At 47.6% G+C, this 55,852-nt stretch carries 38 protein-coding genes; 5 read left to right on the top strand and 33 right to left on the bottom strand.

Features of this window, described 5'->3' with window-relative positions; genetic code table 11:
* Positions 1-94 precede the first annotated feature (94 nt).
* The 17 genes from E5358_RS12585 to E5358_RS12505 all read right to left on the bottom strand — a co-directional run bounded on the left by E5358_RS12585 (position 95) and on the right by E5358_RS12505 (position 18,978).
* Positions 95-469 carry a hypothetical protein gene (locus E5358_RS12585; RefSeq protein ID WP_135940528.1) on the bottom strand — a complete coding sequence of 125 codons (375 nt, stop codon included), beginning with the start codon at positions 467-469 and terminating at the stop codon, positions 95-97.
* 236 nt (positions 470-705) lie between these two features.
* A complete protein-coding gene (locus E5358_RS12580; protein WP_135940527.1) occupies positions 706-2,352 on the bottom strand; it encodes a tetratricopeptide repeat protein in 1,647 nt (548 codons plus the stop codon).
* Positions 2,353-2,683: 331 nt separating this feature from the next.
* Entirely contained in the window at positions 2,684-5,863 is a 3,180-nt protein-coding gene (locus E5358_RS12575; protein WP_135940526.1) for a glycoside hydrolase family 2 TIM barrel-domain containing protein, read from the bottom strand.
* A gap of 130 nt (positions 5,864-5,993) precedes the next feature.
* A complete protein-coding gene (gene ispF / locus E5358_RS12570) occupies positions 5,994-6,473 on the bottom strand; it encodes a 2-C-methyl-D-erythritol 2,4-cyclodiphosphate synthase (RefSeq protein WP_135940525.1) in 480 nt (159 codons plus the stop codon).
* 119 nt (positions 6,474-6,592) lie between these two features.
* Entirely contained in the window at positions 6,593-7,783 is a 1,191-nt protein-coding gene (gene porV / locus E5358_RS12565; protein WP_135940524.1) for a type IX secretion system outer membrane channel protein PorV, read from the bottom strand.
* A gap of 109 nt (positions 7,784-7,892) precedes the next feature.
* Complete coding sequence (porU, locus tag E5358_RS12560; RefSeq protein WP_277821296.1) at positions 7,893-11,447, bottom strand: type IX secretion system sortase PorU; 3,555 nt, start codon at positions 11,445-11,447, stop codon at positions 7,893-7,895.
* A gap of 13 nt (positions 11,448-11,460) precedes the next feature.
* On the bottom strand, positions 11,461-12,099 hold the full coding sequence (locus E5358_RS12555) for a fumarylacetoacetate hydrolase family protein (protein ID WP_135940523.1): 639 nt from the start codon (positions 12,097-12,099) through the stop codon (positions 11,461-11,463).
* Positions 12,100-12,257: 158 nt separating this feature from the next.
* On the bottom strand, positions 12,258-13,250 hold the full coding sequence (tsf, locus tag E5358_RS12550; protein WP_135940522.1) for a translation elongation factor Ts: 993 nt from the start codon (positions 13,248-13,250) through the stop codon (positions 12,258-12,260).
* 86 nt (positions 13,251-13,336) lie between these two features.
* Positions 13,337-14,134, bottom strand: a complete 798-nt coding sequence (gene rpsB, locus E5358_RS12545; protein ID WP_135940521.1) for a 30S ribosomal protein S2 — start codon at positions 14,132-14,134, stop codon at positions 13,337-13,339.
* Positions 14,135-14,283: 149 nt separating this feature from the next.
* Positions 14,284-14,670: a 30S ribosomal protein S9 gene (rpsI, locus tag E5358_RS12540; protein WP_135940520.1), complete on the bottom strand. Its 387-nt coding sequence runs from the start codon at positions 14,668-14,670 to the stop codon at positions 14,284-14,286.
* Positions 14,671-14,683: 13 nt separating this feature from the next.
* Entirely contained in the window at positions 14,684-15,145 is a 462-nt protein-coding gene (gene rplM / locus E5358_RS12535) for a 50S ribosomal protein L13 (RefSeq protein ID WP_135940519.1), read from the bottom strand.
* Positions 15,146-15,386: 241 nt separating this feature from the next.
* Positions 15,387-15,860, bottom strand: coding sequence for a hypothetical protein (locus E5358_RS12530; protein ID WP_135940518.1), 474 nt, complete (start codon positions 15,858-15,860; stop codon positions 15,387-15,389).
* A 4-nt stretch (positions 15,861-15,864) separates the two neighbouring features.
* Complete coding sequence (locus tag E5358_RS12525; RefSeq protein ID WP_135940517.1) at positions 15,865-16,737, bottom strand: hypothetical protein; 873 nt, start codon at positions 16,735-16,737, stop codon at positions 15,865-15,867.
* A 54-nt stretch (positions 16,738-16,791) separates the two neighbouring features.
* Positions 16,792-17,256 carry a hypothetical protein gene (locus tag E5358_RS12520; RefSeq protein ID WP_135940516.1) on the bottom strand — a complete coding sequence of 155 codons (465 nt, stop codon included), beginning with the start codon at positions 17,254-17,256 and terminating at the stop codon, positions 16,792-16,794.
* 26 nt (positions 17,257-17,282) lie between these two features.
* Positions 17,283-18,155 carry a hypothetical protein gene (locus E5358_RS12515; protein WP_135940515.1) on the bottom strand — a complete coding sequence of 291 codons (873 nt, stop codon included), beginning with the start codon at positions 18,153-18,155 and terminating at the stop codon, positions 17,283-17,285.
* A gap of 54 nt (positions 18,156-18,209) precedes the next feature.
* Positions 18,210-18,677, bottom strand: coding sequence for a hypothetical protein (locus E5358_RS12510; protein ID WP_135940514.1), 468 nt, complete (start codon positions 18,675-18,677; stop codon positions 18,210-18,212).
* Positions 18,678-18,702: 25 nt separating this feature from the next.
* Entirely contained in the window at positions 18,703-18,978 is a 276-nt protein-coding gene (locus E5358_RS12505; protein WP_135940513.1) for a hypothetical protein, read from the bottom strand.
* Positions 18,979-19,219: 241 nt separating this feature from the next.
* Here E5358_RS12505 and E5358_RS12500 point away from each other — a divergent pair, with 241 nt between their 5' ends.
* Positions 19,220-20,149, top strand: a complete 930-nt coding sequence (locus E5358_RS12500) for an Rpn family recombination-promoting nuclease/putative transposase (RefSeq protein ID WP_135940512.1) — start codon at positions 19,220-19,222, stop codon at positions 20,147-20,149.
* A 193-nt stretch (positions 20,150-20,342) separates the two neighbouring features.
* Here E5358_RS12500 and E5358_RS12495 read toward each other — a convergent pair whose 3' ends face one another.
* Together E5358_RS12495 and E5358_RS12490 are read right to left on the bottom strand one after the other, a co-directional pair.
* The gene (locus tag E5358_RS12495) at positions 20,343-20,717 is read right to left on the bottom strand and encodes a hypothetical protein (protein WP_135940511.1); all 375 of its coding nucleotides are present in this window, start codon (positions 20,715-20,717) and stop codon (positions 20,343-20,345) included.
* Positions 20,718-20,945: 228 nt separating this feature from the next.
* On the bottom strand, positions 20,946-22,874 hold the full coding sequence (locus E5358_RS12490; RefSeq protein WP_135940510.1) for an alpha-glucuronidase: 1,929 nt from the start codon (positions 22,872-22,874) through the stop codon (positions 20,946-20,948).
* A 186-nt stretch (positions 22,875-23,060) separates the two neighbouring features.
* Here E5358_RS12490 and E5358_RS12485 point away from each other — a divergent pair, with 186 nt between their 5' ends.
* The 4 genes from E5358_RS12485 (at position 23,061) to E5358_RS12470 (ending at position 27,933) form a co-directional block, all read left to right on the top strand.
* Complete coding sequence (locus tag E5358_RS12485; RefSeq protein ID WP_168354669.1) at positions 23,061-24,257, top strand: SGNH/GDSL hydrolase family protein; 1,197 nt, start codon at positions 23,061-23,063, stop codon at positions 24,255-24,257.
* Positions 24,258-24,347: 90 nt separating this feature from the next.
* Entirely contained in the window at positions 24,348-25,754 is a 1,407-nt protein-coding gene (locus tag E5358_RS12480; protein ID WP_135940509.1) for an MFS transporter, read from the top strand.
* Entirely contained in the window at positions 25,751-26,878 is a 1,128-nt protein-coding gene (locus E5358_RS12475; RefSeq protein ID WP_135940508.1) for an endo-1,4-beta-xylanase, read from the top strand. Before E5358_RS12480 ends, E5358_RS12475 begins: the two co-directional genes overlap by 4 nt.
* An 83-nt stretch (positions 26,879-26,961) precedes the next feature.
* Positions 26,962-27,933, top strand: coding sequence for a glycoside hydrolase family 43 protein (locus tag E5358_RS12470; RefSeq protein WP_135940507.1), 972 nt, complete (start codon positions 26,962-26,964; stop codon positions 27,931-27,933).
* Positions 27,934-28,164: 231 nt separating this feature from the next.
* Here the strand turns inward: E5358_RS12470 and E5358_RS12465 are convergent, their stop codons facing one another.
* The 14 genes from E5358_RS12465 to E5358_RS12400 form a co-directional block, all read right to left on the bottom strand.
* A complete protein-coding gene (locus E5358_RS12465) occupies positions 28,165-28,695 on the bottom strand; it encodes a hypothetical protein (RefSeq protein ID WP_135940506.1) in 531 nt (176 codons plus the stop codon).
* A gap of 1 nt (position 28,696) precedes the next feature.
* On the bottom strand, positions 28,697-29,092 hold the full coding sequence (locus tag E5358_RS12460; RefSeq protein ID WP_135940505.1) for a hypothetical protein: 396 nt from the start codon (positions 29,090-29,092) through the stop codon (positions 28,697-28,699).
* A 419-nt stretch (positions 29,093-29,511) separates the two neighbouring features.
* Positions 29,512-31,578 (bottom strand): glycoside hydrolase family protein, encoded by a 2,067-nt coding sequence (locus tag E5358_RS12455; RefSeq protein WP_135940504.1) that lies wholly within the window; start codon positions 31,576-31,578, stop codon positions 29,512-29,514.
* 193 nt (positions 31,579-31,771) lie between these two features.
* A complete protein-coding gene (locus E5358_RS12450) occupies positions 31,772-32,713 on the bottom strand; it encodes a hypothetical protein (RefSeq protein ID WP_135940503.1) in 942 nt (313 codons plus the stop codon).
* A 163-nt stretch (positions 32,714-32,876) separates the two neighbouring features.
* Positions 32,877-34,136: a glycoside hydrolase family 5 protein gene (locus E5358_RS12445; RefSeq protein ID WP_135940502.1), complete on the bottom strand. Its 1,260-nt coding sequence runs from the start codon at positions 34,134-34,136 to the stop codon at positions 32,877-32,879.
* Between the two features lie 159 nt (positions 34,137-34,295).
* Entirely contained in the window at positions 34,296-36,422 is a 2,127-nt protein-coding gene (locus E5358_RS12440; RefSeq protein WP_135940501.1) for an endo-1,4-beta-xylanase, read from the bottom strand.
* Positions 36,423-36,438: 16 nt separating this feature from the next.
* Entirely contained in the window at positions 36,439-37,470 is a 1,032-nt protein-coding gene (locus tag E5358_RS12435; RefSeq protein ID WP_338400503.1) for a DUF5627 domain-containing protein, read from the bottom strand.
* Positions 37,471-37,510: 40 nt separating this feature from the next.
* Positions 37,511-39,313, bottom strand: a complete 1,803-nt coding sequence (locus tag E5358_RS12430) for a RagB/SusD family nutrient uptake outer membrane protein (protein ID WP_135940500.1) — start codon at positions 39,311-39,313, stop codon at positions 37,511-37,513.
* 41 nt (positions 39,314-39,354) lie between these two features.
* Positions 39,355-42,144: a SusC/RagA family TonB-linked outer membrane protein gene (locus E5358_RS12425; protein ID WP_135940530.1), complete on the bottom strand. Its 2,790-nt coding sequence runs from the start codon at positions 42,142-42,144 to the stop codon at positions 39,355-39,357.
* Between the two features lie 192 nt (positions 42,145-42,336).
* Entirely contained in the window at positions 42,337-44,286 is a 1,950-nt protein-coding gene (locus E5358_RS12420) for a RagB/SusD family nutrient uptake outer membrane protein (protein ID WP_135940499.1), read from the bottom strand.
* 32 nt (positions 44,287-44,318) lie between these two features.
* On the bottom strand, positions 44,319-47,420 hold the full coding sequence (locus tag E5358_RS12415; RefSeq protein ID WP_135940529.1) for a SusC/RagA family TonB-linked outer membrane protein: 3,102 nt from the start codon (positions 47,418-47,420) through the stop codon (positions 44,319-44,321).
* A 1,128-nt stretch (positions 47,421-48,548) separates the two neighbouring features.
* A complete protein-coding gene (locus E5358_RS12410) occupies positions 48,549-52,580 on the bottom strand; it encodes a hybrid sensor histidine kinase/response regulator transcription factor (protein WP_277821294.1) in 4,032 nt (1,343 codons plus the stop codon).
* A gap of 247 nt (positions 52,581-52,827) precedes the next feature.
* Positions 52,828-54,159 carry a sialate O-acetylesterase gene (locus E5358_RS12405; protein ID WP_135940497.1) on the bottom strand — a complete coding sequence of 444 codons (1,332 nt, stop codon included), beginning with the start codon at positions 54,157-54,159 and terminating at the stop codon, positions 52,828-52,830.
* Positions 54,160-54,292: 133 nt separating this feature from the next.
* Positions 54,293-55,852, bottom strand: a 1,560-nt coding sequence (locus E5358_RS12400) for a sialate O-acetylesterase (protein WP_135940496.1), incomplete at its 5' end; no start/stop codon positions are given.

Genomic DNA, 55,852 nt, shown 5'->3' with positions numbered 1-55,852 from the left:
AGAAATCAAGGCAGATGGAACTATTTTAAATGATTTCTTATCCCGAACTCGCGTAAAATATTGCAATTGTTAGTCCTTTTTTGATACAACTAAATCATAGTGCTATATATCCTTCAAGCTCATACTGCCCGAAAACGAAGCGGATGATGTACTCACCTGACAAGCCTGCCGGCAGCTGGCAACTTGTCTCTGAGGCAGAAATATACTGGCAGAAAACTTTCTCCTCAGTGGAAGCATCCACAACCTCAAACGTGCAATCACTCGCAAATGCAGGGAAAGAGATGTTGTTTCCTTCAAGATACGCAATAGGACATTTTACTGGTGCCCGCTTAATGCCTTTCTTGTAAGTTGCGTCATCACTATACGAACAAGTCAATGGAACTTGAGACGGCAACACTACCGGTTCTTCGCATAATACCATTTGCGAAAAACCGACCGCCATAAAAATTAATAATAGTAGTTTTTTCATAAGTTTGAAATTTGTTGTACATTTTTGTTTAACGGCTGCAAAGCCAATGCAAACCGAGAGCAGTTGAGCTTGCTCAGGACTGCCGAGGTGCAGCTTGGCTTCTGTAAAAGTACAACAAATTTCAAATTAATTGCGTAAAAAGGGAGTACAATTAGTACATGGATTTCAATACACAATAGTATAATAACATAACAATCAAAGATTTACACAAAAAGTACAATTAGTACATTACAGCATTACAGCTTGGAAATGTTGTGTGTGAAAGTCCTTGCTCCCGCTTCATTAAAGATTTTCTTGTTCAAACGACTACGCAGATTTGTGACATTCTGCTTCGTCATATCCATCAGCACAGCTATCTCCGAAGGAACAAAACCTATGCGTGTCAGAACGCAAACTCTTAGTTCGTCATCAGTTAAATGCACTGAGGTTGCTTCAAGTGAAACAAGGAAATCCGGAAGATGATTGCCAACAACATCTATCAGTGCAGACCATTCCGCTGTGGTTGGCTGCGTCAATTTGGAAGCATGGCTGTGCATGATAGTGACAATTTGATGCTTTTGAAGGTTTTGTTCCCAGGCAAGCCTGTCGACATCCAAATTATCACGGTACATAGAAAGGTCTTTCTCCAACTCACCAATTTTCTCCAATAATGAAGCCTCATAGGAAGCTCCATTCTCCTTGTATTTTTTATATTCAGCCAAAGCCTCATTGTAATCATGCAATGCCAAGGCGTATTTGCTGTTAAGTTCTCTTTTTTCTGCAAGTACCTTTTTTCGGTACTTTATATAAAAGGTGTAAATTGTGCCAAGAACTAATACTGATGCCACAAAGCAAAAGAACAATATGCGCCATAGATTTTGTACTTCCTTGGATTTTTTCAAAGCCTCCTGCTGGTGAGAAGAATAGTCGTAAAGGGATTGTGTCCTGCCCACTTCCTTTGCAGAGTTCCTTATGTTTGCCGTGTCATTGGCATCAGCGTAAAGTCTTGCGTATTTCACGACAGAGTCAGCCTGATGCAAGTCCATATAGACCTCCATCAAACCTTTATAACCATTCTCGAGGTTCATTATTTCCTTATCATAGGAGACAAGTTTCCTATAATAATAAAGGGCAGAGTCTATGTTACAAGATTTATGATAATATTCTCCTAAACAATAGTAAAAGAGCTCGCATCCTTTTTTCATATTACCATTCTTGTCCACCAAACCTGATTTTGAAACATATTCGTCAATCTCACATTTTGACTCGTCCAAGGCATTTCGTTCCAAATTATAAGATATTGTGGTAGCCAATTCTGATGCAGCCAAGGCATCCTCACCAAGTGCTTTGAATGCTTTGTATGTCTTTTTGGAAATATCTGCAGATTTTTCTTTATTGCCTGCCAGTCTATACGTACTAGCAATTCTTCCCAGACAGTGCACTGCCATAAGTGTATCTTTGGCATTCCTCGCCATGGTAATAGCATTATTCCACATTTCCAATTCTTTCTTTGGATAGCGTTGCTTATGGAACAGTTCCGCCATTTGGGCATAGATTCTTCCCAACAGTTCATAGTTGCAGTTGTTGGAGGTGGTGTCGGCAAGGTTTACGGCTTTCATGTAGTATTCCAATGCCGTAGGACTGTTGCCCTTGTCGCGGTAGACACAGCCCTGCATGTAGTTTGCGCGGATGCGTTCCTCTTCCGTGCCGTGGGAGTCATAGAAGCGGAGGACAGAATCCATAAAAACAGCGTTTTTCATTGAGACATAGTCAGAGTTCATCTTCTCTGCTTTTGTGAGCAACTCGCTCATACGCTTCCTTTCTCCGGGGCTGACGCATGAAGACAGTGTGGCAGCTACCATAAAAGCCACAACGAGGGTATAAAGTCTGTGTTTAGTTCGCATTGTCATTTATGTATGGCGGGCAAATTCTTATCCCACATGCAAAGGTAATGATTTTTCGCATAAAAATACACATTATGATAGTAAAACTCCGATTTTAACGATATTTTTACATATACACGGCGTGATGTATACCTTCTTTGAGGCATGTTTCTCCAAGAATAGAAATCGCTCTAAGAAAAGAAAGGTAACGGTTTGCATGGTAAAAGATAACACTTTATACGACAAAAGGTTACCTTTCACAGTGCGAAAGGTAACCTTTTAAATTACAATTTGTATTAAATTGATTTACAATGTATTACAACAATGATTTCTTATTAACAGCCATGACGCATCAATATGCCACGCGGATATGCAGGCGATGTTTCTTGTTCTTGTCGATACTGTATTTCTTCAGCACACCGGGACCACAGGAACTGTTGCCGATGCCAAGCACGGCGCAGTCGATGGTGAGGATGGTGTAGTCGCCTTCCTTCAGCTCATGGTCGTGGCGCACGGAGGCTATGTCCTGCGGAGTATAGTGGAGGGCGGAGAAAGAGAACGGCGCATCGACGGCTGTCACACGCACTTTCCTGCCGGAAGCGGTGGCGAGTTCCACGTAGGAGGTCTCGCGGTGGTTGCCACAATCCTGCGGCACAGGGTAATGGGCGTACTCATCCGTCACCTTTGAACGCCACAAACCAATGTGGCAGGAACGCCAGCGGTCAGGATATGTGTCCCACGGGCCGCGACCGTAATATACCAGTTGTTCGTAATCCTTTGGCAGGCGGAGCTGCAGACCGAGGCGGGGAAGCTCGGGAAGCTCACCACGGAACTCGTATTCCTGTACGATGTCAAGTGGAGAACTTGTCTTGCTGTTGCCGTCAGCGGCATTGCTGAATGTCGTTGTGACAACTATGCTGCCCGCAACGTACTTGTATTCCTCTACCCTGATTACACTGCCGTCGCCATTGAGTTTCTCCTCCAGAACGCTCACTTCAGGCGAGTCGAGACGGTTTTTCTTCCAGTCCTTGGCAAGCCAGTTGCCGAAAGACTTGTCATTGTCTGTCGGAGCGCGGAACAATGATGCGGAAACCGCCGCACGCAGTGCCTTGGCGTCCATGCCCGATTTGCCGGCTTTCTGCATCGGCTGTGCCTTTGCGAAGTCCAGAACATCACCTGAGAGGCAGAACTGTTCGTCGGAAACCTTCATGCCGTCACGCATTACGGTGAGGTTAAGGAGTGTCTGCGCACCGGCTTCCGCCTTTGTTGGCAAGCCTTTTATCGTCAGAAGGGCACTGTCGCCCGGCTGCACTTCAGGCAGAAGGATGTCAAACGGTTTCCTTGTTTTGCCGTTGACAATGGCTTGTCCGCTGACCTTGTAGCTGTCAAGGGTTATGTGGTGGTTGCGGTTTATGACATAGATTGCATCGCCATGCTTGCTGAACTGCACCGGAGAATAGACATGCTGAACCTCGTAATACTTGGCTGTCAGTTCGCGGTCGCACTTGACAACACCGTTAAGACAGAACGCCTTAAGATTAGGCTTGTCGCCGAAATCTCCGCCATAAGCCACCCAACGGCGGTCGCCGGAAGGCTGTTTGCCTGTCGCTTTTGCCACAGTACCTTCCGCAGGGACAATGATTCCCTGGTCAACCCAGTCCCAAATGAAGCCGCCAAGCATACGCGGATTGGAATAAATCTCGTCCCAGTATTCCTGGAAATTGCCGAGTGCGTTGCCCATGCAGTGGGCGTATTCAGATGTGAGGACAGGGCGTTGGTCGAGGATTGGACCATTGACGGTGTTGATGTGCCACTTGCGCTGCGCTATGCCAAGCAGGAATTCCCAGCGCGCATTCTCTGCACGTTCCTTGTCACTTCCCTCCGGCACTCCCGGATTGAGATACTCCTGCATCACACGCGGATAGAAGCGCGAGATGACATCGACACACTCAGGGTCGGCTATCTCCTCTGTGCCGCCGACACTTCCCTGCGCTCCCTCGTAGTGGACGAAGCGTGTGGGGTCGAACTCATGGAGCCATCCCGCCATGGCACTGTGGTTTGCGCCATAGCCACTCTCGTTGCCGAGACTCCAGAACACTACGGAAGCGTGGTTCTTGTCACGCTCCGCAACGCGGATCATGCGGTCCATCATTGCGTCGTTCCAGTCCGGTGTGGAGGTGAGCTCACCACGCACGCCGTGGTTTTCGGCATTCGCCTCGTCAAGGACATAGAGCCCGAGGGAGTCGCAAAGTTCATACCAGCGCGGTGTGCTCGGATAGTGGGATGTGCGCACGGCGTTGATGTTCGCCTGCTTCATGAGGCGGATGTCCTGCAACATGCGCTCTTCGGTCATCACACGCGCCTTGAAAGGGTCGTGCTCCAGACGGTTGACGCCACGGAAACGCACCTGCTTGCCGTTGACGAGGAACATGCCCTGACGGATTGCGAGCTGTCGGAAACCTATTTTCTGAGTGACGCACTCTGTCGGTTGTGACGCGTCAGGTGACATCAACTGTATCTTCAGTGTATATAGATAAGGTGTCTCCGCTGTCCATGGGTGCACATTCTTCACGAGTGTGTCAAGGCGCGCAAACTTCATTCTGCCACGCTGCGGATACCATTCGTTCATGACCGCGCCCTTATGGTTAAGGTTAAGAACCGGCTCGGCGTCGGTTTTCATCGCCACAACTTCCTTGCCATCGGCATCGAAGAGTGTCGCCACAATGGAGTATCCTTTGGCATCGTTGCCGTCAAGGGACTGTAGCTTTGGGTTAATCTGAAGGTGGAAATTACGGTATGTGTCGTCCGCAGCAACGGTGCGCACGGCAAAATCACGCAGACGGAGTGCCGGTGTGTGGAACAGTGTGACACTTCTGTGGACTCCGGCGAAACGCCATGCGTCCTGATCTTCGAGGTATGAGCCGTCACTGTACTTATAGACCGTGAGTTCAATGTCGTTCTCCTTTGCGCCTTTATTCAGGAACGAGGTGATGTCAAACTCTGCCGGAGAGCATGAATCCTGCGAATAGCCTACCCTATTTCCGTTGACGGAGACATAGAACGCTGACATCACGCCGTCAAAACGGATGTATGTATGTCCGCCGTCCGACAGCCATTCGGCAGGGACGGTGAACTTGCGGCGGTACTGTCCCGTAGGGTTGCGCTCGGTGAATGCTGTGTAGGCCTGCTTCGGCTCGTCCATGACGAAAGGCGGATTGACCTTGAAGGTGTAGCCGGAAGAGGAGTAAACCGGTGTGCCGTAGCCGGAGACTTCCCAAATGGCAGGCACGGCGATTGTGCCCCACTGTGCCTGCTCAATCTTTTCAGGGACAGGTGCCCAGCGGAAATCCCACTGTCCGTTGAGTGTCATCCGGCGGTCGCCGGGCGTGGAATGGTAGGGAATGAATCCTGCACGTGCAGGTTCGCGGTTGATTTGCAGCACGTGGTTATCCTCGTAAACAGCCTTCTGGGCTGTACCGGGTAACGAGGATAAGATTGCGAGGAGTAATGGTAGAAATTTTGTCAGTCGCATTTGATAAGGTTATGTTGGTAGTTTGATAAATTGTTTCGGTCATATCAATCCTGACAGTATTGTCAACCATGTCAGGATTGTCTATATTGACATAACTGCCAGTACTGTCATTATTGTCGTTACAATCCACTTAATCCTTCTCGATAAGCACCACGGCATAGGCGGAGATGCCCTCTTCCCTGCCGGTGAAACCGAGTTTTTCGGTGGTGGTTGCCTTTATGGAGATGTCCTCTTCGTCACATTCAAGGACTTCGGCAAGGCATTTCTTCATCGCCGGGACATGGGGATTGATTTTCGGACGCTCGGCACAGACGGTGGCATCGATGTTGCCGAGACGGTAACCTTTCTGCGCTATGAGGTCACGGGTCTTACGCAGAAGGATTTTGGAATCTATGCCGTCGGTCTCCGCTGCCGTATCCGGAAAATGGAAACCTATATCACGCATATTTGCGGCACCGAGCATGGCGTCGCAAATGGCATGGATAAGCACATCGGCATCGCTATGGCCGAGGAGTCCGAGGGTGTGTTCTATCTTTATTCCGCCAAGCCAAAGGTCGCGGTCTTCAACAAGTTTATGGACATCAAAGCCCATTCCTATACGGATGTTCATTATATTGTTATTAATAGGTTAGTGGTTGTGGTTTTTTCCTTTTTACAGAAATGAATGCTACAAAGTTAGCATATTTTCCTGAGAAGTGCAAATAAAAAAGGATTTGTTCGGCAGAAACATTAGCGTCTGCCAAACAAATCCTTTATTCCGTCCATGTCGAATGCAAGTGAGAAGCGCAATGTCTGGTCAAGCGGACTGCTATTCGCCTTGGAGACGACATAGCCCACATCGAGCGAGAAGACATTCATTCTGAAGCCCGCACCGACAGTATAGTACTTTCTGTTGCCTTTGCTTTCTGCCTCATGGTGGTAGCCTGCACGGAGAGAAAACTTGTCATTGTAGACATATTCCGCACCGATACTCCACTGAATCTCATCAAGTTCCTCCTTGAAACCGCCGGGAGCGTCGGAGAAACTCTTGAACATTCCGGAGATTGAACCTATGTCGTAATACACCTCATCGGCATATTCGTCAAGCGTCGCCGCCGTTGTCTCGCCATTGGCTTTTGCCTCCTCGTATTTCGCCATTGACGGATAAGACGGCACAAGCAGTTTGTTGGCATCGGCGGCGATGGTGAAACGGTTGTACTCATTGATAGGTATCATCAAGGAAGCACCGAGTCGGAGGTTTGTAGGGATGAATTCCGAGCGTGTAGAGCCTCCGAAAGTGATTTTTGAACCGATATTGGAGACGTTCAGACCAAGGCCGAGCTGGCACTCACGGCTTCCAAGATTGATGTAATCCTGATAGTAGCAGGCGATGTCTGCACCGAATGCTCCTGAGGCAGATGTCTCCTCTGTCTGGCTGTAAGACATGTCGGAACGGAGGTAGCGGACGGCAGCTGCAAGGGAGAATTTCTCACTGAGCATCATGGAGTATGCCACATCGAGAGACATCTCGTAAGGCTTTATGGACATGCCTTCGTCAGTATCGCTGAAAAAAACCTCACCAAGCGAGAAATAGCGGATAGAGCCAGAGATGGCGGAATAGTCGCCTATACGGTAGTAACCTGCAAGGTAAGCGATATCCATATCTCCCACAAGCTGGCGCAACCATGGAGTATAGTTCAGGGAGACTCCTGCCCTTGAGATGCAGAACGGATATTTTGCCGGGTTCCAGTACTGTGAGGCCACATCCGGGTCTGTTGCCGCTCCGACATCACCCAAACCGCCACCACGGGCGTCAGGCGCAATGGTCTGGGAGACAAGGGCTGTATGGATAGGGTTAAACATGTTACGCTTTTCATCTTGAGCAGAGGCTGTCAGAACCGCAAGGAAAAGCAGTAGTAACGTGACTGTTTTCTTTGTCATTATTGTATAGTGTTTTGTTTGCTTGTTAAAGGTATTTATCCTCGCATTGTTATGGCACTGTCACACGAAAACATGCATGCTTCATGCAGAGGGCTTTGTGCGGAAGGCATCAGTCGTCAAGTATGACAATCTTCTTCGCCTTTGTTGTTCTTGAACCGCCGTCGCTGGAGAGTCGGGCACGATAGAGATAGACTCCTGTAGCCAGACGACAGCCATCGGAGGTGCAGCCGTCCCAATCCAGGCGTGAGGCAGCTATGTCTGAGCCGGCTGTTTCTGAGATTCTGTGCAGCAGACGCCCGCTCATGTCAAAGATTTCGATGTCTATGTCGACAGGAGAGCCTGCACGGTCGTGAGAGACAATGAACGTGGTCAGTTCGCGGACAGGGTTCTTTGTGGTTGTGACATCAAGATAGTTCGGGTCAAGTCCTCTCACGACATTGAACGACAAGGTTGTCGTGGACGGATTGTTCAATATGTCCCAAGCACGGAAACGGAGAGTATGGCGCCCCTCACTCAACTCCGGTATGCTGAAATGCACTGCACCGGAAGTGTATGTTCCGAAATCATACAGGAAACTGTCATTGAGGTTGTAGGTCATTGCGGCGTCATTGTCTATGGTCAGCTGCATGTCATGACCGATACCGGCACCTGAGGCGTTGATGCCGTTGTTGTCCCTAATCTCTGCAACAAAGTACGGAGTGGAGTTGACATTTCCGCCATTGACAAACATCGGAGAGTTAAGGTAGCAGTACAGGGAAGGACCTATGGAGTCATTGAACACCTCTTCTGTGCCTCCGACAAGGAACCTGTCTGTCTCTCCATTGGCAACCTTTGACGCATCACTGTTGTAGGCGAACATTGTCACAAGACCGTTTTTGTCAGAGTAGTTTATGTCCTTTGAAACAGCGAAATTGACCACAAACTTTCCTTTTCGCACACTGTCGGTTCCGGAATAGAGGACTTTCGTGCGGTCAGTGTATTTGAATGGCGAGTCGTCTGAGTTCCCCAACGTTGTAAGCTGTTCGGCATTGTCGCGTATCATCACAGAGATTCGTCCGTCAAAATCGTCCACGGCTTCTCCGTCTTTTGAGATATGTCCCACGACACGCACTTTGCCATTGGCGCGGATTGTCGGCATTTCACCACGTGCAAGGTCAGCGTTGTTGATGCTGTCAACAACACATTTGTATAATGGCACGTTAAGAGCGAGTGCAGGGTCGCCAAGCAATGAATAATGGTGCTTGTTCTTCGTCCTGTCAAGACCTAATGTTGCGAGCTGCGTTTTTGCAATCATGTTAGCCTCGCCCAAGGTTGTGCGCTTACCGTTCTTTACGGTAAGCAGGGCTTTCAGGAATTCATCGTTCATGTATTTGTTGTAGAAAGCCAGCACTGTGCGCGTTGTGCCGAAAAACGCAACGCCACCACCTTTCTCATTCAGGATTACCGTCTCGCCTATCGTGGAGGTATTTCCGTCAAACGGTCCGACATCACATGAGGCTGTTATCCATAAAGGAAGGTTTGTGTTACGGAAGTCCGCAAAGTCTGTAAGGCGCAGCACATACTCATGGGAGATGGACTCCGGTGCGCCGTGACCTACATAATCCATAATCAGTGCACCGTTCTTCTGCTGTGTCTTTATGATGTTCTCTACCTCAGGATAGCGGTTTCCTGTGGATGACATTGTGCGTTTATAAGCGTCCCAATACACCTTTTTGACATTGTAGCCCGGAAAATCCTTGATGATACTGTCAGCTACGGAGTTAATGTCAGTCATGTGCAGATTGTTGTCTCCGTCATCCCCAAGGAACATCATGATGTTCTGCCAGTCGCCGACATTTTTGTTTTCGGCATAGGAGATTGTCTTATCGACAAGGATTTTCGCTTCACCGGGTGTCGTTACCGGGAATCTTCCTATCGCAATGTCAGGAGTTCCGGTATAGTTATTATAGCCATTTCCGATATATTCATTATCATCAAGCATGGCGATGAAATCATCGGAAACGAGACAGTTTTCTGCATTGTATGAGTTCTCACTCTCATAGCAAAGCAGCAGATTGTCAGCATTTATGCCTCTACATCCTGATGAGAGAAGGCGGTTGTCCCACTTGCTGTCACCGAAAAGGAGAAGGTATTTCGGAGATTTCTCCTCATCGCCACGGTCATAGAGCATCTTCATGTAACGGCGGTATGCTGAGACATCAGGCGTTCCGCTTGAGAACTCATTGTACAGTTCGTCAGCAGGAACAATGCGGACAGATAGTCCGTCATGCTTTTCGTGATGCTCTTTAATGCGTGTTGCCTGAGCCAGCAAGGTTTGGGATGTCGGTATGATTATTGTCATATCGACTATTGAGTCGCCATGATGATCCTGGTTCATGATACGATAGACATACTCTGCCGAAGGGAATGTCCCGTTCTGCAAGTCCGGAGCAGGGCGCGGAGTTGATGTGCGGAGGGAGAGATAGTCAAGACGCAACGGTCCTCCGGAAAGGCATGTCAGCGTTACGGTGTCAGTAGGATGTGTATTCACATTGTATGTCACTGTGGTGAACATCGCCTTGTCATACTGTGACAGGGAGATTGTTGTCTCCTGATATTCTTTGCCGTTGACCGTCAGGCGGAATGTGCTGTTTGTCCCTGCCGTGACACAAGCAGTCAGCACTCCGGAAGTGTCGTCTCCCAGTGTGTCCAAATAATATGTCTTGCTACTGCCAAGAGCTATTTGTGCAGCTTCAACAAGGTTCCTCCCCCCTTCATACCACGCATATTCATCGACCTCATAAAGACTGTGATAGTCGTCGGCAATAGGATAATTGGCTTCCAACAGCTCTGCATCACTAACCAACAGTGGCTCTTCATCTGTCTGGGTGATGAAATAATAGCCTTTTGAGGAATACGGATTTCGAGTTCTGACATTGGATGTTGTGCTGTCCCATGACACCGGCCCCTTGGCAAAAAACAAGCGTCTACCATTGACAATGCATGAAGGAACTTCCTGCAAATCATCCGTTTTCGTGATATAGTCCGGCGAAAGCACCTCAGGCACAAGATTTCCGCCATAGCCGTAAATCTTCACCTTGTTTATATCGGTGAACCCTGCCCGTTTCACAACATTATCGGTGAGTTGGTAGAACCCTGTTGACGGTACTGCAATCTTTGCCCATGTTCCTTCCTTCAGCACAGAATGGGTGGCATAGCGTCCTATCGCATCAAGTTCTACAGACGAGGAACGCTGGCGCATATTGCTCTTTGCCTTGCCTGAATCTGCTTTCGGGAAAGTTTCAACCTTCAGCATAAAACTGACAAGGAAACGGTATTTCCCGTTATGGAAGACCACCGGCGTCAGTGAGAAAAGCATATAAGGGCGCTTCTTGTTGACAATGACGGTTTGCTCCACCTCAGGAAGCGAAGGTGGGATTTCTCCTGACAGACGGCTGTAACTGTCTATATCCTTCTGTGACATCTCCAAAAATTCCGGATAAAGAATCTCACAGACATATACAGAATCCTCATAGTCAAGCGGCAACGGCATACTGTGGTTGACCTTCGGAAGTATGGAATCAACATTGACATCCTCTGCCGTAAGGTTAAAGAATCGCTGTGCTCCGACTGCTTCCGCTGTCAGAACAAACAATATAATCAATATGTAGCGTGCCACTTTCATAATTCTGTAATTTTTATTTCACGTGGAAATCAAGGACTTTGCGCCCTTCTATATAGCCTTCAAGGTGGTTGCCTATGCTCACAGGTCCAACACCTGCCGGAGTGCCAGTATAAAGAAGGTCGCCTGTCTTCAATGTAAAGTACTGCGAGATGTACGCTATCAGATGGTCAACAGTATGAATCATCTCCGAAGAGCATCCTTCCTGCACTGTGCTGCCGTCAATGTCAAGGTTGAAATGTATGCCCTGAATGTCAAGAAACTTTTCTTTCTCTACAAATTCTCCGATAACAGCCGAGCCGTCAAAGCCTTTGCATATCTCCCACGGCTGTCCCTCATCACGCAGTTTTTTCTGCAACTCACGTGCAGTGAAATCTATGCCTACCGTCACAGCATCGTAGTAACGGTGGGCGAAACGCTCCGGAATGCTCTTCCCAAGGCGGCAGATACGCACCACAAGTTCTGTCTCATAGTCCACCTGCCCCATGAACTCCGGAAGGAAAAACGGCTTGCCATCCTTCAACAGAGCTGAGTCTGCCTTGGTGAAAATGACAGGATTGCGCTCTGCGGAATCACTCGCACTCTGTTGTAATAACGCAGTTTTTATCTCTTTATTGTGTAGGGCATAGTTCATGCCCACTGCAAATATCTTCATAACAATGAAAAAAGCGCCAGTACCGAGTATGGCACTGACGCGGATATGTTGTTTCAACAAGGTGGAAACCAAAGGATTCCAACCCTTAAAAACTCAACAAAACAGATTCCGCAGCCCTGCCCACAAAGGCAGTATCTATTGGAATCCTCAAGGACTTATTAGTCTGCCTGAAGAGTGAAACGCTTGAAAGCGACCACAGTAAGATCCTTGTCTGCAGCCTGGAGGTACTGTGCCACTGTCTGCTTAGAGTCCTGGATGAACTCCTGGTTGAGGAGACAGCACTCCTTGAAGAACTTGTTGACACGACCCTTTGCGATGTTCTCAATCATCTGCATGTTGAGGCTTGCTGCCTTCTCTGCAGAAACTGTAGCGATTATTTCCTTTGCTTTGGCAACATCCTCAGCAGTAATCCAGCCTTTGCCCATGTTTGACTCCATGTGATCCTCAGAGTCAACGTGTGCAGGATTGATACCTGCTTTCTTCAGTGCGTTCTCAACAGCCTTCTGAACCTGCTCCTGCTTAGACTTCTCTACAGCAACATTGTACTCTTCGTCGATAGTAGCCTGTGGTACAGACTTCTCATCAAGAGCAACAGGGTTCATAGCTGCAACCTGCATTGCAACAGCGTGAGCCGGCTCAGCAGCCGGCTTGTTGGTCTGCACGAGTGTACAGAGACCGTTGCGGTTCATGTGGTTGTAAGCGTCGATGTTGTCACCCTCAAGGAACATGTATCCGTCGAGTTCCATCTTCTCGCCTGTAACGCCAGAGCGCTCAACTACAGCATCAGCAACCTTCTGTCCGTTAGCAAGAACGAGTTCAGACACTTCCTCAACAGACTTTGCCTTTGCTGCAACAGCAGCATCGAGGATGTCCTGTGTCAGTTTGATATAGTCTGCGCCATTTGCAACGAAGTCTGTCTCACACTTCAAAGCGATGATAGCAGCGAAGCCCTCACCTACTTTTGCGAGTACACAACCGTTAGATGTCTCACGGTCAGCACGCTTTGCAGCGATAGCCTGACCCTTCTGGCGGAGGATATCCTTAGCCTTGTCCATATCGCCCTCAGCCTCTGTGAGAGCCTTCTTAACATCAGCAAGACCGGCACCTGTCATGGTGCGGAGCTTCTTGATGTCTTCCATTGATACAGCCATTGTATTTCTTGTATTTAAAGGGTTAATAAGATGTAAAGATGCAAAGCGGTTTTGCATCTTTACATCTGTGTTCTTTTGAAATAATATTACTCTGCAGCAGCTTCTGCCTCAGCCTTGCGTGCACGACCTGCGCGCTTCTTGCCCTCAGCAGCTTCCTCTGCCTGCTCAGCAGCAGCTTTCTCGTCAGCCTTCTCAGCCTTGCGCTCCTCAAGACCCTCTGCGATTGCCTGGCAGCAAGCACCGAGGATAGCGTTGATAGAGTCCTTAGCGTCGTCGTTTGCAGGGATTGGGAAATTAACCTTATTAGGGTCAGAGTTTGTATCGCAGATAGCGAATACAGGGATTCCCAAACGCTGTGCCTCAGCGATAGCGATATGCTCCTTGGCAACGTCGATAACGAAGAGTGCAGAAGGGAGACGTGTCAGGTCAGCGATAGAGCCGAGGTTCTTCTCAAGCTTAGCACGCTGGCGTGAAATCTGGAGGAGCTCACGCTTAGAGAGGTTTGAGAATGTGCCGTCAGCCATCATCTTGTCGATGTTCGTCATTTTCTTGATAGCCTTACGTATGGTAGGGAAGTTGGTGAGCATACCACCGGCCCAACGCTCGTTAACGTATGGCATGTTTACGCTTGCAGCCTTCTCGGCAACAATGTCCTTAGCCTGTTTTTTAGTAGCGACGAACAGGATTTTCTTTCCTGACTTTGCGATTTGCTTGAGAGCCTCTGCAGCAGTGTCTGTCATTGCAACAGTCTTGTGCAAATCTATGATGTGAATGCCATTGCGCTCCATGAAGATGTAAGGAGCCATAGCCGGATTCCACTTGCGGCGGAGGTGTCCGAAATGACAGCCTGCCTGGAGTAACTGGTCAAAATTTGTTCTTGCCATTTTTCTTTGTTTGTTTACGTTCTTTTTTAATTCTTTGGTTAGAATCAGCCGACGAGTAGCCTTGCGGGTCTCACCGGTTTAGATACTAAACTGCTGTTCTCTTTTGCGAAGCCTTTACTATTATATATAACAATATGGGCAATCCCAATTTAACGCTTAGAGAACTGGAAGCGACGGCGTGCCTTTGGCTGACCCGGCTTCTTACGCTCAACAGAACGAGCGTCACGTGTGATGAAGCCTGCTGCGCGGAGAGCCTTCTTGTCGTCAGCGTTAATCTTAACGAGTGCGCGTGCGATAGCAAGGCGGAGAGCCTGGCTCTGGCCTGTGAAGCCGCCACCGTCAAGGTTAGCCTTAATGTCATACTTCTCTGCCACCTCAAGGAGCTGCAGTGGCTGCTTAACCACGTACTGGAGGATAGCTGATGGGAAGTACTGTGTCAAATCCTTCTTGTTGATTGTGATCTTGCCTGTACCTTCTGTGAGATACACACGAGCTACAGAGCTCTTACGGCGACCGAGTGCATTAATCTGTTCCATCTTTACCTGCTAATTATTTGTACTGGTTAATATCAATAGCCTTTGGCTGCTGAGCCTGCTGCTGGTGCTCTGTTCCCTCATAGATGTAGAGGTTGTTCAAGAGATGACGGCCGAGCGGGCCTTTTGGGAGCATGCCCTTCACTGCATGACGGAGCATCTTGTCCACACCGTCCTTCTTTGTACGGAGCTGTGCAGGAGTAGTGAAACGCTGACCTCCAGGATAGCCTGTGTAACGAGTGTAGACCTTGTCAGTCTCCTTCTTGCCGGTGAAAACGACCTTAGCGGCGTTGATGATGATTACATTGTCACCACAATCTACGTGAGGGGTGAAAGTTGGCTTGTACTTACCGCGGATGAGCTTAGCTACCTTAGAAGCGAGGCGACCAACCACCTGGTCTGTTGCGTCAACCACAACCCACTCCTTCTTTGCTGTCTCCTTGTTTACGGAAATAGTCTTGTAACTTAAAGTGTTCATTTCTTTGATTAAAATATTACTACTAAAAAACTTTCTTCTGTGCCGAGATTCCCTAACCGCCATGCACGGCCAAATGCATGACTATTAACACTACGACACATGGAGGCTCTAAGAAAACCTCCAGGCATAATCGGACTGCAAAGGTACAACTTTTTAAATACATACGCGCATACATGTACACGCGAAAGCATGTTTTTTAAATTTAAATAACAGTTGAAATTATAAAAACACACAACAAAGTTCACACATCACACCCTATGCTGCGGAAAAACTCACGCATATCATTGTTGAAACGCTCTTTGTCGAAACTCTTGCGGATAGCAACTGGATATTTCAGCTGTTCCAAGAAGTCCATGACAGTATGTGCAATAATATTGTAGCCTTCTTGTTTGGATGAATTACAAAATTCATTAAAATCCAAAATCAGTTCACAGTTCAGCTGCTTATACCACCGTAAAGGTTCATCTGTCACAACAATTGTTTCTTTTTCACTAAAGATTTTTTCTTTATAATACTTTGGTTTGTGAGGTGTGAAGAAGAATAAGAATTCATTCCTTACACATATCATGCCGATGGAATAGTTTTCAACAGCTTTTGAATAAGACAATTCAATAAAATGTTTTGTCATCAGCTCGTTCAATTCATTAATCTCTGCAAATTTTGATGATTCTTTCACATCTAAAGATGTTGGATTTATAAATAACTCTATTTTCATATTTTTATCTAAAAATTTTATTTCCTGGAGGCAAATGCCCATTATCTATAACATATTGGTATATGTACATTTTTTCTTTAATCTTTATTTCCATTTGATTACCCCAGTATAGAGGCTTCATAATCAATCTATTATCAATCTCATTCTTAGAATACCTTTTTCCTCCATTAATAGTTTCCCCATATTTCCACACATCACCCGTATGCAGATAGGTTTTCCCTTTTCGCACATCTGCATAATATCCATCTTTAGTTGCAACAAGGGCATAGGTTATACCTTCCTGATTATTTTTGAACACTCTACGCATTATGCCGGCTATTTCTCTATCTCTTTTCATTACCAATTCCCTATTGTCATACATGAAACCGAATGCAGCAACACCATAAGCGGCAGGTATAAGGACATTGTCTCCAATTCCGATTCCCGTTAAATCATCGGCTACCAATCCCATGGAAACCGTGGTGGCATATTGGAACGAACGGAAGTTCCATGAAGCATTCTCTATCGCTTCTTCGACCGCAGGCGTTGGGTCGGTGGAATAGTTTCGTATGCCGCCACCTCCGCCGGCGGCTGTGCTCCAATGGAAATCATACTTCCAGCCTGTCCCCACTCCGGCTCCAAGTCCTGCTCCGGCAACAGTAACACCGGCAGACACATAAGGAGTCGCAACGGTTCCGGCAAGCGCAAACCCACCACTTGCCAATGCGCCTCCGGTCAGTCCGCCAAAAGCCATGCCAAGGTAAGTAGTAGGAGAACGGTAGTTCCATGCAAAAGGATTCAGCTCGCCATGGTTGGATGCAACACCACCAAGGTAAACTCCGGCAATAATAGCCAAAACACCAAGAAAAGACTCGCCATCCTTATCAACATAGCGCAATGGGGCTGTAATGCGGCAATGAGAATTGCCACCTTACTGCCCTGTCACGACATTTCAAACATCACACCCTATACTGCGGAAGAACTCACGCATGTCATTGTTGAAACGCTCTTTGTCGAAACTCTTGCGGATAGCGATTGGATATTTCAGCTGTTCCAAGAAGTCCATGACTGTATGTGCTATGATGTTGTAACCTTCCTCCTTGGAGGTGTAGGCAAATGATTTGTCCAAAGCTATGCCACAAATGTATTTTCTTACAATACGAATCGAATCAAAATATTCCATTCCCTTAGGAGGAGTAATCGTTTTATCACGATAATATTTGGGGCGAGCAACCATCTTTTTATCCCATTCATCACCTATACAGGTTAAATCAATTTCATATATCTCTACATCTTCCGAATAAGACTTGTCTTTAAAATACTCCAACATTAATTTTCCAATTTCCTCTATTTCTGCCACTTTACCTGTTCTACCTAAAACTAAAGAAACATAAAACATACTTAATTTCATTTCCATGATAATATCTGTTTTTGAATAATGTATTATCTAAATATTCTATTTCCTGGTGGTAATTCTCTGTTAACAAGAACATATCCATAAATAAAGTATTTTTCCATTATCTTAATAGTCATTTGATTTCCACGAAACAATTCAAGCATGTGTAAATTGTTATTCCTATACATTTCATTATTATACCTATTTTTATAATTTGTTGTCTCACCATATTTCCACACATCACCCGTATGCAGATATGTTCTTCCTTTTCGCACATCTGTATAATATCCATCTTTTGTCGCCACAAGGGCATAGGTAAAGCCTTGATTAGGCTTGAATATACGATTCCTTATACCCTCTATTTCCTTATCCCTTTTCATTATCAGCTGCGCATTGTCATACATGAAACCGGCGGTCGCAACACCGTAAGCAACAGCTATAAGGACATTGTCAGCAACCCATAATCCGGTAACATCATCAGCAACCAATCCCATGGAAACCGTGGTAGCATATTGGAACGAACGGAAGTTCCATGAAGCATTCTCTATCGCCTCATCGACTGCAGGCGTTGGGTCGGTGGAATAGTTTCGTATGCCGCCACCTCCGCCGGCGGCTGTGCTCCAATGGAAATCATACTTCCAACCTGTCCCCACTCCGGCTCCAAGTCCTGCTCCGGCAACAGTAACACCGGCAGACACATAAGGAGTTGCAACCGTTCCGGCAAGCGCAAACCCGCCGCTCGCCAATGCTCCTCCGGCCAGTCCTCCGAAAGCCATGCCAAGGTAAGTCGTAGGAGAACTGTAGTTCCATGCAAAAGGATTCAGCTCACCATGGTTGGATGCAACACCACCAAGGTAAACTCCGGCAATAATAGCTAAAACACCAAGAAAAGACTCGACATCCTTATCAACATAGCGCAATGGGGCTGTAATGCGGCAATGAGAATTGCCACCTTACTGCCCTGTCACGACATTTCAAACATCACACCCTATACTGCGGAAGAACTCACGCATGTCATTGTTGAAACGCTCTTTGTCGAAACTCTTGCGGATAGCAACTGGATATTTCAGATTCTCAAGGAATTCCATGACTGTATGCGCTATAATGTTGTAGCCTTCTTCCTTGGAGGTGTAGGCAAATGCTGTGAACTCCAAAAGAATTTCACAACAAAATTCTTTGACAACCCTTACAGGACTTAAGAGTTCCAACCCTTTAGGTGGATTGAGAACTTTGTCACTAATATAGTATGGACGTGAAATACGATCAAATTCCGGATCAAAAATAACGCAAACCAGCGAAATACTATAAGTATCAACTTTCTCGGAATAAGTCTTATCCGCAAAAAAGTCTTTCATGAGTTTTTCAATTTCACTTATATCACTTTTTTTCAAAGTTTCGTCCAACCCCTTCCAATAATAAGATAAAAAAAAATCAACTTTCATAACATTGGTGTGATTAAATTATTAACTATCTAAATACTTTGTTGCCAGGGGGCAATGTCCAATTTTGAATAAAGTAATCATATAGATACATTTTTGTTGGATTCGGATAAATACGGATGTACTTCTCTGAAAGCATTTCAGAATAGTATGTCGTATCTGATTTCTTTGGCAATGCTTTCGCAGCCATTGTTATCTCCCTTTTTACACGATTCCCTGCATTGTCATAACTGAAACTCAGACTTTGAGAGAAAGATGCATAAGGCATAATTACCAAAAACAATATAAAAAAGAATGTTTTCATATAAGTATTTATTTTCGTACTATTGTACAATCTTACTAAGTTGTACATTTGTTGCCAAACGAAATTCTGTTGTAGTATTAGGTTTCGGTTACAAAGGTACAATTATTTTCTGAAAATAATGTATAACAGATATATCTTTTCATTTTCTGCTAAAATAATACATTCATTTCTTTGCACAATGAAATAAAAAGCGTATCTTTGTCACAAAATTCATTCTCACACGTTTAATTCACAGACACTTATGGTACCATTTGAAGAAGAGGCAAGATACATCAATCCATATACAGACTTTGGATTCAAACTGCTGTTCGGCACAGAATGCAACAAGGAATACCTTTTGGAATTCCTCAACGCTCTGTTGCCCATGGAGCAGAAAATCAATGACATCACTTACCTCAATGCCGCACAACTTGGCGACACGGAGTCGGAAAGGAAATCTGTGTTCGACGTTTACTGCCATTGCGACGACGGCAGCTATGTCATTGTTGAAATGCAGAGGGCTGCGCAGGCGTTCTTCAAGGACAGGTGTGTCTACTACTCTTCCTTCCCCATACGCCAACAAGGCAAGAAGGGGTTGTGGGACTACAAGCTTTCCGCTGTCTATACGGTCGGAATACTTGATTTCAAGTTTGACGACGATGAGGAATACTATCACCATGAGGTGCAACTGATTGACAAGAACTCCGGCGAGGTGTTCTATGACAAGCTGACCTATGTGTTCCTTGAAATGCCTAAGTTCAAGAAAACCATCGGGGAATGCACGACCATAATGGACAAATGGCTGTTCGTGCTGAAGAACATGGCGCGACTGCTCGACAGACCGATAGAACTTCAGGAACGCATCTTTGAACGTCTTTTCCGCACGGCAGAGATTGCCAAGATGTCGCGCCAACAGCTTTACGAGTACGAGGAGAGCTTAAAGAACTACCGAGACTGGAGGAATGTGCTTGACAACGCACAGTACGAAGGGCATATCCTTGGACTTGAAAGAGGACTTGAACAAGGACTAAAAAAAGGAAGAGCCGAAGGTATTGAACAAGGAAGAACGGAAGGCGTAAATGCCGAGAAACGTGCAACAGCCATCCGTATGCTCTCACTTGGCATGGATGATGAGACCATCTCGCAAATATCAGGACTGCCGGTACAAGAAATCAAAGCATTGAGAGACTAACCTCATTGTCTCATTTTTCATACAAACAATAACAGCCCGAAGGTTTTTCAAGCAACCTTCGGGCTGTTATTGTATTACCACTACCCCTCTATGGCTCAGCGAATAGTCACAATTATCTCAATGAAACCCAAAATAAACAAAAACGCTTTCCATAAAAAACTATGCCCAAAATATGCACGAGTTTTCTAATGCCCTATTTATCATAATCGGCGAAATACAGCATGAGGTGACGTTTTTTGTTGATTGGTAGGGTGAAAAAAGTCAGTTTTACCACCTTTTCAATACGAAAAGGGAAGCGAAAGATAGCCTTTTGCAGTGCGATTGCTATCGTTTTGCAAGGCAAATCGTTAGCTTTTGCATGATAAAGTGCGGTCTTTTGCCCCATAATATGGTACACTTTGGTGAGTTTTTCAACTTCAGCAAAATAGCATACAAAGATAACACACTGATTAACAGACAGTTTTGTAAACCACAAAATCCATGCAAAATTTCCAAAATTCTGTACGGATTTTATTTTTACGCGAAATATAATGAGGGTTTCAAGCGTGAGTTTTCTTATTCTTTTCATATTTTTCTTAGGAAGAACAAATGGTCACGCTATGAAATATCTATAAAAACAAACCGTAGAAAGTGTGACGATTTAGTGGAATAAATATCACACAATGAGATATGGTGCTTATTTTTCTCGGACAACAATATTACTGATACGGTAACAGCCCGAAGGCACAAGCTACTTTCGGGCTGTCACCGTTATTCACAACATACTGCAATTCCATGCACTACAGTACAACAACTGTCATTTCGTTTGCTTCAAAAGTGCGTCTTGTTCAATGGATTGGAAATATTTTGTACACACATCGCGCCACTCTTTCGCATTCTCCAACTGGTGGGAAAGACGGGAGGATACTTCTTCAAAACGCTGTTTGTCAACGTATTTGCGCATATCTTGCCACTGCACCACATAACGCTCAACTTCCGAAACGCCCATGTCATAATGGACAATCAGCTCGTGCATAATGCTGCGACCGTTGCGCAGACGGTACGTCCAAGGGACATGGTGGAACCAGAGGAGATACTCCTCAGGGCATGTTTCGATGTTGTCGTACAATGAGCGGTAAGGCTCGCGGTACTGCTCCGTGGCGTTTGTGCCCGTAGACGAACGGTTGAAACCTATGCCTGTGGCGTCCGCCTTGTGGTAATAGATAGGCAGCCACTCTATCGGGAAATGCGGCTGATTGCCGTCAGGCTCGGGACCGTAATGGTGGTCGGCCTTGAAAATGTGGTGCAGACCGACAGGCATCATGTAGTCGACACACGCCTCACGACTGCTCATCATCACCTCGGTCATCGGCAGAAGGAACTCTTTCTTGTCACAGAATGTCAGCCTCAGCCACTCGTCGGCTATCTCTTCGGACGACAGTTCGGGATTCCACGCCAGTCTGCCGAAGGCATACCAGTTGGCTTGTGAGAAGTGATGACCGCACCAGTTTGTGTCGTCGCCGATGTTCGCAACGCCTGCTATGGCTGTCATCGCACGCAACTGCTCTTTCGGAATAAAGTCGAAAAACTCTTTCCACATCGGTGCAAGATAGACAAGGTGACGGCTCTGACCGAGATATTCCTGTGTGATTTGGAACTCAGGCATCAGTGGTGTCGCCTTCATCTGGTCAAAGATAGGGGCGTAAGGCTCACGAGGCTGGAAGTCCAAAGGCCCGTTCTTGCACTGCACAATGACATTATCCATGAACTTTCCGTCAAGATTCTTGAACTCACTGACGGCCTGCTTCACACGATCTTCCCCTTTGTGGTTGCCGTAAACGAACGAACGCCACATGACAATGCCGTTGTATGGCTTCAATGCCGCTGCCAGCATGTTCGCTCCTTCGGCATGAGTGCGGTTGTAATCGCCCGGTCCCGGCTGCCCTTCGGAGTTGGCTTTCACAAGGAAACCGCCGAAATCAGGTATGGCACGGTATATCACCTTAACCTTCTTTGCCCACCATTTCCCGACATTCACGTCAAGAGGGTCAGCCGTCTTTGTGTCTCCCAACGCCTTCGGCGAACCGAAATTGACGGACAGAAAAACCTTTATGCCATACGGGCGGAGGACATCCGCAATGAGCTTCACCTTATTTATATATGCTGTGGTGAGCATTTTCGGTGACGCATTGACATTGTTCAGCACCGCACAGTTTATGCCTATCGACGCGTTTGCACGTGCATATTCCGTCAGATGGTCACGCATCCATTGCGACATCGTGCCCTTCTTATCGTTAATCTCCTCCCAACGGAAGATGCTTTTGCCGGCATATCCGCGCTCGATGCTGCCGTCAGGATTGTCCCAATGGTTAAGGATACGCAACTTGAAAGCAGGAGCGTTGTAGTCACCGGACACTCCGCTGCCTTTTGTCCGCAGCAGTTCATAGACACCATAAAGCACACCTGCGTCGGTGGCGGACGCGATTGTCACCCCTTCCGGTGTGGAACTGATTCGGAAACCGTCGTCATCCGGCAGCGACTTGTCAATGGTCAGCGCCACAGATCCTCCATGCCAATAGTCAGATAGTTCGCCGGCGGCGATGTCCATCGTTGCCGATTTGCAAGCCACATCCACCTTGGCAGGATTTTGTGCCTTGTCAAACCTCAGCCACAGTCTGCTGCCGTCTTCGGCGATTGCTTTTGTCACGCAAAAAAAAGCGAAAAGAAAAAAAATGATGTTTCTCATATTAATTGTAATTTATGTATGCAAAATTATACAAAAAACATGAAAAACAGGCAATTGGGACATAAGAAAAACACATTATGAAACATGAGAAAAACTATTGGCAACATACGATACAGGATATTATAATATATTGTGTTAATTTTGCAGTGAATTATAAAAACTATGTATAACACAAACAACATTGATATGATAAAGAGAATAGCGTTCCTCGTGGCAATGAGCCTTACTGCTGCCCTCGGCATGGCGCAGGATGTGCCACAGCAATGGACGGGAACATGGGCGACAGCCGTAGTGAAATCGGACAAACAAAGAATGCCTGCCAGTGGCACTGACCTGAGCCAAAGTTCCGTACGGCAGGTAATCCACGCAAGCATCGGCGGCAAGAGGATGAGACTCCAACTGAGCAACGAATACTGCACAGTGCCGGTGGAAATCAAGTCGGTTTATGTAGCCGACTGGAAGGATTCGTGCGACATAGATGCCAAAACGGCACGGTACCTGACCTTCGAGGGGAAGCGCAACGTCACCATCCAGCCGGGCAAGGCTGTCTATTGCGACCCTATATCCTATAATTTAAAGCCGCTGCAACGACTTACCATAACAATCAACTATGGCAGCGGGCTGCCGGAAGTGGCCACCTTGCACGACGGTTCAAGGACCACATCGTACATAATAAAAGGAGAATCAAAACCTAAAACCAAGTTCACCAATGCCGAGAAAGCCGTGCATTGGTACAACATTGCCGCACTTGAAGTCGAAGGAAACGGCAACTCTATCGCCGTACTCGGCAACTCTATCACTGACGGACGCGGCAGTACGACGGACATGCAGAACCGTTGGACGGACATCTTAGCAGAGGCTTTGCAGAAGAAAGGCAAGGACATTGGTGTGCTTAACCTTGGAATCGGCGGCAACTGCGTGCTGTGGGACGGTCTCGGTGCTGCTGCCGTGAAGCGTTTCGACAGGGACATCCTCGGACAAAAAGGTGTGAAGACACTGATTATCTTTGAGGGTGTGAACGATCTGGGATGTTCCCAGGACGGTGTGCAGACTGCCACAAAACTCATCGAATCATACAAGAAAATGGCGACAAAGGCACGAAAGGCTGGCATGAAGGTCTACGGTGCGACAATAATGCCGTTCAAAGGGCATGACTACTACAAGCCGGAGCATGAGCTCGGACGCAAGATTGTCAACCTCTGGATTCGTGAAAGCGGATACTTTGACGGATACATCGACTTCGACAAGCTGACAAGGGACGGCAAAAACCCTGAGGCTTTGCGCAAGGAATGGCAGGAGGACTGGCTACACCCTAACGCCGAAGGCTACCGCATCATGGGCGAATATGCTGCGGAAGTAATGGAATCTTGCTTGGGGCAGTAGTTCTTCTTTGACAATACTGACAGCACCTGCAATACAGACAATACTGTCCGCACCCACAAACAATAACTTAAACCAATAACAAAAACCAATATGAGCGACACAACATCTATGGAAGCCAAGGGGTTCTACAAACTCTCATGGCTGCAAAGAATCGGATTCGGCAGCGGTGACCTTGCCCAAAACCTCATCTATCAGACGATATGCATGTATCTTCTGCTGTTCTACACCAATGTCTATGGTCTTGACCCGGCACAGGCTGCATTCATGTTCCTTGTCGTCAGACTCATCGATGTGCTTTGGGACCCATTGGTTGGAACGTATGTCGACAAGCACAATCCACGCTTGGGAAAGTACCGTTCGTACCTCGTACTTGCAGGTATTCCGCTGACAGGCTTCGCAATCCTGTGCTTCTGGGACGGCTTCTCAGGCTCATTGCTATATGCATACGTGACATACGTGGCACTGTCCATGCTCTATACCCTCATCAACGTGCCTTACGGTGCACTGAACGCATCGCTGACACGTGACACTGACGAAATAACAACATTGACATCTGTCCGCATGTTCATGGCGAACTGTGGCGGACTGGCTGTCGCATCGGGCATCCCACTGTTGGTTGCAGCACTCTCTCCTGACGGAAAAACCAACACTGCGGAAAGCTCCGGAGCATGGTTCACGACAATGGCTATCTACGGCATCGTGGGACTTTGCCTACTCTTCTTCTGCTTCTCACAGTGCAAGGAGCGTGTCGTGATGGACGAGAGTGAGACCGCCAACGTGAAGGTCAGTGACCTTTGGACAGAGTTTGTGCGCAACAAGCCTCTGCGCATCCTGGCGTTTTTCTTCATCACAGCATTCGCAATGATGGCTGTAGGCAACTCCGCCGGCTCGTACTACATGATATATAATGTACACGGAACAAGCGACGACATGGCGATTTTCATGGGACTCGGCTCCATACCGGCATTCATCTTCATGCCGATGGTTCCTTGGATAAAGCGCAAGATAGGCAAGCGCGCCATGTTCAACGTGTTCCTCAGCACCGCAATCGTCGGCATGGCAATGCTCTATGTCATCTCCATGGTGCCGGCATTGAAGACCCAGTTGTGGCTGGTCTATGTCGCACAGTTCGTCAAATCGACAGGTGTCATCGTGGCAACCGGCTATATGTGGGCACTTGTTCCTGAGGTTATCTCCTACGGCGAGTACACCACAGGCAAGCGAATCTCCGGAATCGTCAACGCACTGACCGGCATCTTCTACAAAGCAGGTATGGCTCTCGGTGGCGTAGTGCCGGGTCTTGTTCTCGCCTGGGTGGGTTTCGACCAGACCAATGCCGTCGAGCAGACAGCCACAGCAGAGCAGGGAATCCTGTGGCTTGTGGCAGTCATCCCGGCAATCCTTCTGCTTCTCGCCATGTTCATCATATCAAAATATGAACTTACCGACGAAGTAATCGACAAAATAAACATTGAAATAGAAAAACGAAACAAATGAAAAAACTAAGCCTTCTAATTCTTGCAGGACTTGCACAACTGTCATTCGCGCAGGACATGCAGTTGCGCAAACTGATTCCTAACAAGAACATCCTCATCGGAGCCACAGTAAACCAATGGGTTGTGGCAAACGACCTTGGGAAACCTCATTACAGCAAAAAGGCGAGTTACAAACTTGTCGGCGAACGAAAGCACATAGACATCGAGTGCGCTATCGTCCCAAAAGAGTTCAACTGCCTTACGGCTGAGAACTGCATGAAGACGGAAGTCATCAGTCCGGAGAAAGGCAAGTTTGACTTTGTCCTTGCCGACCAGTTCATGGAATATGCTGAAAAATATGGCATGGCTGTCATCGGACATGCTCCAATGTGGCACACGCAGTTGGCAAAATGGATGTGCCGCGACAAGGACGGCAACCTTGTGTCAAAGGAAGAGCTGAAGAAGAACATCCACGACTATATCTTCACCGTCTACGGACGCTACCGCGGACGCGTCAAAGGCTGGGATGTCGTCAACGAAGCAATCGAGGATGACGGTTCTTACCGCAACAACGACTTCTACAAAATCCTTGGCGAGGAATGGATAGACTGGTCGTTCAAATGCGCCATGGAGGCTGACCCGAATGTGGAGCTATACTATAACGACTTCTCCATGGCAGCCCCGGGAAGACGCGCTACAGTGGTCAACCTCATCAAACGCCTTAAAAGCAAGGGCTTGCGCATAGACGCTGTCGGCATGCAGACACACATCGGCATGGACTTCCCTAAATTCAAGGAGTATGAAAAGTCAATGCAGGCTTTCATCGCTGCAGGAGTCGACATCCATCTGACAGAAACAGACATATCAATCCTGCCTAATCCATACACGGGAGCTGATGTCGCGACACGATTCCAGTATACTCCGGACAAAGACCCATACAAGGACGGTGTGCCGGAGAAAGCTCTGAAAGCATGGCAGAAGCGTTACAAAGACCTCTTTGCACTCGTCAACAAATACTCTGACCATGTCAAGCGAGTGACATTCTGGGGAGTTACCGACGCGACATCGTGGAAGAACGACTTCCCTATCCATGGACGCACCGACTACCCTCTCCCATTCGGAAGAGACGGAAAGTTTAAGCTTTAATAAGTTGATGAATCATTATTCATCAAGATGCAACCTGATTTATCATGATTCATCATGACCCATAATCAAAAAAAACTACAACCATGTCTAAGACACCACACTATCTGTTTCCTGCCGACTATATGGCAGACCCATCGGCAAACGTGTTCAACGGAAAGCTGTACGTTTACCCTTCCCACGACTGGGAAAGCGGCATAGAAGAGAATGACAACGGCGACCATTTCAACATGAAGGACTACCATGTCTTCCGCATTGACGACCCGGATAACGGCGAGGCGGTGGACTGCGGGCTGCTCTTCTCCACCGACGACATCCCTTGGGCGGGACGCCAATTGTGGGACAACGATGTTGTCGAGAAGAACGGCAAATACTACCTCATCTTCTGCATGAAGGACCAAACTGACGTCTTCCACCTCGGCGTGGCTGTCGCTGACAGTCCTGAAGGTCCTTTCGCAATACAGCCTGACCCGATACGCGGCTCATACAGCATCGACCCTTGTGTATTCAAGGACGACGACGGTGAGGTCTACTGCTATTTCGGTGGCATCTGGGGCGGACAGCTACAGCGTTACGACCGCAACGGCAAGCATCTTGAGAACGCTCATCTCCCTGAAGGCAACGAGAAAGCACTCCCACCTCGCGTGGCAAAGATGACGGACGATGTGCTGCAGTTTGCCCACGAACCGAAGCCTATCATGATTCTTGATGAGAACGGCGAGGAACTTTCCGCTGACAATCCTCACAGATTCTTCGAGGCTTCATGGATGCACAAGTACAACGGCAAGTACTATTACAGCTATTCCACCGGCGATTCGCACTATCTCTGCTATGCCGTCGGCGACAACCCTTACGGTCCTTTCACCTACAAAGGCGTCATCCTTGACCCTGTGGTAGGATGGACCACCCATCACTCTATCGTGGAATACAAGGGAAAATGGTACCTTTTCCACCACGACAGCCAGCCAAGCGGCGGTCGTACATGGCTCCGCAGCATGAAGGTTGTGGAGATAGAGTACAATGAGGATGGCACAATCAAGAAGGTTGGCGAAGAATAACGAAACTGAAACCTGAAATTATATACGTTAAGGACTGGGGCATGATAATATGTCTCAGTCCTTTTGGGTGCTTCCCGCATAAGCAGAGCACCCTTAAAAAAAACTCATCATTTTGCGTTATATAGACATCCAAAATATAGTGATTGACATTGAAGAACAGAACGATAGCGAATGATGAAACTAAAGGTGGTACTTTGCACAATAAAGTACCACCTTTAATTTCATCAAGAATTACCAAGAGCTAACATATTCTCTGCCATGTACTTCGACAACAACCCCTTTGATAGATTCTATCGAATGTGGTTTAGAAGATTTTGTTTGCTTACCGTTTTTATAATGAAAAGTCTCATACGCCATTCCATCTAAAGTCAAATCTCCCTGTTCCCGAATCTTGAATCCTTTAAAATATTCATCATCAAGATATATCAATAAGATTTCACCTTTTGTAGAAGACAGACTAAAGTTACCATCAAACATTTTGACTCCAATAATATCACCGTCGGCAATACCTTTAAGCTTCATACATTGATTTTTAACAATAAAATAAGTAAGGTTCTTATCCATATTGATACCTTCTACATTAACATATTTCAATTGCATCAAATCATTTTTTCTTTTGAATATGCTTTTTGTAGTTCCTGCTTCTGCTTGGTGTAATTGAACATAGTTGTTGTTTTCTCTATTCCCTTTATGGCAATATTGATATATCATATAAGGCATAAATATCAATGTTGACACAACTATCAAAATAAGTGAATCCATATTATGTTTTCTTTTTATACTTTATTTGAACTTTATATTCCTGTTGGCTGGCAAGCATCCAAATAATACCTGCAAGTATTATCTGTAGTATATAGGATATATACATCGGTTGCAAGAAATCCTCAATCGTATTATCCAACGAGCCTTTTGCCTGTGCAAATATGCTAATCACAACAATAAATGCAGCAAGACTCAACCAATACACATTCCTATGTACAAACATTTCTTTGGCAAATTTTGAATATGCCACGCCAACCACCGCTATTAAGTTCACATATAAACCGCCTAATGAAGCCTGAGCTTTAATCAGTTCTTTCAATATATTATTGTCTTTATAGAAAGCAAGAACAATAAAAGTTATGTAGATACCCAATAATGCAAATATTGTTGTACCCAAAGCACTGTTATATTTTTTTGAATTTCGTCTTACTCACAATTATTCTTTCTTTTAATGCTTTTCAAATTTCTAATACTCATATTTAATTCACCATGCAAAAATACAACTTATTTTCCTGAATTACAAACATAATATCTTCAAAACCAATACATCTTTTATCATTTTGATATTATTTAAGTATTCACACCTTCTTATATAGAGAATATCACAGAATAATATTTATATCATTATATAAATCAATACTTTATACCAAATCTTCATGCTATATCAGTTCGGATAAGCCACACGCGCAGAAACGTCTTCTTGCACTAACTGCATTTTACATAGCGACAGTAACCGTTTATAACCAAAGTCCCGCCATCATATTACTGATAACGGGACTTCTTTAACACAGAAAGCAATGTTTATACCGTCACTCATCAGAATGATATAACATAGTTCTTTGTCAAACCCTTGTAGGTGAACTTCACCACAGCCTTGCGTGTCTCCATATTGACAGGAGCAACCTCCACCTTGACATCCTTGCTGTCCGCCTTCGCATCAATCTTTATGCCGCGGAGAGGTGTTGCGCTGTTGTATGCCACCTCATAGACACTGCCGTCGACATAACCGTTGAGGTTGGTTGAGCGTGCAGGATAGTTTGGCAGGCAGAGAGCCTTGCCGTTGACGGAAATCTGCACCTGTGGCACGACAGGCATCTCTATCTTCTTTGTGTCAGAACTGAAGCCCAGGCCCTCGATGTCGCAAAGCGGAGTGCCTGCAGCACCCTCTGCAACGAGATAGATGCCATGCTTTTTGCCGAGGTTGTCAACAACAGAGGAGACATCAAGAGTGAAGCGTGTCGCTTTCTTTGCAGCATTGGCAGGAATATTGATTTCGCCGAGTTTCTTGCCTTTCCATGCCTTGTTGGTATAAGGACCGTCAAGCCATACACTGATTTTGAACGCCTTGTCAGTCTTTGGAGTCACAAAAAGATTGAACTGAGTGTTGTTGCCCTTCTTTGTGCCCTCAAACGCCTTCAGTCCGAGTTTGTCTGTCTGCAGACCGCCAAAACCGAAGTACTTGTAACCGACGATGTTGCCGTTCTTCAGGTTGACAACAGGGGCATGGTCGTTCCATATATCCCATGAGTCGCCCTGCACATAGATGTCAGAAAGATAGCAGGCGATGCCCGCTGAGTAATAGCGATAAGGATCCATACCATAGACATGGAAGCCCTCGGAGGTAATCTCCGCACCACGGTACTCGTTTCCGTCGGCCGCCTTTACGGTCACTCCACCCTTCACGTATGGGTCAAAAGCCTTGATAACCACCTTGCCGCCCTTGGAGACAGGCTTCTGGTCGCAGACAACATGGATAGGAGCAACGACAGACTGGCGTGTGCCCATATATCCGCGTGGCGGACGGTGGTAGAAGACATACCATTGTCCGTTAATCTGCTCGATACTTCCGTGAGTGTTGTGGGCAGCATAGCTTTCTTTGATTTTTGTTCCGTCCTCGTTAAGAACCGGAGCACGTGAGTCCACAAGCACACCACCGCTCTTCCACGGACCGAGTGGGGAGTCAGCGTAAGCATAACGCAATGTGGAATTGCTGATGCCTATGCCATATTCCGCTCCCGAGAAACCGCTGTACACGGTGACATACTTGTTACCCACCTTACGTATGGAAGAGGCCTCGTAAAAGTTATATGCAGCAGGATTCTCGCCTTTGAACAGGCATGGATACTCAGTACCTTTCGGGTCGCGAATGCCACCGTCAGGCGTGCCTGCCGGCATGAAATAAGGGATAATCTCTGTTCCCGGACGCACACTCCACATGGTGTTCTGGTCAAGCTGTGCAGCGGATGAACGCTGGTAGCCCCAGTAAACGTATGCGCGGAAGCCCTTGTCATAGTCAGGATCTTTTGTGTCCTCTATCTGCTCCACATAGACAGAAGGGTCGAAACCGATGAAGCTGCCTTCAAGAGTCTTCAGTCCGTCCTTGGTAAGGTTGAGCGGAGTGAACGGCCCGTCAGGGCGGTCGCCTTTGCAGACCATCGCCTCACGTCCCCAACCGCGTGAGTGTGGGTAGAGGTAGTAAGTCTTCTTGCCGTCCTTTCCCTTCACGCATACAAGGTCGGGAGCATACATCACGTCCCACTGGTTGGCAACATTGTAAGTGAAAATAGGGCCGTCGTCACGCCATTGGCTGAGGTCTTCCACCGGCGCAGACCATGCACGGATGTCCGGACCGCAATAGCTGTCGTAGCGCACATCATGTGAACCGATGATGTAGACACGGTACTTTCCCGGATTGTCCGGGTCTTCAAACACTCTTGGCTCACCGTCTGGCAGATGCTCCCACAACGGCAGATAAGGATTGCCTGTACTATGGAAAACATACTTCTTGCCTTGGGTAGGCACCTTGCCGTCAGCAGCAGACGACGGTAAGGACACAGCAAATGCTGCTGCCAAAAGAGCGTTACATAATAGTTTTACATTCATAATTTATATATATATTGAGTTTGGTTTCATTCTGAATTAAGGAGCTATCAGACCGCAAGCAGCAGTCGCTCGCGAACCTCCGGCTTTAGGTTTCAAAGAGAGACGTTTCCTCACGGAAGCGTCTCTCATGACATGCTGTTATTGGCAAAAGCATTATAAGGACTATTACAAACAGCATGACTAAATAATCTAACTACCTGATGATTTTTTTGCCGTTCTTTATGAGAATGCCCTTTGCATTGTCTGCAACACGCTGACCGGCGAGGTTGTAGACAGCGGAAGTCTTCATGCTGTTCTCTGCATCCACGGATGTGATGCCTGTCCCCCCAAAGTTAGGCTCTGTGTCGCGGATGTACATTGCCTTGCCAGTCCAGTTGTCGCCCTGACAAACAACACCATTTTCTTTGAGTTTTGTCGCCATCTCTGCTGTCAACTGGAACCAGATTGCCTTGCCTTCCTTATATTTAAAGCCACATACAGCATCCTTATCATAGTTGGAGACCATAATGCCACCCCAACCACCGCAATGGATATTGCCGTTAGGAACAGGCAAAGCACCTTCAACTTCTTCCTGTATGATAGCCAGCTCAAACCATTTGCCTTCTGCTGCATCGGAAAACGCGTCCTTACCGGCAGAGACAGCACCGCCCCACGTTGCCTTCGTATTGCCAATCCATAACGCACCGGTGAAATCTATTCCACTCTCGTCAGCTGTCCATGTCATCTTCTGAAGGATCGCACCGTCGCCATTGAAAGCGATACCACCTTTCTTTGCATTCTCGACAGCAAAATCCGTAAGATAGAAATCAAACGGCGTGAACTCGTCAACAAGATTGCTGCCATTCATTCCAAGCAACTGTGTACTTATTATTGATGGCCAGCCCTCAGTGTTCGCAATACCTGTGAACTGAGGATAGCCTTGTGTCGTGTTTGAGGCATCGCGCTTGGCAACGACAGTAATCACGTCACCTGTCTTCATATCCTTACACTGCTCTGCGGTAGCAGCGAATGTCTCCACAGTTCCACTCCAGCCATTAAGTGCCACTTCTGCACCGGTCTTGTCTACCAGTACAACCTGCGCATTAACTGTTACAGCAGCAAATAGAGCCACCATTGAAAGTAAAGTTTTCTTCATAAGTCATTGTTAAGTTTTAAGTTAATGAATAAAGTTTTATACAAGTGGGAGTCCCGACAGGGACACCGCATTATAAGAAATAGTGTGTCTGGCTTTGCAAAGAAAGAGCCGCGCCATTGGTCGTGACAACCGCCCGCTAACGCGGTTCTTTCATAATTACGGTTTATTCCTCTGCATATTCCTTGAACCAGTGGTACATTGCCCATGGGCATGCCTCCGGGTCGTTCAGGAATGTGTAGTTGCCTTCTGTGCCCGGCTCGTCCTTGAAGTTGGCAAGGTCTTCCGATGTTGTGGTGAAGTAAAGCCAAGAGACATTGCCAGACTCGTCAGCAATCTTCTTGAAGTTTGCACCGAAGCCCATGCCTCCGGCAGTGCCTGTGATGCCTTTGCCCCATGTATGCTTATAATGTGCCGGTGCCCAGTCAATCTCTGTGACCATGATAGGATTGGTCTTTGCCACGCAGCCTACAAGGTCGTCCCAGCCTGCCTTGAATTCACCATAGCCCTTTGTCGCAACACCACCGCCTTCGCCTGTATCAGCCTCTTTGTCGGAACCATACCATCCAGGATAGCAATGGACAGCAAAACCAAAATTATTGTCGTTGACAGGATGAGCGACATACCCCTGATAGTTCTGCTGCCAGCACTGTCCCGGCACCCAGATTACATTAGCCTTCGCGCCATTATTACGTATCACGTCGATAACCTCCTGGAAAAACTTTGTGGCATCAGCCTTGTTTGCTGCCGGCTGCCAGTGGTCACCGCATACATTCACAGGCTCGTTGGCAAGCTCAAACATAATGTCAGAGTTGTTCTTCACAAACTCATGGTTGGAGACATAGCCCCACACCTGCTTGAGATACTGATGATAGGAGTCGTTCAAATCTATTCTTTCAGGGCATACTCCTGGCGGACGCATAACGACATAGCAGCCTTTGGAGATGTAGTACTTTGCCATTGCAAGGAACACCTCATCGAAATATTTCTTGAAACGCTCCATACTGAAAGCTGAGATGTCTGCCTCGCCTTTGTTCTGCTGTCCCGGTATGTTGCTCCAATACGGATCCATGTGGAGACGGACGAAATTCAGTTTCCAGCCAGCATTCAGGATGCCTTCAAAGATGTCCTGCTTGTAATTGAGACATGCATTCACATCATAATTATCCCACATGTACTCGTCAAAATAAGGAGAATACGTATCTGTGAAGCCATGAAGGTTTACAGTCTTGCCTGCTGCATCAACAAGGAACCGCCCCTTTACAGACAGTTGTGGCAGTGCACCAATGGACACTTCCGGAACTTCTGGTTCTGTAGGAAGCTGCGGATTCTTAGGCACGCTTCCCTGCATGAAATCTGCCTCATACTTTGAGCAGGAAACAAGTGCCAGACATACAGCAAGAACGCAATATAAGATTTTTTTCATTTGATAGTAGTTCTTTTTGATAAATAACTGTTGTAAATCATTTTCTATATTAAATCACGCTTGCAGCGAATCTGTTTTCAACAGTCTCTTTTTTATTATTTGAATATGAATCAACACCGCACCCGCCACGCCTCATGCGGCGGGCGCGGTGTTGATAATTTATTTTCCGCTCAGACCGTCAGCATAGCCTGCATAAGTATGCTTGCGGTGGTAATTGAGGTCCCATGCTCCGATAGGCTCACCAGGACGCCAGCCTGAGTTGGCAGGGCTGTCAGTCAAGCCCCATACGCAGATACCCCACTGCTGTTCGACAGGAATTATCTCAAGATACTTCTGTACAATCCACTTGTAGAACGCAGCCATCTTCATGTGCTGCTCCTCAGTGACGTTCTCGGTCTTGATACCCGTACCGAAGGCTTTCTCCACAACACCCATATCAAGTTCTGAGACACGGATGAGCTTGCCTGAAGCAGCAAGAATCCTGAACATGTTCTCGATGGAAGCCTCCTGCGCAGCCTGTTGCTGCTCGTCAAGGATGAGCGATACGTGCATCTGTGTGCCGATACCGTCAATCTTAGCTCCGGCAGCCTCCCATTTCCTTATCCAGTTGACCATACTCTTCACTTTCTTGTTGCCATCCCACCAAGACTCAAGATTGTAGTCATTGATGAACAGTTTCAACTCATCAGGGTTGCCACCAGATTCAGCGAAGTACTTGCGTGCCTTCTTCTCTGCGAGGACAACGAAGTCTATGTCACCAAGGATATCCTGCCAATAGAAATTGTCACCCTTCACACCGTTGTCGTCTGGATTGTCAGCATGCTGCAAAGCATAATTGCCCTCACCATCATCACTGGCACCTCCGATAGGCTCGTTGACGAGATCCCATGCCTTAACCCTGCCTTCTGTGGCATTCATCATACCCTTAATCCATTCGTCCATAGCTCCTGTAATGACTTCCTTCTTCTCCTCAGGAGTGAGAGGGATTGAGTTGGCTGACTTCTCGTAATAGACAGTATAGTCATCAATATAAATCTTGCCGTCATAAGCACCGACACTAAAAAGCAAACGTGTAGCACCTTCGCCATTACATGTTGCGCGGACAGTGACATCCTGCCAGTCGGTCGTCAATTTGACAGGCTGGAAATTACCACATCCTTTGTAGCCGTCAGGATTCTGCAGAACGGCATTAAAAGAGCCGTCCTTAGAGCCCTTGATTCGCATCTTGAGGAAATAGGTATTGCCATTCTCGTAAACATACCCTGTCTCACAGTTAACCTGCTTCTCCCAATCTGCTGCTGCGGTTGGGTTATCGATTATGAACACACCATTGTCCACAGAAAGTGAAAGTCCTGCACCCCAACCTCCGAGAGGCTTGCCGTCAGAGAAATCTGTAGAGAAGATTTCTACAGGGATTGTTATTGATTCTGCCTCCTTATGAGTAACCTTAATCCACTTGTAATCAACACTTGCAGGTGACGTTCCCGGCTGGAACACAACAAAACAGCTTGTCACAGGAGCAACAATCTTCACAGAATACTCTGCCCATTTTGTTCCGATATTCAGAGTCCCGCTATTAGCTGAGCTCCAATTTCCGAAATTAACATTCATGGAGATATCCTCAGATGCCTTTGCCATTACTGTGACTGTATATTCACGACCTTCCGTTGTCGGAATGTTGTCACCGGCAAAATACTGATACCAAGAGCCTGGGTTTGCAGTATGCATCACTCCGTCAGAAAACTCCGGCTCATATTCCATAACATAGAACGGGAACTTTGACAATGCAGAATAATCCAAATAATAATCCTCTATATCGATTCCTGCACCAGGATCAACTTCCAGTTCCTTATCAGCCATAAGCCCTGTAAGGTACTTGATATTCTGCTGTGAATGCCATACGAGAGTATGTCCGTAAGGGAGAAGACCTGCACCGACAGCATTGTCGGTGAAGTCTTTTACTGTAGAGAAATTCATTACACCCTTATCGTTCACCACTGATGCATATTTGAAGGCATTGCCTGTCACTACCTCATCGAAGTTGGAGACACCAAGAGCATAGACCTGTTGTTTCTGGTTGAACTCTGAAGCTGGGACTGCGCCCGCCAACTTGAAGTTGGGGTATTTTACGCGGTCCACGTATGTCTTCAGATGGTCATAACCGTTGAGATACTCATACGCTTCACCCTTGTTTGGGTTTGCGGTTGAGAACACCTCATATTTATCGTCTGCACATGACATCATTGTCATTGCTGCCAGTGCATATAATACATGTATCTTTTTCATACGTTTTCAGAGTTTCTTATTTTTTATAAACCGGGGAGAATGTGCCGACACCACTGCCACGACGCTGCCATACAAGAGTGTCCTCTGTTGCAACCTGTACACTGCCGAAATCCACAGTATAGTTCAGATACAGTCCGTCGCGGTCTTTATTGCCCCATGCCTTTATCTCTGCCTTGTCCTTATACTCACCATTACCGGTTGCAGTCACACCCTGTGTGTTGGAAGAGATTGTACACTTCTTGTCATCACTGAATGTAAGCAACAACTCACATTTATGGATTGTACCGTCAGAGAGTTTCACCTCAACAGGGCAAGTCACACTATTAAGAGACTTTGTCATTGTGGCATAGACCTCATCCTTCTCCACATTTTCCTTATGGCGGATGTTGGTTTTAGTCGTACCGTTCTCCTTAATGAAGTCTTTACCGCGACGAAGCCAATAAGCATGGTAAGGATTGATGTATTTCACGCAGTAGAGCACATAGTCCTGCGGCAGGACTTTCCATGCGGAAACATCTGTGCGTACCGGTGTGGAGCCTTCCACGAACGGAGTTCCGGCAAGAATGCGATTAGCACCAACCTGTTCGGTCATGCGCAAAGGTATCACGTATGATGCTGTCAAAGCCGCCGGGTCGGCAAAGAATTCGTCTGTGAACTGGACATTCACACGTCCCATAAACGAACCGCCGTAGTCAAGAGTATTTGTTGACAGTGAGTAGTAGCTCTGCGGCATTGGCTTCACCGGAGTAACGCCATCCTCGAAATAAAGTTTGTCACAAAGATTCTCGTCGACAGTGACGTTCACCTTGATGTCTCCGCCATTGTATGAGCCACCCATTGTAGAGATAATCTGGCATTTATGCTGATTGTCCATATCATTGAGTCCGCCCTCGTCATATCCAAGGATAAGGGTTCGCACAGGATACTGTTCTGCGAAATATACCGAAGTGCCGCCCTCATAGTCCGAAAATTTCTGGTCACCGTTCTCACAAGCAGCAAGCGAAAGCATCAGTGAGGCAAGTCCCATATATAAAATATTCTTTTTCATAAACATTTTTTTCTATTAGAGATTTTTCATTTACCACAACTTATTCCCAGCCCTTATTCTGTTCTAGAGCGTTCCATTTACGAATCTCAGAATAAGGAATCGGACCAAAGTACATATACTCCTTGTATTTGCGTTCTTCCACAGAAGGAAGGACAACATACTGCAGTTGCTCATTAGCCTTGCGCACCTCCATGCCACGTGCTGTTTCGTTAAGCTTGCTGAAAGGAACATCCCAACGGCGAAGGTCATAGAAGCGCTGATTCTCGAAGCAAAGCTCCAGACGGCGCTCGTTGCGGATAAGCTCTCTCATCTTGATTTGGTCGTTCTTGCACTCTTCAAGATAAGCGTCGCCATTGTCCAAACCGATACCAGCACGCTTGCGCAGAGCCTTCACTACGTCATAAGCCGAGTAGCCATGGCGCGTGTCCATAGGACCATAAGCCTCGTTGGCAGCCTCTGCAAATGCAAGGAACAACTCTGTATAGCGGATACGTGCGTCATAGTGGTACACCTTTGTTGAATTTGAAGGGTTAAGGTTCACGTCAGAACGAAGCATCTTACGGAGATAGTAGCCTGTACGTGTTGACTTTCCGTTCTCCTTGTTCACAACGTCACTGTTTTGACCGTAAGTACCTGTGATGATTTCCTTCTTCTCGGCACCGTACTCCTTCACACCATTATAAATGATATAAGCTGCGAAACGCGGGTCACGTCCTTCATAAGGATTCGCCTGGTCATAGCCGCCTCTGTTAGCTGCGTCATTGATAGGATAGCCATTCTTCATCGGGAAAGCATCAACAAGATTCTGGGTAGGGTTCACGAGACCGTTGCCATAAAGCGATGGTGCATAGTTTTCTTTCTCTATATCATTGCTTTCGCCTTTCGGACCACGCCAGATAATTTCCTTCGGGTCTTGTTCACGCTTCAGGGCATTCATCTCCTGTATATTGTCGTACCATGTCCATCCGTTGTCAGACATCCCTGACACGCCATCAATATGGTTCAGTACTGTCGCAGCTGCCTTGGCAGCATCCTCGTAAGTATAACCGGACTGCTGACTGTAAGCAGGGCTGGCAGCAAGCAGCAGAACCTGTGCACGGATAGCCTCAACGATTTTGCCGTTGACCTTTCCGGCAAGGTGACTGCCGAAAGCACGGTTGTATTCTCCCATGTCAGCACCGATGGCAGCATATTTTGCCGGCACCTGGCTATTGCTTTTTATGTCCTGGTCCTCATACTGAAGAAGTTCCAAAGCTCTGTCACAATCTTCAACTATGGCTTTCACACAATCACTAAACGGTGCGCGTGCTATGTTAAAGTCTGTGTTTGCATCCTGATATACCGGATGAATCTGCACACCCATCAGTGTACCGCCGGCAGTGTATCCGGAATGAGCACGGAGCAGATAGTACATGTTCAGTGCACGCAGTCCATAGCTCTCGCCAAGGAAATGGTCACGGAACATGATTCTCAATGACTCGGAGTCCGCCCATTTCACTTTGTCCGCATTCTCAATCATGATGTTGCAGTACTGTATTGCACTGTAACGGCTCTGCCATTGTGACAACGGGTCATTGTTTGACGCCCATGAACCTGTCGCCATACGGCTAAAGGAGTTTGTCGTCACATTGCTTACAGCATCATCCGTCGCCATGTCCGAACCAGGAGTACCGCTGTAAGGCAGGAGCATGTATGCATTTGCAATAACACCCTGTGCAAAAGTCGGCTCTTGATACATTGCATCAATGTCACGCTGATTTTCTATAGCAGGATCAAAAAGGTCGTCGCAAGCTGTCAGGCCAGGTAGCAGCAGTGCTGCTATGATTATATTTCTTATCTTCATTGCGAATTACAATTTATAGTTGATTCTATTATGATTTTCTCTTAGAATGTCATCTTCACACCCATGTTGTAGAATCTGGTCTGTGGTGCAGAGCCGACCTTCATCTCAAGTATCTTGCGCTCAGGAGCAATGGTCAGCAAGTTGCTGCCGCTGACATATGCGGAGATACCCTTAATCCATGTATTCTGGAACAGATTGCTTGCAAAATCGTAGGTCAGCTGGACTTTTGACAAATGCAGTGCGTCTGTGCTGTAAAGCCAATATGTTGACGTTGTGTTGTTGTTAGAGCCGTCGCCAGTTGTCAGACGAGGATAAGTGGCTGTTGCCGCTGTCTCTTCTGTCCAAGCTCCGCGGACAACCTCCGAATATTTGTTCTCACCAGCAATCCAGTAGTAAGAGCTGTTCTTTACACCTTTGGCGCCCCATCCGCCTGTTGCGAGGACAAACAGTGTGAACCCTTTCCATTTGGCAGACAAGTTGACACCTATAGTATAAGGAGAGCCGTACCATCCGCCCTTGCCGAGGAAAATCTGGTCTTTGCTGTCAATGATTCCGTCATCATTCTGGTCCTTGTACTTAAGGTCACCCTTCTTTACATTTCCACTCAATGCTGCCTGTGAAGGAGAGTCAAGCACATCCAACGGGCTTGTGAAGTAGCCGATGCACTCATATCCCCAGATAGCATCCAACGGCTTGCCCTCACGGTACTGGTAAGCATCCGAAAAAGAAGAGTCGTCACGCTTTGTAGCCTCTGTATTATAGTATGTGAAATTAGCTCCAGCCATGAATTCAACCTCGCCAAACTTCTCCTTATAATTCACTGAAATGTCAAAACCGTTACGTTTGTCATTGTCATAGTTGATATATGGAATGAACGATGCGTCCAGCCAGTATGTGAACATGTAGTTAGGGTACATGTTTGTAGGTCTGATAACCTTGCCATTGAGTGTACTTGTGAACCAGGAGAGGTCAGCAGTGAGCCTGTTGTCAAACATTGCCGCACGAAGATTCACGGAGAACTCCTTACGTTTCAGGAATGTGAGGTTCTCGTTAGCACCACGGTTGACTATTGCCGGATTAAGGCTGATGCCGTCGCGCCATCCCCACCATGCACTGTTGTTCTGTGTGTAAGAACCGGAATACATGTAGTACTCATCAATGCCGAGGTCAGTGTTCAACTGGCTAAGGCTGGCACTGAGCATAAGGTCGTTGAAAATGCTGCCCTCCATGAATTTCTCCTTCGCAATGTTCCACCCCAATGTCATTGAGGGTGACAAAGCCTCACGATGCCCCTCGGCAAGCTTTGCAGAATGGATTGCTGCCATACCGAATGTCGCGAAATATTTCTTGGCATAGTCGTAAGACAGATTCAGACCAAGATTGGCATTACTTGTACGGTGGTACTGTCCTGAAACAGTCTGCTGATATCCGTTTGCAAGCAGCATGGCGCTCACGTTATGCACACCGCCGAATGTGCGTGCATAGTCAAAATGAGCATTGAAGTTGATTGTCTGTGTATCAGCAGAACCACTGATGTTCTGTTTGGCAGTCCTCTCGTCAAGACCATACTTTTCAAGTCCGACAATCACCTCCTTGCCACCATAGCTGCTCCATATCGGTGAATATGTCGCATAGTTATTGTTATACGATGTGGTGTACGATGTGGCGTAATCCACTGCAAACATTGTATGGAAAGACAATCCTTTCAGCACTTTGTCAAGACTGAAATCCAAACCGACATCAAATGTGAAGTTACGGCTTGTATACTTCGCATTGCCGGCAGCGTAATACCCTCCGAACACGTTTGTCATGTCATTCTGGGTACCGCCGAGGAAACAGCCATTGAAGATATTCTCGGAAGAGCCGAGCATTTCCCACACGGAAGCTGCGTTAGGGTCAATCAAGCTCATAGGAATGAGCGGAGCCACACGGTTAGGGCGGAAAGAAGCAGCTGCCTCCCAATAGTTGCCTCCATTTGCAGAGCGTGAGTCATAGAACGATGCTGTTGTGTTCACATAAGCAGAGATGTCATCATTGAGACGCATGTCCACATTGCCGCGTACATTCAGACGCTGTGCGAAATTGTCCGCAGCCTCTCCGAACTTGAAGTAGTCGCCGGAACGTTCATAACCAATGTTTGCATAATATGTCGCAAACTTTCCGCCTCCCTCAATCTCAGCAGTGGCGTTGGTAGTGTTCCTAACCTTGCCGATATATTCGCTGGAATAGAAATTCACATCCGGATAGCGGTAAGGATTGAGACCGCTGCCATGATTATAGATGTCAGTCGGAGTGTAAAGGTCACCAAGACCGTCATTCTTACGTGCCTGATTGTAATAGGTCATGTACTCTGCTGCGCTGAGATATTCAGGGAAGCTCTTTGCCACATCCCATCCTGTGTTTGCCCTCACACTGACACGCATGTCACCGCGCTGTCCGCGCTTTGTGGTGATAAGCACCACGCCATTCGCACCTTTGGAGCCATAGAGCACAACAGCCTGGGCACCTTTCATGAACGTGATGGTTTCAATCTCGTCAGTCTTCACATTGTTGGCACTGCGTGGCACACCGTCGACAAGAATCAGCGCGTCACTGTATCCCCACAACGAGGCACCGTTCCAGCCACTGACGTATCCCTGCATGTTGTCCATGCTGTAAGTGGTGAAGTTCTTCTTTGTCAGTTCCTTTACATCTACCACCGACACGCCGCCAAGCAGGTCGTCCTTTTCCACCTCGCGGAAAGCCACATGCACCTTATTGCCGTCAGCATCGGCAGTGGCAGCCTCTTCGCCGTTCTGTGCGTTGGTCAGTACCGGCGATGCGGCAAGCATTGCGCAGAGGAACGTTTTCGCTAAGCCAAATGAGCAGAGCGAAACCTTTTTCGGCTCTGCCATGGCGAGAAAAGGTCGGGTGGAACCCAGATATTTTGTATGTATATGTTTCATTGTTGTTTTGTTTTTATGATTAATGATTCGTCAAGCCTTTCGGGCTACTTTTTTCATTTATCATCTGCCATTAATGTGTTACCATCCCTCATTCTGTCCGAATTCCTCATAGATATTGACAACAGACTCCGGCAACGGCAGCCAATAATGCTTAATACTGTACCGGCGGGTGAGTATGGTCTCCTCTCTCCATCCTGTCACAGTAGCATCACGCGGGTCATTCGCCTCAAACCATGCTCTGTCAGTGCCGTTACGGTAAAATTCCTGTGAAGTTTTCGTGTTGTATGGCGCAACGGTAAGCAAGAGCCAACGCTGCAGGTCATTCCAGCGGAATCCCTCAAAGGCAAGCTCACAAGCACGTTCGCGGCGAACCTCATCCATGAACATCCTTGGATCGGCTGTGTACTTTTCATTGACATGTCCTACACCCACGCGGTCACGAAGCACATTGATGGCCTCCTCCGCAGTCTTTGCGAACTTATCTGATTTTGTCTTTGCTCCACCAACGGCAGCACATGCCTCTGCATACATCAGGTACAGGTCTGCCACGCGCATATACGGGAGGTTACAGTGGAGACTGTGTCCCCAGCCATAATAGTCGTCAAACTCATTGCACTGGTGAGGGACAAGTTTCTGGCAATAGTATCCGGTACGGCTGCCAAGGGCTATGTCACGTGTGGATCCACCGGTGTGCAGGTTGCAGTATTCCTCTTCCTTGCGCACATCTGTTGCCGGCACAGAGGAACTGATATACTTGAATCCGTCGAAGATGATGTCATGATAGAAGCGCGGGTCACGGTCCTTGAACGGCTGAGTCTCGTCGAACTTGGCATCAGGGTCATCAAGAGGCAGTCCGTTTGCCATTCCGTAAGCATAGTTTATATAGTTTGCCGTCGGAAGATGAATGACCTTATCGTGAGCCACAACGTTGTTAACCTTCGTGCCCCATGTCTTGGAGAAGTTCCAGTTTGACGTATTAGGCGACATAGAAGGGTTTCTGAGCATTGCCTCGGTAGAGCCCGGAACCTGCCAGTTCTGGTTCACTGTATAGAAGATGTCCGTATAGCATGACGGAGCTCCGGATGTACGCTCGTGATTATAGACATTGGAGTAGTCAAACTTTGCCAAAGCATAAGGAGTCTGTCCGCTTTCAATCAGTGCCAGAACTTCTCCAAGAGCATCTGCCGCACGCTGTGCATACTCCTTGTTGTAATCATAAGTATGTGCACCGTCAGTTGACGCACCGTTCTCCATCAGTGGTGATGATGCCCACAGCAGGACTTTGCCGAGATAACCCAGTGCAGTAGCCTTTGTCAGACGCAAGCCGTTCTTTCCGAGAGTCTTCTGTCCTACGATTGTCTTATCCCAGTCATTAGGAAGGAGGTCGGCTGCCTTACGGAAGTCTGCTGCACATTTGTCTGCGCACTCTTGGAAAGAAAGTCTCGGATAGCGCATCATCTCCAATGGCCCGAGCGGCTTCTCTATGTATGGCAGTCCGCCAAAGAACTGCATCAGTTCCTCATACCACCATGCACGGAAGAAATAGAGCTGTCCGGCAATGATGTCCTTCTCCTCCTGACTGCCCACAAGTTTGTCAAGATTATCAAGTCCGAGGTTGGCCTTGCGTATGCAGTACCATGCACCCTGCCACAGAGGATGTCTTCCACGATGGTCGACATCGCCGGTAACCGTCGGGTCAAACCTGTCGCCGTCCCAGAGGAAAGACTGGTTGTTGGAGTACCAGTTGCGATAGTCTCCGTTGTCGAAATAACGTGTCACAAGACCGTCACCAAGACCGGCGTTCATGATTTCGTCATCGCCCCAGTTGAATGAAACACAGTAGTTGTGCTTCTCCTTGTCAGGCATTGTGTTGTAAATTTCCTCAATGAATCCCTGGAAGTTGTTGAAGTTCTTGAAGGATATGGCAGGGTCAAGCGTTGCCTGCTCGTCCTTCTCCAAATAGTCGGTACAGGAGCCGAAGGTCAGCGTCATTCCGAATATTATCGCATAAAAGATATTCTTTTTCATATATATGCTTTCTTTCTATTATTATATATGTATTAGAAATTCACACGCATGCCCAAGTTGACACGCTTGACCATAGGGTAAGCACCCTGTGAGCCCCATCCTGAGTAGTTGCTCTCACGGTCGTCAGGCAGACGTGACCACATCCAGAGATTATTACCGTTAAGATACACGCGGAGACCGTCAAGTCCGAGGTTCTTGACCCACTTCTGGCTGAATGTGTATGCTATTTCTGCATTCTTAAGTCGGATGAAGCTGCCGTCGTATAGGTAGCGTGTGCCACGTGCATATCCCTGCATGTTGTTTGTCCAACGTGAAGCAGGGACATCAGCCGTTGTCGCTTCTGCAGCCGACCACCATGTGCCCTGGTCGAACGCAACGTTCATCTTTCCTCCAAAATCTGTCAGGGTAACATCACGTGTCACGTTTGTCACACCATAGAACTGCACGAAGCAGCTGAAACCCTTATAGTCGAAACCAAGCGTGAGGTTGTAAGTGTTCTCGGGAGAACCGGTGTAACCGTAAGGAGCCTGGTCGTTAAGGTCCACCACGCCGTCACCGTTAAAGTCAACGATGTAATAGTCACCCGGCAGGCGCTGGTCGTTGCTGGTATCAAACTTTGGAGCACCGATAAGTTCATCGTAAGTGGTGATGAATCCCTTGTCAAGATATGTCTTTGTCTGCCCGATGGCATATCCCGCATTTTTGCGGTGTGCCTGTAGCATTGCAGCATCGTCATAAACAAGAATCTTGTTCCTGGCGTGAGTCATGTTGGCATCTGCCCAAAGGCGCATGCTGTTAGGGAACACCTTGTTGAACCGCAATGCTATCTCGTAGCCCTTTGACTCCACGGAGCCAAGGTTTGCCGGAACAGGAGTGGCTCCGAAATAGACAGGGACAGCACGTTGCGCACCACCGATGATGACATCGTCACGCTTGTCCTTGAAGATGTCCACACTGCCTCTGACAAGTCCCTCGAGGAAAGAGAAGTCGACACCGTAGTTCCATTTCTTCACTGTCTCCCAGTGGATGTCAGGGTTTCCGACAGATTTTTCCCTATAGAAATGATAAGGGCTTTCGCCACGTGTGACATCCAAAGACGTAGCCTTGTCGCTGAGATATTCCCACTGGTTCATGTACATCCAGCGTCCGTCATAGCTGTCGTCACCGATTTCACCATAGCTGACGCGGAACTTCAGCATGTCAACGTATTTCTTCAGCGGCTGCCAGAACTTCTCTTCTGAGACAGTATAGCCGACAGCTCCGGAGTTGAAGAATGCAAAGCGGTAGTCGCTTGAGAATTTCTCTGAACCGTTATAAGCACCATTGTACTCCGCAAAATAGCGTCCGCCGAAGTTGTAGGTCACACGGAAAGCCCAGTCCTCACGGCGGCGGGCTATCTCGCTGCCGGTGGCATACTCGTCACGTGCAAACACTCCCATCGCTGTAACGTCATGCTGTCCGAATTTGCGTGCATAGTTCAGCTGTGCCTGATATCTCAGTTTGCGAAGGGTGCTCCAATTCTGCACCTCACCGCCTTCAGTAGCCCATGTCACAGGCTGTACGAAATCAAATTTGTTGCTTTGCTCATAAGAAGACTTATGCTGCAGGATACCTGTTACCGGGTCGACCCAAGTGTGCTGCGCGTCATTGTTCATGTCGTTGACACCACGCTTCCACTCCTTGAAGTTATTATCCCAGGAAATCATGGCGTTTGCGCTCAAGCCCTTTGTGATGAAGTCAAGTTTCTGGTCAATGGTGAAGTCGGTGTTGATACGTGTGATTGTATTCTTGTTCACACCGCCGACAGAAATGATTTCCGCAGAGTTGGAAACATTCGTAGCCAACGGGTAATAGCCCCAGCCACCGTCACTGTAGACAGGAAGGAACACGTCCGGAGCTATATTGTACGCACCTGCCCACTGCTGCGCAACGCTCCAGTCAGAGGAACTGTTTGCGTTTGTGTTATTATACGGTGTCTTCTGCATGCCTGTGCTTCCTGCAAGGTTGACCTTGAAGACAGTGGTCTTGGTGATGTTGAAGTCAAGGTTGCTTCGTACGTTAAGGCGGTTGTAGGAGTAACCGCCGTCGTAGCCGCGGTTGTTAGGATAGACACGGAAAAGGTCGCCCTCGTTATGGAAGTCGACACTGGCAAAGTACTTGACAAACTTTGTGCCACCGCTGACATTTACGTTGGCATTGTAGGCCATGGCTGTACTCTTGAAGAGAGCGTCCTGCCAGTCAACGTTAGGATAACGCTCGTACTCCTCCAGAGTGCTCTGACCACGGAAATGGTTGATATAGCTCTGCGGGAGAATGTCCGTCCATGAGTCAGGAGTAGCGTTAAGCTCGTTGCCGATGGCTGTGTTACGGCGCATCATGGCATCGTATGCATCATATTTGTTAGGGAGCTTTGAGACAATCTTCATCGTTGCCTGCGCTGTGGCAGTAATTCTTGCACGGCCTTCCTCACCACGCTTTGTTGTCACAAGGATTACACCATTGGCGCCCTTGACACCGTAAACGGCTGTTGCGGAAGCATCCTTCAAGACAGAGATGGAGGCCACAGAGCTGATGTCCACAGAACTCATAGGACGCTCAACACCGTCGACAAGGACAAGTGGGGAGTTGTTGTTCCATGATGTTCCGCCACGGATGACAATCTGCGGCTCTTCTTCACCCGGCATGCCTGATGACTGTGTTGTCACCACGCCAGGAAGGTTACCTGTCAGTGCCGCACCGATGTCGGCAACGCCACCTGCACGCTCCAGGACTTTGCCCGTAGTCTGGGTGATGGCACCCACAACCGATGCTTTCTTCTGCTGTCCGAAACCTACGACAACTGCTTCCTCAAGCATGTTGACGTCGTCCTCAAGTGTAATTTCCAGAGGTTTACCCCCCCCTTTTGCCACTTTCACCTCTTTTGTCTTCATACCGACGTAAGAGACTACCAGGACAGATTTGTCACTGGGAACAGAAAGAGAGAAATTACCGTCGAAGTCTGTCACTGTCGCTGTCGTCGGCTGCTCTTTGACTGCCACTGTCGCGCCAATCAAACCTTCGCCTTTGACATCAACAACATGACCGTTCACCTTGATGCCCTGAGCCTGCACAACCAATGCCGTGCAGATGAGCATCATCGTGAAAGCTGCTCTTGCAAGTAACCGACTTCTGCCGCTTGTAAAAGCAAGAATTTCTTTTGCATTTTTCATCTGTTTGTTGTTTGTTAAAGTTAAATAGTTTTATCGAATAAAATTTAGTTCCAATGATGTGTTGGAAATCCCCGTTAGGTTTTATGGGCACAAATTTATACAATATTTAAGGAAGAGCCCTTATGCTATGTTACACATACATTGCCGCATGTTACATTTTGCGCAAAAGCCTTAAAACACGCGCTTTCTGCAAGATATTTGTTACATGCGGTATCATTGTTTTTATATAAACGTAGCATAAAAAGGCATGAAACAAAGTCTATAAAACAAACAATTCATGTTAAAAATGTAAAACTGACACTATTATTTCCACGCTTTCCACAATGCTGCAAAAGGAGGAATTGCCATGCCCGAAAAGGCATATCATAATGTGCAGCCGATTGAATCTTGCTGCAAAGTGTGGCGAAACCCGAAATGTACAATCAATTATCGAAAAACAAACGATCAGTCATTGTAAAAACAAATTATTACTGCCCAGTAAAATACAATGTATTGTTAATTGCGTACATTCTTTTCTCATCTATCTCTATGCGGAAACCGCGTCAGCGGTTTAATATAGTAGCCGTGGGTAGCAACCCACAGAACGTTGTAACACTCTGTGCACGACCGATTTATCGGTCGAATATTGTATGCAGCATTCCTATTTATTCGACCGATAAATCGGTCGGTTGTGTGGTCTTGTCTTACAATCCGTGGGTGCTACCCACGGCTACTTTATTGTCACCGCTAACGCGGTTCCAAAGGCAAGTCCGGTTTGAAGAACAACCTTATAATATGCTAATACACAACGGCTTTGTTGATTGGCATATTTTTTTACCGGACAGTAATAAAAACAAATTGCCAACCACCTCAAAACAAACGACTTAGAGCATAAAAACAAACGGTAACCTTTCGCAATACGAAAGGTTACCGTTGATGCAGTGAAATGATACCTTTTGCAATGTCAAGTGTCACCATTGGATTTTGCGCTGATTACCAATCACCATGCAGACATGACACACAGAATATGCAGACATGACACACGGATATGCAGACTGCCACCCGATGAGGAGATTATTTCTCCTGATGTTCAAGCATATACTGGCGCGGAGAAATGCCATACACCTTCTTGAACATTGTGGAGAAAGAGGTGGCGTTGCCGAATCCGCAGGCATACATGACGGTGGTGATGTTGCAGTTCTTCTGCGCCAGCAGGTGTGCAGCCTTCTTCAGGCGGATGTTGCGGATGAACTCCTGCGGGCTCTGTCCTGTCTGTTCCTTCATCTTTCGGTACAGATGCACACGGCTGAGACCTACCTCGGCGGCGAGACCTTCCACGCTCATGCTGTCGTTTGTCAGATTGGCATTGATGACTTTGACCACTCGTTCCATAAGCTGTTCATCGGCAGACTGCATCTTCACGTCGTCAATCTTCTTCTCGCTGATGTCTGTGTTGAACTTTGTCTGCAGCACCTTCCGCGTGTTGAGGAGATTGATGATAGTGTTCCTTAGCACATCAAGGTTGAACGGCTTCGTAAGATAAGCATCGACACCTGTGGAAAGTCCTGTGACCTTGTCCTCGTCACGCGTCTTTGCTGTGAGCATGATGACCGGGATATGGCGCAAATTGGCATCACCCTTAATGGCGGCGCACAGCTCCGTGCCGTCCATTTCAGGCATCATCACGTCGGTGATCAACAGCTGCGGGTCTTTCCTCTTCACCAGTGTGAGGGCTTCCTTGCCATTGTCGCACCCGATGATGTTGTAGCCGTCGCCAAGTTCCTGCGTCAAGAACCGGCGTATCTCATCGTCATCCTCGGCGATGACTATCGTCGGCAATTTGTCGGAGGATGCGGCATTTGGCTGCGGTTTCTCTGTTATTTCTTGAGACTCAGGTATTTCCTTATAGGGGAGGGTGATTTTTTCTTCGGTCATTTCCTCTTGGATGATGTCTTCAGGCTTTATATGCGTGCAACCCATAGGGATTGTAATGACAAACGTGCAGCCCTCACTGTCCACATTGTTATGCGCCGTAATCCTGCCTTCGTGCTGCTCTACAATGGCACGTGCGACATCAAGTCCGATGCCGGTGCCCGCCTTGCTGCCGTTGGAATCGGACGCCACCTGATAGAAACGCTCAAAGATTTTGTCCATCTCTGCCTCCGGAATCTTCTCGCCGTCATCCCAAACGCTGATGCGGCACTCCTTGTCGTCATGCTCCACATGGACGGCAATGTTACCTCCTGTCTTCGTGTACTTGAACGCATTGGACACGATGTTCATCAGAACAGTGTCAAAATGCTTGCGGTCAACCCACACCGGAATCATGTCGGCGTCGCTCTCGAACTTCACGGAGATGTCCTTCACCTTGGCGTGCTGCTCGAAAAAGCCCATCACATCCTTCACCAAAGCCACCATGTCCGTCTCGCGGAAGCGCATGACCATCATTCCTTTGTCGATCTTTCGGAGGTCCATCATCTGGTTGACAAGCCCGAGTATGCGGTCGACATTCCTGCGGATTGTCACCAGCATGTTGTGCTTGTAGGCGTCGTTCTCCTGCTTTATCAGCTGCTCCAGTGGGGAGACGATGAGCGTCATAGGGGTGCGGATGTCATGACCGAGGTTTATGAAGAACTTGAGTTTCTGCTCTGTCAGTTCCTCAGCATGGATATGTTCCTGCAGGCGCAGCTCGTTCTTGTGGCGGCGTTGCAGCATGCGAATGTAGAAGATTGCCAAGGCAAAGACGAAAATGGCGTAGCACACCTTCGCCGTGGTAGAGAAATACCACACCGGGTGGACTCTTACCGTGAACTCCTTGATATCGGAAAGCGTGCCGTTGTTCTCGGCACGGATTTGGAAACGGTAGGTTCCGGGCTGGAAATTACGCAGTTCCACGGAGTTCTCCCCTCGTGGCAGGCATTCCCATTTGTTGTCGTTTATCTTGTAAAGGAACACCATTCCTTCCGGATTGTCGTACATCAGTGTGGAGAGGGATATGGTGAAACTGTTGTCGTCATAGTTGAGGTCGAAGCTCTCTGACTGGGATGCCATCTTTTTTGTTATGACATAGCTGCCGGACTTGTCACCGGGAGAGATTATCTTGTCGCCAAGGGAGAATGCGCTTATGAACACATCGGGCTTTACTTTCTTGCGCTTGATGTCGGCAGGATTGAACCATACGATGCCGTGTATTCCTCCGAAACAGAGAATATTGTTCCATGAACAGCTTACACGCTTGCTGAATTCATCGCCAAGAAGTCCGTCACCGGCATAGTAGTTCTCTATGTTCCAGGTGCCGGGCGTTATGCAACTCATGCCATGAAGCGTGCTTACCCATGCCCTGCCGCTTCTGTCAAACTGTATGGAGGCGGCATTGTTGTCAGCGAGGTTGTCACTGGAGGAGAGGAAGCGGACACTGTTGTCCTTTGAGAGTATGTGCACACCGTTTTCTGTACACACCCAGATTCTCCCAAGTTTGTCTTTAGCGATGTCAAATATTTCATCTGCTACGAACATCGAGTCTGTCCCGACAGTCCTTACCCACCGCTCCGACAAGAGGTCCATGCAGGAGAGTCCCGACGCGGTGCCAACATAAAGGTGTCTGCCGTCAGAGGAAAGGCACAACCTCTTGACATAGTTGTTGCACAATGTCTCGCCGTTGCCCTCCACAGTGCGGAATTCCCTGACCTTCTGTGTTTTCATGTCAAAGCATTTCAGTCCGTCACCAAGCGTTCCTATCCAAAGTTTCCCCTTGCCGTCCAAGAGTATATCAAAGACGGAATGTCCCCTGCCCATCGTGCATGGCAACTGATGGTAGGTTCCGGTGGTACGGTCTATCCATCCGGCACCGCGGACATAGGACGCCACCCACAGTCGTCCCGCCTCATCTTCTGTCATGGAAAGGACGGCAGGAGGCACCAACTTATTGTCGAAATGCTTCAAAAGTGCGCCGGAATGGTCGAGTTCGTAGATTCCTCCACCGTCAGTCGACACCCAGATATGTGAGTCTCTCGTGATGCAAACGGCAGCGACGGCAGCGTCACCGATAGTGTTGTATGGACCGTTGCACTGCCCTTGGTAGCGGAAAGGAGCAGCCTCCTTGCGGTGCATATACACACCTTTCTGGTACATGGCGCACCAGAAGTTTCCCTCACTGTCAAGAATCATAGACTTGATCTTCGCAAGATGAAGGTCAACGTCCTTGTTATATGCCTTCGAAATCTCTATGGCATCCGACAAAGGGTTGTATTTCACCACTCCCCTGCCATCTGTGCCCATGATGATGCTGCCGTCCGAGCCCTCCATCAATGTGTTAACACCAATCTGCGCCGTGCAACCGACACTGCGGAAGACCTTCTCCCGTGGCGTCATACGATAGATGCCGTTGCCCAAAGTGCTCACATATATATCGCCATTCTTTGCAACGAGAATATACGAGAGTGCTGTAGAACCGCCTCCTGCCATAAGATAGCGTTGCACCTTCCCACCCTTTGCAGCGTAGATTTCATTGGCTTCGGTGACCATCCACAACCGCCCGCCATTGTCCTCAGCGAAGGCTTTCACGCTGGCGATGCCACGCACAGAGGCGAAAAGCCGTGAGACTTTCCCGTCATTGCCGATGCGGAACACACCATGGGCGTCTGAGACTCCGCCATAGAGTGTGCCGTCCTTGGCGAGAAAAAGCTGTGTGATGTATTTGGAGACAGGTTCCCCCGTGGTATAAGCGGCGTTCACAAACTTTCCATCCTTTATATACTGCAGTCCGCGGCTTGTTCCCACATATATGCGCCCATTGGGCATCTGGTTGACGCAATTGACCTGGTTGGAGAGCAGGCTGCCGTCACTGCCGTCAGCTTTCAGTATGCGGAAGTCATAGCCATTATATATGTTCAGTCCGTTGCTCGTGGATATCCATATAAAGCCCCGCTTGTCCTGCATGACATGGTTGACCATTGCCGTGGACAGTTTGGAGTCGCCTCCACCAAAAAAGCGTCCTGTCTGTCCGGCAGCAGGAACAGCGCAGAGGAGCGTCATTGCAGCCAACAACGCAAAATATAGTTTTTGAAAAAGCACTTTTACAGGTAGTGTTATAGTCCGGTTCTTCATAGTCATCTCTATTAACAACTGCAAAAGTAACATTTTTCTTACAAAACACCAAACATTAATGTTAAAAAATCCTTTTTACCCCCCCCTTTTTTTCGTCAATGGTGCGCTCCTTAATCGGATTGCGGCACTTTATGGTTTCCTCTGTTGTATTGTTGCAGCTTTCCCTCTTGTGCCTATAATGACAAACAATGCCGTCGGCTGCCGCTTTACAGTACATGACTGTCCTCGGCTGCCGACGGCATTGCCACTAACGCCCAACGGAGTATGGGTCGGTGTTTGTCGCAAAAACCTGCTTGATTCTGACAGGCTTGCCTCCGTCGCTTTTGAAACCTATGCGGAAGATGCGTGCTGTGTTCAGAGCCTCAATGCCGGTCTGCTTGCCATCGGCAACAACAGGTTTCATCATGCCGTCAAGCTCAGCGACAATCAGTTTGCCATTCCCGAACTCACGGCTGTAGGACTGTGCCCAAAAATCCTTTGTGTCAGAGATGCGCAACATTGTTCCCGCTGTCTGCGGCTCTTGGAGTTCTGCGACAATGTATCTGTAGCCGGAGAGGTCGAGAGGCTTGTCGAACTCCCATCCGCCGAAGCCGTATTTCCCGGCGGTGAAGGTGTTTGTGGCGGCGTCAAAGGTGCCGGTCTCCCAAATGGAGGGGTTGAACTGTGAGAAAGAGAGCACGAGGTCATCCTTTCCCGGCTTTGGCTCCGGGACAAAAGGCTTCTCTTCCGAATAGTTCACGACAGGATTCTTTATGCCCATTCTGTCAAGCATCGCCACGGCATAGCGGCATCCGAGCACACGGTAAGCATGAGGGGTGAAATGCAGACCGTCACCTTTCTGCTCAAGATTCTTTGAGGAGACGACAGTAGCGGTAGGCACAGTTTCCGGCAGACAGTCAATGATGGAGTTCATTGAGCCACACACACCACCCATTTCCGTTGTCACAACCTCGCCGGCTATCAACGGCACGTTCTTGGCTTTAAGCCCCAAATCCTTCAGTATGTCCTCATAAACCTTCTTGACTTTGGCGGGCCACTGCGGATCGCCTGTGTTGGAGCAGCCCTGATGCAGAAGGATTCCTTTTATCACGCCGTCACACTGTGCTTTCTTCGCACACTCGATAAGGCGGTCATAAGGCTTGTTGTCGTATTGGGACATGAACCCGCGGAACCAGTCTGCTTCCTTTGTGACGGTTGCAGGGTCATAGTCCTTGTCAAGATGCTCTATCTTGCAGCCGCCGACAGCCACCATGACAACGCCGAGTGTCTCATCTGCCGGCATATTGTCAAGCATTGTCCTGCCAAACCAGTCAACAGGGGTCAGACCCGTGCCCTGACGCACCAATGGCGGAACGGCTGTGTACCACTCCCCTTTCGTGCGCTGTGGATAGCTAAAATCCGCAGCCGCCATCATCCGGAACCGTTCCGGAACTCCATTCCTGTCGACAGGCTCTATCTGGGCATTGCCTTCCATGTTCGACTGACCTATGCATAGATAGATGTGGAATTTCGGGTTCTGTGCGGAAGCTGCCAATGCCATCACTCCCGCAACCAGTGTCATAATTGCCTTGCGTAACATAATTTTTATTGTTGTTTGTTCAAATTGATTTCCTTCAAAGGATTGTGGCTCCGCCACAGCTTAATGGATATTTATATTCTATAAGTAGCTATTGTAGATTATTTCATTTCAACAGTTACTTAAGTGAGGCAAACTACCTAATGATTTTCTTGCCGTTCTTGATGAGAATGCCCTTTGCATTGTCAGCAACACGCTGACCGCCAAGATTATATACAGCAGAGTTCTTTGCTGTGTTCTCTGTGCCTACGGATGTGATGCCTGTTCCTGAATAATCCGGCTCTGTGTCGCGGAGATAGACAGCCTTTGCAGTATACGTTGAGCCTTGGATGATAGCACCATTTTCCTTCAGTTTCTCTGCCATCTCTGCCGTAAGCCGGAAATAGATTGCCTCACCTTTCTTGAAGTTGAAACCATAAGGAGTGGTGCCCTGAGACTTTTCCCAGTTGGAAACCATGATGCCGCCCCATCCTCCGCAAAGGATATTTCCGTCAGGGTCAGGGTCAGTTGTAAGGAACTGTGTAAGGACAATCTCAAACCACTGCCCTGCCTTAGCGTTGGCGAAAACCTCCTTGCGTATATTGATGGAAGTGTCTGTCCAATTGAGCTTCGTGCTGCCAAGCCAAAGGGCATCAGAGAAGTCTTTGCCACTCTCATCGGCAGTCCACGTCATCTTTTGGAAGACAACGCCGTCACCATTGAAGAAGATACCACCTTTCTTTATATTATCTATGTCAAAAGATGTGATACCGATGTTGAAAGCACGATAGTCGTCAATCTTTGCCACACTGTAGCTTCCTGACAATGCCGGCCACCCGTCTGTGTTGGCAAAAGCTGTAAATCCGGGATACGTATTAGAACTTGAAGGGTCCTGCTTTGCATAGACAGTGATGATGTCACCTACCTTCATGTCCTTGCACTGCTCTGCTGTAGCTGAGAACGAGCCGTTTGTTGTTGCCCAACCATTCAAAGCAACTTCATTGCCTGTCTTATCGACAAGCACTCCTGCCGGCAATTCCGGCTCTTCCGGCTTCTCGTCCTTGTAGTTTATTACCGGGTCTTTAACGCCCATAATGCTGAGCATTTCCGTTGCATATCGTGTGCCAAGCACGCGGTAAGCATGAGGAGTAAAGTGCAGTCCGTCGCCTTTCTGCTCAAGATTCTTTGAAGAAACGACATGTGCAGTAGGGACAGTCTCCGGCAAACGGTTAATAACTGTGTTCATGCCGCCACAAACGCCACCCATTTCCGTCCTTGCCAACTCACCGGCTATCAACGGCACATCTGCAGCGTTGAGACTTAAGTCCTTAAGGATGTCTTCGTAGATTTTCTTTACCTTTGCAGGCCATTGCTGGTCACCGTTGTTGGAGCAGCCCTGATGCAGAAGGATGCCCTTTATAACGCCGTCACGCTGCGCTTTCTTCGCGCACTCGATAAGGCAGTCATAGGGTTTGTTGTCATACTGAGCCATATAGGAGCGGAACCAGTCTGCCTCATTGACAACAGTGGAAGGGTCATAGTCCTTGGCAAGATGCTCTATCTTGCAGCCACCGACTGCTACCATGACAACACCAAGTTCCTCATCGGCAGCCATATTGTCAAGCATTGTCCTGCCAAACCAATCGGCAGGTGTCAGTCCGGTGCCCTGACGCACCAATGGCGGAACGGCTGTGTACCACTCCCCTTTCGTGCGCTG

This window comes from Palleniella muris, assembly GCF_004792655.1.
Classification (GTDB): domain Bacteria; phylum Bacteroidota; class Bacteroidia; order Bacteroidales; family Bacteroidaceae; genus Prevotella; species Prevotella muris_A.
Note: the sequence above shows the minus strand (reverse complement) of the source record. Positions and strands in the feature narration are given on the sequence as shown.

What these genes read in the sequence shown, in the direction of transcription:
- E5358_RS12410 (WP_277821294.1), bottom strand. Translation starts at nt 52,580, where the DNA reads ATGAAGAACCGGACTATAACACTACCTGTAAAAGTGCTTTTTCAAAAA.
- E5358_RS12490 (WP_135940510.1), bottom strand. Translation starts at nt 22,874, where the DNA reads ATGAGAAACATCATTTTTTTTCTTTTCGCTTTTTTTTGCGTGACAAAA.
- E5358_RS12485 (WP_168354669.1), top strand. Translation starts at nt 23,061, where the DNA reads ATGATAAAGAGAATAGCGTTCCTCGTGGCAATGAGCCTTACTGCTGCC.
- E5358_RS12425 (WP_135940530.1), bottom strand. Translation starts at nt 42,144, where the DNA reads ATGCTTGCCGCATCGCCGGTACTGACCAACGCACAGAACGGCGAAGAG.
- E5358_RS12575 (WP_135940526.1), bottom strand. Translation starts at nt 5,863, where the DNA reads ATGCGACTGACAAAATTTCTACCATTACTCCTCGCAATCTTATCCTCG.
- ispF (WP_135940525.1), bottom strand. Translation starts at nt 6,473, where the DNA reads ATGAACATCCGTATAGGAATGGGCTTTGATGTCCATAAACTTGTTGAA.
- E5358_RS12510 (WP_135940514.1), bottom strand. Translation starts at nt 18,677, where the DNA reads ATGAAAGTTGATTTTTTTTTATCTTATTATTGGAAGGGGTTGGACGAA.
- E5358_RS12415 (WP_135940529.1), bottom strand. Translation starts at nt 47,420, where the DNA reads ATGCTCATCTGCACGGCATTGGTTGTGCAGGCTCAGGGCATCAAGGTG.
- E5358_RS12580 (WP_135940527.1), bottom strand. Translation starts at nt 2,352, where the DNA reads ATGCGAACTAAACACAGACTTTATACCCTCGTTGTGGCTTTTATGGTA.
- E5358_RS12505 (WP_135940513.1), bottom strand. Translation starts at nt 18,978, where the DNA reads ATGAAAACATTCTTTTTTATATTGTTTTTGGTAATTATGCCTTATGCA.
- rpsB (WP_135940521.1), bottom strand. Translation starts at nt 14,134, where the DNA reads ATGGCAAGAACAAATTTTGACCAGTTACTCCAGGCAGGCTGTCATTTC.
- E5358_RS12430 (WP_135940500.1), bottom strand. Translation starts at nt 39,313, where the DNA reads ATGAAGATAAGAAATATAATCATAGCAGCACTGCTGCTACCTGGCCTG.
- E5358_RS12520 (WP_135940516.1), bottom strand. Translation starts at nt 17,256, where the DNA reads ATGGAAATGAAATTAAGTATGTTTTATGTTTCTTTAGTTTTAGGTAGA.
- tsf (WP_135940522.1), bottom strand. Translation starts at nt 13,250, where the DNA reads ATGGCTGTATCAATGGAAGACATCAAGAAGCTCCGCACCATGACAGGT.
- E5358_RS12435 (WP_338400503.1), bottom strand. Translation starts at nt 37,470, where the DNA reads ATGAAAAAGAATATTTTATATATGGGACTTGCCTCACTGATGCTTTCG.
- E5358_RS12440 (WP_135940501.1), bottom strand. Translation starts at nt 36,422, where the DNA reads ATGAAAAAGATACATGTATTATATGCACTGGCAGCAATGACAATGATG.
- E5358_RS12555 (WP_135940523.1), bottom strand. Translation starts at nt 12,099, where the DNA reads ATGAAGATATTTGCAGTGGGCATGAACTATGCCCTACACAATAAAGAG.
- porV (WP_135940524.1), bottom strand. Translation starts at nt 7,783, where the DNA reads ATGACAAAGAAAACAGTCACGTTACTACTGCTTTTCCTTGCGGTTCTG.
- E5358_RS12455 (WP_135940504.1), bottom strand. Translation starts at nt 31,578, where the DNA reads ATGAATGTAAAACTATTATGTAACGCTCTTTTGGCAGCAGCATTTGCT.
- E5358_RS12420 (WP_135940499.1), bottom strand. Translation starts at nt 44,286, where the DNA reads ATGAAAAAGAATATCTTTTATGCGATAATATTCGGAATGACGCTGACC.
- E5358_RS12475 (WP_135940508.1), top strand. Translation starts at nt 25,751, where the DNA reads ATGAAAAAACTAAGCCTTCTAATTCTTGCAGGACTTGCACAACTGTCA.
- E5358_RS12405 (WP_135940497.1), bottom strand. Translation starts at nt 54,159, where the DNA reads ATGTTACGCAAGGCAATTATGACACTGGTTGCGGGAGTGATGGCATTG.
- E5358_RS12530 (WP_135940518.1), bottom strand. Translation starts at nt 15,860, where the DNA reads ATGAAAATAGAGTTATTTATAAATCCAACATCTTTAGATGTGAAAGAA.
- E5358_RS12450 (WP_135940503.1), bottom strand. Translation starts at nt 32,713, where the DNA reads ATGAAGAAAACTTTACTTTCAATGGTGGCTCTATTTGCTGCTGTAACA.
- E5358_RS12495 (WP_135940511.1), bottom strand. Translation starts at nt 20,717, where the DNA reads ATGAAAAGAATAAGAAAACTCACGCTTGAAACCCTCATTATATTTCGC.
- E5358_RS12470 (WP_135940507.1), top strand. Translation starts at nt 26,962, where the DNA reads ATGTCTAAGACACCACACTATCTGTTTCCTGCCGACTATATGGCAGAC.
- E5358_RS12500 (WP_135940512.1), top strand. Translation starts at nt 19,220, where the DNA reads ATGGTACCATTTGAAGAAGAGGCAAGATACATCAATCCATATACAGAC.
- E5358_RS12465 (WP_135940506.1), bottom strand. Translation starts at nt 28,695, where the DNA reads ATGGATTCACTTATTTTGATAGTTGTGTCAACATTGATATTTATGCCT.
- porU (WP_277821296.1), bottom strand. Translation starts at nt 11,447, where the DNA reads ATGAAAGTGGCACGCTACATATTGATTATATTGTTTGTTCTGACAGCG.
- E5358_RS12480 (WP_135940509.1), top strand. Translation starts at nt 24,348, where the DNA reads ATGAGCGACACAACATCTATGGAAGCCAAGGGGTTCTACAAACTCTCA.
- rplM (WP_135940519.1), bottom strand. Translation starts at nt 15,145, where the DNA reads ATGAACACTTTAAGTTACAAGACTATTTCCGTAAACAAGGAGACAGCA.
- rpsI (WP_135940520.1), bottom strand. Translation starts at nt 14,670, where the DNA reads ATGGAACAGATTAATGCACTCGGTCGCCGTAAGAGCTCTGTAGCTCGT.
- E5358_RS12585 (WP_135940528.1), bottom strand. Translation starts at nt 469, where the DNA reads ATGAAAAAACTACTATTATTAATTTTTATGGCGGTCGGTTTTTCGCAA.
- E5358_RS12445 (WP_135940502.1), bottom strand. Translation starts at nt 34,136, where the DNA reads ATGAAAAAAATCTTATATTGCGTTCTTGCTGTATGTCTGGCACTTGTT.